Below are 57,671 nucleotides of genomic sequence, written 5' to 3'. Positions count from 1 at the left end.
TTGGCAGCATTTGGGCACAAAACTGCGGGCATTGCAAAAGTCGCAGCCGCCGCGGGCTATCGTGCCATCGCGCACCGGACAAGTGTTGGCTACATCAACAGGCAACTTCTGCACCTTGCCATCGAAGTGCTTTTTCAAAAAGTCTGAATAGGTCGTGTATAAATTCATAAGCAGGTGTTCAATATTAGATGATATGAATCGATGCAGTGCATATCCCCGAAGTCTTGATTAAAGAACGGGTTGGCAAAGTTAGTAAACAAATTGACAAGTCTGCCAAGAATACCGCCAACGGATTTTGAAGATCTATTTGCACGTGCAAACGGCACTCACTGCAAAATATTTTGTCCGGAACGCACTTTTCTGAAAAAATAATCATACATTTGCATCATACAAACTTCTAAATACGTAATTGCCTATCGAAAAAACATTACTCTGAAACAATAAAAGTTACAAGTAATGACAAACTACACGCTAATGGCCGACGACGAATTGGTCAAGCTATTTTGTGCTGGTCAAAACAATGCTTTTGACGAGCTTTTGTTACGATATAAAGATAGGCTCTATTCCTATATTTCATATTTGGTTAAGAATGACGACATGGCAGACGATTTGTTTCAAGAAACGTTTGTCAAGGCCATCATGACCATACGTCAAGGGCGCTATCAAAGCAGCGGAAAATTCTACGCATGGCTCACACGCATTGCGCATAACTTGCTGATAGACCAGTTCCGCGAGGAGAGCAACTTGACCTTGGTGTACAACGACGGAAAAGAAAACGGCTGGCAAACGCTGCAAGGCTATGTCGAACCCACACGCGAGAGCCAGTTGGCCAACGAGCAAGTGCTGGCCGACGTGCGCCGACTTATGGAGCACCTGCCGGCTGAGCAACGCGAAATGGTGTACATGCGCTATTACAAGGGACTGACTTTCAAGGAGATTGTCGACCTTACCGGATTGGGCATCAACACCGCGTTGGGCCGCATGCGCTATGCCATACTTAATATGCGCAAAATGGCCAAGCAATACCATATCAACCTGTACTAACACACAGTTTTTTTACCACACCATCATAATATAATGGCACATTGTGCGTTAATAGGATATGAGCGACAAACTGGTGTTCATAAATCGTCGATATGAATTGACACAGTTGAACACCAACTTGCCCGCCTGCATATACTTAACTCCATTAGCGCCTATGCCACATTTTACACCACAAGCTAAAAGTCCGAAACCCGAAAGCCTGCTCTACATAACAGCATTTGCAAGGCTTTACTCCCCTGCCCCCGACAATGAGCAAACGGCACGCAGCATGGCGTCAATATGCCGCCGACAAACAAAGTGTTAATGAACCCGTTGACGAATTTTGGGGGTTAAAGGGTTAACAAGTTGACAAGCTTGCTGGCAAGTTTGCTATACACTACTTGCCATGTTAAGCTAAGAAACTTGGCCAAATTACCCGTTAACTCGTCAACTTGTCAACCCGTCAACCGTACATGCCATCAACGTGTTAATAACATTTTTTTGAGTTACTGTTTTATTTTCAACACACAACATTGCCACTTTGCACAGAAAGCAGTACCTTTGCCATAAGGTTGAGCAGGCAAACCCGCAGCGGGCTTGTCCGCCATTATAGCTAACACTTAATTTATTTCCTTACACAATGAAAAAGATATTGCTTCTTGGTTCGGGAGAACTGGGTAAAGAATTTACTATTGCCGCCCAACGCTTAGGACAGCATGTCATTGCCTGCGATGCCTATGCAGGAGCACCAGCCATGCAGGTGGCCGACGAATTTGAGGTTTTCTCAATGCTCGACGGCGAGGCGCTTGAGCGTGCAGTTGAAAAGCACCACCCCGACCTCATCGTACCCGAAATTGAAGCAATACGCACCGAGCGCCTCTACGATTTTGAAAAGGAGGGCATACAAGTAGTACCTTCGGCCCGTGCCGTCAATATCACCATGAACCGCAAGGCCATTCGCGACCTCGCTGCCAAGGAACTCGGCTTGAAAACGGCCAAATACTTCTACGCCAAATCATACGACGAGTTGGTTGAGCACGCCAAAATTATCGGTTTCCCCTGTGTGGTAAAGCCGTTGATGTCATCATCTGGCAAAGGCCAGTCGCTCGTTAAGACTGCCGACGACCTCAAGCACGCATGGGAATATGCCATGGGAGGCAGCCGCGGCGACATTCATGAGGTCATCATCGAAGAGTTCATACACTTCGACAGCGAGATTACGTTGCTCACCGTCACCCAAAAGAATGGCCCGACACTGTTCTGCCCGCCAATAGGCCACGTGCAAAAAGGCGGCGACTACCGCGAGAGTTTCCAACCCGCACACATAGCCCCCGAACACCTGGCCGAAGCCGAACGCATGGCCGATAAGGTTACACGCGCATTGACAGGCGCCGGCATTTGGGGCGTAGAGTTCTTCCTGAGCCACAAAGACGGCGTATACTTCTCCGAACTTTCACCTCGTCCGCACGACACGGGCATGGTCACTTTGGCCGGCACACAAAACTTTACCGAGTTCGAGCTCCATCTGCGCGCAGTGCTCGGATTGCCGATTCCTTGCATCAAACAAATGCGCATTGGCGCAAGCGCCGTCATTCTCTCACCCATCGAAAGCCAGAACACCCCCGAATACGAAGGACTTGAGCGCACTTGTGAGGAGGACGCTGACGTGCGCATCTTTGGCAAACCCACCACACGTGTGGGCCGCCGCATGGGCGTAGTAGTTTGCAACGGACCGCTTGACGCCGACCTCGACACACTGCGCGACAAAGCCAAGCGCCTGGCAAGCTACGTAACTGTCAAATAACACACTGGCACAACGCAGGCTACTAACACACCATACACCTGCCACACCTTACACATACGGGCTGAATTGAATACGGCATCACCCCCAAAGGCTGCCTATTCAATTCAGCCCGTATGCGTTTGTACACGCAACAAGCCTCTTGCATTGCCCTTTATATGCGTTAAAACACTTGTTTAACAATAAATTAAGCCCCACATCGCAAACAAATGCGCATAAATTTTGTACCTTTGTGGTCAAATATCGAAAAAATGCGGCAAAGGCCACACAAAAGTTAACCAAGCCACCAACCGCTCCCTGCGAAAGCCTGCCATTACCAAACCGACACAGGCATCCGCACACATCAAAAAAAGTATGTGGGACAGGGCACATGTCTAACTAATTCCACATTCCATGGGGCTATTACTCCTCTATCTCTTTGGTGCTTTAAGCATCTCATTTTTATGTTCTATTCTTGAAGCGGTGCTGCTTTCGGCACCAATGTCATTTGTGTCCATGCTCGAAAAAGAAGGACGCAAGGGCGCTCCCCTACTCAAAAAATACAAGCAGGACATCGACAAGCCCATCGCGGCCATATTGTCGCTCAACACCATTTCGCACACCGTGGGTGCTGCTGGTGTCGGCGCACAGAGCGAGGCCATTTTCGGCAGCCAATTCTTTGCCATAACCTCGGCCATACTGACATTGCTCATTCTCGTTTTTTCCGAAATCATACCCAAAACCATCGGTGCATCATACTGGCGCAAAATGGCCATACCATGCGCACGCATTATCCACGTATTGGTAATCGTCACCTATCCTTTGGTGCTGATGTCTGAATTGATTACACACATTTTCTCGGGCAAGAAGCAACAAACTTCTGTCAGCCGCGAGGAGGTGTCGGCCATGGTAACCGTGGGTGCCGAAGAGGGCGTGCTCGAAAAGAAAGAAAACAGAATGATTCAAAATCTGTTGAAACTCGACGATGTGAAAGCTCGCGACATCATGACCCCAAGTTCGGTGGCCGAAATAGCCGAAGAGAGCATGACTTTGCGCGAGTTCTACCAGAACGATGCTTTCCGCCAGTTCTCACGCATTCCCGTCTACAACGAGGAGAACGACGACTACATCAAGGGTTATGTACTGCGTCAGACCATACTCGAAAAGCTCTCCGAAGACAAATTCAACCTGCGCCTTACCGACATCATACGTCCGGTTCTCACTTTCCAGGAAAACGAGAACGTGGGCAAAATATGGGAGCAACTGCTGGCTAAGAAAGAGCATATTTCCATCATCATCGATGAATACGGCTGTTTCCGCGGCATCGTAACCATGGAGGACGTTATCGAAACCATGCTCGGCACCGAGATTGTTGACGAAAAAGACACCGTGACCGACATGCAAGAGTTCGCCCGCGAAAAGTGGCAAGAGCAACAGCAGCAAAAAAAGTAAATTCACACACTATCTCTATACATGGCAGTTGCTTAACGGCAACTGCCTGTCTTTTTTTAAGCAAATATACAAGTACAACTCACTGGCAGAATTTTTGGTTAACAGGTTAACAAGTTGACGGGTTAACAAGTAGATATGCTTATACTATTTATTATGTTAACCCCCATTAACCCCATTAACCCTCTAACCAACTAACCCCCTAACCCATTCCTCCCTCCACCCCATAAAAGCTATTTCACATTGTTTCGATTTTTCATTCTGTTACTACTACTGCTCATTCTGCCAGACCTGTATATTTGGTGGAACTTCACACGCACACAAACCGGCATATTGCGCACATTGCTCTTAGCATTACCCTCGCTAATGGCCTTGGGCTGCATGTTGCTGCTAATATGCCAAGTACGTGCAGCCACACTCATGCAACTGGCCTTCATTCTGCTTATATGCGTAGCAGTGCCCAAACTCGTATTTGTGTTGGCCGACATCATAGGTCGAGGCATCTGCTGGCACCACCCCAACATGCTGCCCAACGTACACAAAGTGGCCACAGCACTGGCAGTAGGCATGGCCGCCCTGCAAGTGTATGGCACAGCATGGGGCTGGCGCAAATTGCAAGTCGAAAACACTACATTACACATAGCCGGACTACCTGCAGCTTTCAAGGGCTACCGCATTGTACAAATATCCGACATACACCTCGGCACCTATTCGGGCGACACATCGCTCATGCAAAGCATGGTTGACAGCATCAACCAACTCAACCCCGACCTCATCGTGTTCACCGGCGACATGGTCAACACGGCCTCGAGCGAAACACTGCCGTACATTAAGATACTTGGCAAACTGCATGCGCCCGATGGCGTCATGTCGGTGTTGGGCAACCACGACTACTGCATGTACCACCCCGGACTCTCACCTCAGGAGAGGGAAACCGAAATCCGGCGCATCATACGCTCACAACGCATCATGGGCTGGCAAGTGCTGCTCAACGAAAACCGTCACATTGTGCGCGGCGACGACACACTCTACGTGGCAGGGGTCGAAAATGTGGGCAAACCGCCATTTCCCACACGTGGCCGCCTCGACAAGGCCATGAAGGACATTCCCTCGCATGCCTGCACCCTGCTGTTAAGTCACGACCCATGGCATTGGCGCCATGGTGTGCTAAAGTACCCCAACATTGCCCTCACCCTGTCGGGCCACACACATGCCCTGCAAATGCAAGTAGGCAGTTTCTCGCCCGCCGCATGGTTCATGTCCGAATGGGGAGGACTTTACACCAAAGGCCATCAGCAGCTCTTTGTCTCAACCGGCATCGGCGGCGGAGTACCATACCGACTTGGTGCCTGGCCTAAAATCGAACTAATCACACTTATGTAATCAAAATTGGCGTCAAAGACGAGACGTTTCCGGGATATTTCAAGTTACTTGAAACGCGCCACAAAAAACGCAAGCACTAAACGCAAGCACTAATGGGGGCGACGCGTCCCGCGTCGAGAAAATATATAGCTATTATTTAGTAGAGCTTGCATATTCCCCTTCACTATCCCGACGCGAGACGCGTCGCCCCCATTAGTGCTTGAGTTTAGTGTCTGAGTTTGGTGCCTGAGCCCGCTCGCATGTTTACGCTTTACCATACAGCAATAATTAGTTGACAAGTTAACCAAAAATACCATCAACGGGTAGTTATATGCTCCCCCATTAACCCTCAATTCCAATACCCTTATAACCCACTCCCCCCTACCTATGAAAAAAATACTATTCACCCTATTAGGCCTTCTATTTACCTATGCAGCAATGGGGCAAACGCCACAAGCGACCTCCAATAACCAACCCAACACAACATCGGCCTACCAAGATGCCCCTGCAACGCCACACGAAGTAGCCATACAAAACGACAATCCCCTGCCCCCGTCAGAGCCTCTGTCGCTTTGGTACACCGCCCCCGCCACCAACTGGGTGCGCGAGGCATTGCCCATTGGCAACGGCGACATGGGAGCCATGATATTAGGCGGAGTGGCACAAGACCGCATACAATTCAACCACAAAACACTGTGGAAAGGCACCTCCAAACCCACCGACCTTGGGTCGTACCTGCCCTTCGGCGACATTTATATTACAAACCTCAACGCAAAGAGCGCCACGAGCTACCGACGCTGCCTTAACCTGCGCACAGCCGTGGCCGATGTGCAGTACGATGCTGACGGCGAATGTTACACACGCGAATATTTGTGCAGCAATCCCGACAAGGTCATAGCCATTCGTTACAAAGCAAAACACGCCCGCAATCTGTCGTTAAGCATCAATCTAATCAATGCACAGGGGCTGCGTGCCACCTACACCACCAAGGGAGCCACCTTCAGCGGCACACTGACCAACGGCATGGCCTATGCTGCCACCATGCGCGTCTGCCACAAGGCGGGACGCGTCACAGCCACAAGCGAGGGTATTGAAATAGACCGGGCAAAAGAGGTTGTGATATTCCTTGCATGCACCACCAATTTCGACCCCACCAAAGCCAACCACCTCGCGGGCAACATGCCTCAAATTATGGCCAACATCAACAGCACTGTGCAGGCGGCAAGCAACAAGGGCTTCGAACGCGTGATGAGCCGCCACATCAAGGACCATGCACAACTCTTCAACCGCGTAAACTTTACACTGCAAGGGGCCGAACACACGCAACCCACCAACCTGCTGCTCACAGCAAACACCAACGGGGCCAACAACATGATCGACCAACTCATCTTTCAGTATGGACGCTACCTTACCATCGCGGCCTCACGGGGTATTGATGTGCCGTCCAACTTGCAAGGGCTGTGGAACAAAGACGGCTACCGCGGGGGCGACGCCGTTTGGGCTTCCGACATACACTCCAACATCAATGTGCAAATGAACTATTGGCCATCAGAACCTACCAACCTGAGCGAGTGCCACATGCCATTTCTCAACTTCATCTGCAACGAAGCCCTGCGCCATGGCGGACAATGGCAGCAAAACGCACGCCAACTGGGTGTGGAGGCCGGTTGGGTGGTCAACACGGCCGGAAACATATTTGGCGGTTCAAGCAATTACAAGATTGGCAAGTATTCGGTGGTCAATGCCTGGTACTGCTCACACCTGTGGCAACACTTTGCCTACACCTGCGACACCACATTCCTGCGCCTGAAGGCCATGCCTGTAATGAAGGCGGCCTGCGACTTTTGGGTCAAGCGCCTGGTCGAAGCACAAAATGGCGACGGCACGCTCGAGTGTCCCAACGAATATTCGCCCGAACAAGGCTACGTGCAAAATGCCACAGCACACTCACAACAGCTTGTCACACAACTCTTTGAACAAACGCTTAAGGCCATCGAAGTTCTTGGTCACGAAGCATCGGGCTGTGACAATGCGTATGTGGATTTACTCAAAAGCAAACTCAACAAACTTGATAAGGGGTTGCGTATAGACCAAAACGGATTGCTGCGCGAATGGAAATATCAAGACAACACGCCCAACCTCAGTGCCAACACCGACTTCTTTGCCGACGACGAACATAACGTGTGGCAGGGCCACCGCCACACCTCACACCTCATGGCCCTCTACCCGGGCTTTAACATTGACCCCGGGAAGGACAGCCTGATATTTGCTGCTGCCATTAAATCGCTCGCCAACCGAGGCGACGATGCCACAGGCTGGGCACGCGCATGGCGCATTTCGCTATGGGCAAGGGCACGCAACAACGCACATGCCTACCAAACGCTGCGAGGTTTTGCCCACCACACCACCAACACCAATTACGATTGGCAAGGCGGTCTTTACGACAATTTGCTCGATGCACACGCCACGAGCGTGTTCCAAATCGAGGGTAACTATGGTGCCACGGCTGGCATTGCTGAAATGCTGCTGCAGAGCCGTCCCGACTCATTAGTTCTGCTCCCCGCCCTGCCCCCGGCATGGGCCAATGGCCAGATTGACGGACTGAAGGCTATTGGCAATTTCGAAATCGGCATGGCGTGGTGCGCTGGCCAACTGTCAACACTCCGCATTCTGTCTGTCAAGGGCATGCCCGTCACGTTGGCTTACCCCCACCTGTCGCAAGCCACCATTGTTAACGAAACGACTGGCGAAAAGGTCACCCCTAACAGTCACGAGGGTAACCGCCTCAGTTTCAACACCATGGCTGGCCACACATACAGCATCACCCTGCCTCACTCAGCCTTTGGGGGTGCAGACAGCCCTAACTAATAAGTAGGTATTCAGAATTATTTTATACAATCAGTAGGTGTTATTTTCACATTGAAAACACGTTATCGAGGCGCATCTGTTCCTTTCGTTCTCGGTCACATAGCCCGAACACCAACTTAAAGGTAAATCGCTGTCCGGTAAAACAATTCTAATATTACTCAACTTTCAGCCCGCACTTGCTAAATCCGAAAGTTGAGTAATATTACCGAACAGCAATAGCTACGTTTCGTTTTGATCTTTCAGCCTCATCACCTCATCAGTCTATTCTCACCTTTGCCACAAGTTTGCGCAGTGTACCGCTGCCAATAATAGGGGCATGGGCATCTTCGGGATACATGATGTAGAACTGCCCCGGCACCACATCAAAGTAAGTGGCAGCCGGCAGGTCGTAAAGGGCAAAATCGCGTGCCACATCAAAGGGTTCGCGACTACTTTCGGCCGCCAAAGCCTCAAGCGGACTCCACCCCACCCGTTCGCTACCGCTGAGCGGGAAATGTATGTCGATATAGCGGCGATGCACCTCAAGTGCCTGCTCCCCCTCTGTGCGCAAGGTCGCATCATCAACATTTATAAACACGCGGTCGCCATCGAGCGCAATGCGTCCTGCCGGCACCTTTGTCAAATCGTGCGACTTGACATAATCAAAAACCAATTTGAAAGCCGGGTGCGAATGCTCTACGCGCCCACTCTCTGCCAATGTAGATAGTATCATATTCTCTATTGTTTTTTATACTGCATTATTTGCTGTGCCCCCCTTGCTTACCGAGAGCCAACAAGCGAGTGCAATATTACGCACATTTTTTGAAAACCCCCACACCCCCTCCACACTTTTTTTGTGCAAACTGTCTGCACTTTGAGGGCAATGGGGTGTTAAATAATTCTGTTGTATCTTCCCTATTGTTTATTCTTTCGTCTGAGAAAGATTATTTATCTTTGTAATCATTATTGACAATTCCACCAAGGAATAGTCTATTGGTTTTTATCTCTGAGCAACAATATTGGAAGAAATATTTGACGGAACCACCATGTCTGTTTCCTAGCCCAAAAACAAGCAACGGCCCGGCATAAAGGAATAAACACTATTACGCATGAATATTAAAGCTATAAGCAGTAAATTGAAGGGTAACCCTACGATGGTGGAGGGTACGGTGTATTCGATGCTCGTTATATGCAGCATCTCGCATTTCTTGAATGATATGATTCAATCTATCATTCCTGCCATCTACCCTATCATGAAGGACAGATTCAACTACTCCTTCGCACAGATAGGCATCATTACACTGGTGTTTCAGATGACTTCCTCTATTCTGCAACCTTTCACAGGTTTTTATGCCGACAAACACCCACGACCATACGCCCTGTCGGCGGGTATGTGCTTTACCTTGATAGGATTGTTGCTGCTTGCCTTCGCCGAGAACTATTTTATTATACTCCTGGCGGTGAGCGTGGTAGGATTTGGTTCTTCTATTTTTCACCCTACAGCTTCGCTTGTCACACAACTGGCCTCGGGAGGCAAAAAGAGTTTGGCACAGTCCATATTCCAGGTGGGAGGCAATGGCGGTTCGGCTGTTGGCCCGTTGCTTGCTGCCATCATTATTCTGCCCTTCGGACAGCATGCCATCTCTTGGTTTGCCTTGGCGGCATTGTTAGCGGCTATCATCATGATACGGTTGGGAACTTGGTATAGGACCAAACTGTCCTATGTGGTGACGCATCAGTCTGCGCAACCTCTCATCAATCACGACATCTCAAGACGAACCAAATATGGTGCTCTGCTTATTCTTATACTTCTCATATTTTCGAAGTATTTCTACACGGCTTGCATCACGAGCTACTTCACGTTTTTCTTGATAGACAAGTTCGGCGTTTCGGTACAAACATCGCAGCTTTGTTTGTTCGTGTTCCTATTGGCCTTTGCTATCGGAACCGTGGCCGGGGGCATGTTGGGCGATAAATTTGGCCGGAAGTATGTGATATGGTTCTCCATTTTAGGTGCCGCGCCATTTGCAATAGCCATGCCTTTTGCCAATTTAACGTGGACCATTATCTGCACTTTCCTGTCGGGACTCATCATTGCCTCGGCGTTCTCGTCGATCGTGGTTTATGCCACCGACTTGATGCCTGACAAGGTGGGACTGATAGCGGGCATATTTTTCGGACTGATGTTTGGATTGGGCGGACTTGGCTCTGCCTTCTTCGGTTGGCTCGCCGATAAAACCAGCATTGAGTATATCTTTCAAGTAAGTGCCTTCCTGCCGCTTCTCGGCATCATCGCAGGCCTGTTGCCTAACACGCAGAAAGTGAATAGGCGCAAATGAAAGGGCACGTCTTTACACGTAAAAGCGCAAATTGTTTATGTTGAGGCACGAATCGTAAAATATTTTCTATACCTTTGCAAGCGAAACATCAAGAGCAGTTGCTACGCAGCATTGATTTGCTGATGGTGGCAAACTCACCAACCGAGTTTACAGGAACCACGGTGGTTAAGGTACGATGTGGAAGTTTTCTATATTCATTAAAACACTTCAAACATTTCCTGACATGAACAACAATTCTCTTTACGCAGATTTTGCTGCGCGTTTTGCGAAGGCTTCACTTCAATCTCTCATTGACTCTTTTAATGCACAAGTAGGCTGCAGGGGCTGGGGCTCAGCTCGTGCTTGCCATGACGTGGCACTTATTGACGAACTGAAACGACGGGGCATTGACCTATCAGCCATCAGCCAGGGTAGCGGCACGTCGTTTGCTCACAAGGTGACACTTGACACTGACGGACAAAAGCTTATTATTGCTGACTAATGAGTGGGCAAGATGCCTAAAAAGGCACTGACGTTAGTCTGACTCTACAATTATAGGAAAATCCCTTCCACATCGTCTGCTCTTGATGTGGAAGGGATTTTGCGTGTATTTTGCATTGCTGTACCTTAGTGTACAATGACTTTGGCGGTGCTGTTGTCAGTTACTATGATGTAGGTACCTGGCAAGGCGATGCTGCAGGTGGTAACGCACTTGGCAACGGAACGGCCATCGAGGGTGAACACGCTGAACGTGCGGCCGTCGGCCAATGACAGGGTGCGGCCATCGGCACCATAGTGTATGGCCGGCGTGTAATTGTTTTGCCGTACGGCATTGATGCCTACAGCCATGTGTTCGGCGTCCATAGGCTGAATGTTGCATTTGCCCCATGCCAAATCGGCCTGGTATGCCTCTACACTTTCAGGACGGACGTATACCGTGACATCGGCACCAAACCAATCGGGCAAAATGTAACGTCCACCTACTGTGGCAAAGGGGGTGACCGCCACATTGCCGGACAGTTCGGAAGAGAAGTCGTAGGGGCGACGCATATAGTTGTAGATGGTTGTTATCTTGCCATTGTTGAAAGCCTTGCTGTGCAAATAGGTGAGTGTTTTGGGCAGAGTCACCTGGGTCAAGGCGGTAGCACCAAAGGCATAACGTCCGATATGGGTGGTTTGCATGGGCAGTTCGGCTTTTGACAGCAGGTTGCAGCCATTGAACACCTCGTCTTCAATAACAAGGGGCGTGTAGTCTGGACGGTCGGCAAAATTCACTTTGAGCAAAGAGTTGCACTTTGTAAACATGTAGGCGGGCAATATGGTTACATCGGCACCGATGTTAACGATTTCAAGTCCCTTGCACGAAGCAAACATGTTTTGCGCGGTGGCAGCATTTGGCACGTTGTAATTGACACGCAGAAGGGTGCTGATGTTGTTGAAAGCGCTCTCACCTATAGTCATGTTACCATCGAGGTTGACAGTGCTTAAAGCGGTCCATGAAAACGCCTGATTGCCTATATACTGCAACTGTTTGGGCAAGGTGCAGGTGGTGAGCGATGTGCACGAGGCAAATGCTTTGTTACCTATTGCCAGCAGGCTGGCAGGCAATGAAACGTGTTGCAATTTATCGCAACCGTAAAACAATTGGTCGGAAATGACCGTTGTGCCAGCGGGCAGTGTGATACTTGTCAGATTACCGCTTTTGCATGAACTGCCCAATTCTATGGCTGCGCTGCCGAGCATGATGATGCTGTCTGTTTGCACGTGCTGCCAATACCACTCAGTACCATACATGATGTTGAAACCTGCACGTGTCAACTTGTCGGGAGCTGATGTGACCTGCTGAATGTGTGACCGCATAAATGCGGCGCTTCCTATTTCACTGAGGTGCTTGGGCAGCGCCAGGTTGCCTCGCAACATGGCAGTGTTAGCAAAAGCACCTTCACCGATATACTTCAGGCTATCTGACAGAACGAGCTGGCTGATATACGATTCGCGGAAAGCATCAGCGGCTATACTGTCAAGACTAACAAGGTTGGCATGGCTGACACAACTCTCATTAAATGCAGCACTACCAAGTTCCTTGAGATGGCTGAGGTCTATCAAACCGATGGCTGCACGCTGGAAGGCTCCACTGCCTATGCGCTCCACACCATCAAATGGGTGTTCAACAAGTTTTTCGCAACCATAAAAAGCGTCTTGCTCAACCTCTGTTATTTTGCCTTGGCTTGTTACACTCACCAATTTGTTGCAGTTGAGAGCGAAATGGTCGCCCACACGGGTGAGTGATGTAGGCAGCACAATGCGCTGCAACTGGGTCATGTTGGCAAAGGCTCCGCCAAGATCGAGCGTATATTCCTTTACATAGTGGTTGGAACCACCAAGGCCTGTTGATGATGAAGACTCCTCGGTTCGCTCCTCATCGGAGAGGTAATAAGTGGTGGTTTCCGTACCAAGTCCTATTTGGTAGCGGTCGGTCTCGACTGTGCTGTAAGCGCCGCCATCGGGCACAAGGGTCACATCGGCCAAATCGATGTCTAAAAGTTTAGCAAGGCGGCCGGTGCCAGCACGCAAAAGAGCCAAGTCCTGCGAATTGATGGGGCCTACGAGCTTGAGTCGGCTGATGCTTGTTACATCTTCGAGTTCGGCCAACTTTTCGCGCAATGTACCAGCTTCGGTGAGTCGGACTGTAACAACGTCGCCTTCAACCTCGGCTGGTGTGACTGTAATATGCAACTTGGCAACGCCAGCCGGTAGATTTTTGGTTGCATTGACATGAGCAAAGAGCGTGGTTTCGCCAGGTTTTTCACCCAAAATCATGCTACGATTGCCTTCAGCGCAATTAAAAGCGGCTATGGCTGGATTGTCGATACTATAGCTTGTGGAGTCGCTAATAATACCATCTGTATCACCTACCATATCAGGCAGTTCAACCTTTTCACCTTGCTTGATGGTCACGGTTGCGGGGTCGAAAGAGATGTTTCGCTGTTCTGCACAGTCAACTGACAAACTGGTGAGATAAAACGTGGTAGAGCTGCCTTTATAAAAATAAATGTAGAGCGAGCCACTCGTTGTGTTAGCTACATAGTCATAACTGCCACTTGGGTAAAAACAGGCAGCCTTTTCATCGAGTTCGTTATAATAGCTATTGCCATTTATCTCAACACGCTCGATAAGTACTGCCTGGCTGATCGTTTCGGTACCATCGGCTGACGATGAACCTTCTAAAGTGATAGACTGTACATAATTGTAGTTTTGTGTACCAGTGATGGTGACATAACCACCAAAGCCCGCGAATACCAATGCTGGTTTGCCCGACACGGGGTCTGTGCCAAGTTTGTAACTATTTTCGCCGCCATCGGCAACAATACTAAAATTCTGTATTATTTGTTCGGGAGTGTACGTTATGCGTTCGGCCCACATGGGGAGTGCTCCGATGCTGCATATCAAAAAGGCTACGAATTGGCGCCATGCCTTTGTTGATGTCTCTCTAAAATTCATTAGGGGGGGAATAATTTCTGCATAAGCTACAATAGGATTTGCTTGTGTTAACTTTGTTTGTATTTGTTGTCTTTTGTACAAAGGTATGGACTTTTGTCTGAAACGCCAAAGACACGTGAGGATAAAATCTCGTTAAAAGGCGGAAATTCCCCACGAAACTTTTCAAAGCTTTACAAGGGGGATTTTAATACAACAGGTTTGACGTTGTGTCAAACTGTTGGTTACAAGCCATAGCTAAGACCTCTTGACTTTGTCAATGCGTCACCCAATTGAAAAACAATGAATTCGTATTTTTGATTGGGGAGACGCATTGACGTAGGCAGGAAATATTTGCCCATTCCACCGATAGCCCACCTATAAATGAGTATGTGCGTTTTTACTGCCATCTTACACTTTTAGCATGTAACAATCTGATACACAGATGTTTCAAGTGTGTAAGATGCGTTCAAAGTATCATACACTCCCCTGCATACATCTTACACTTCACACCCCGCTGCCGCGCAGTTGACTTGGACGTATGCGGTGGGGTATACACCACAGGGACGTAGAAAAATCTGTTGGAGCAACAGACCTTTCTGCACCCCTATGCCGTGGTATCAACCTCCCGTGTTTGTGCCGTGTGGCAGCGTGTGGGGTGTATAGGTTGTGTGTAGGTAAAATTTGTAGCATCTTACACTTAGCAAAGTGTTGATAATCAGTGAGTTGCAGCGTATTAGTGTAAGATGCAAGATACTCGGTGTGTAAGTTATTGTAGTATGGTAAAAGGTCCCAAGTACCACTTTTTCGTCCTGGTTCTTTTAGCGTAAACATGCGAACGGAGTCAAGCATCAAGCGCTATCACCAAACGCTAGCACCAAACGCTAACTCTAATGGGGGCGACGCGTCTCGCGTCGGGAATAGTGCAGCTGTTATTTAGTAAAGTTTGTATTCTTTTCTTTCATTATCCCGACGCGAGACGCGTCGCCCCCATTAGTGCTTGCGTTTCTGCAAGCACCAAGCGCTACAACCAAGCGCTACCATCAAACGCTAACTCTAATGGGGGCGACGCGTCTCGCGTCGGGAATTGTGCAGCTGTTATTTAGTAGAGTTTGTATTCTTTTCTTTCATTATCCCGACGCGAGACGCGTCGCTCTAAGTTTGCAGCAGTTAAGCGGCGCAGCCGCTAACCTGTAAACATTGTTAAATAAGACTTTGTAGTTAGAAGCTTTTTCTATTACTTTTGTCGTAGTAAAGTAAAGGAATAGCTGGTTGGGAGGAAAAATACACCGTCGCCAGTCCGTAGAGACTATTGGGGGCATTAAGACCCCTCCCAACCAAGCTGCAAAGACTAAATAGAATGCTCATAAAAATAGTTAGAGTGGCAGTCATCACAGCTTTCGCTACCTTTAAAAAACCATACAAAGATATGAAAAAGTTCATTATTGGAATCGATTTTTCCAAAGAAACAGTAGATGCTAGTATCGTACAGAAAGAACAACCAGAAACTCTCATTGCGTACAAGAAGTTTAGAAACAACCTGAAAGGAGTTGATGGACTGATTGCTTGGGCCAAGTCAAAGGTTGCACAAGACGGAGAAATCATCTTCTGTGGTGAAAACACTGGTACATATAGCACACTCTTCAGTGATGAATTGACAGATCGTGGCTTTATCATATGGATTGAGCATAGCATGAATATCGTACGTGGCATGGGTGATGTAAGAGGGAAAGACGACAAGACAGACTCTCTGCGTATTGCCTCTTACGCTGCACGTTTCTATGATAAGATGAAACCTTACGTACGTCCCAAGGACGAAACGCGTGTACTTAAGACACTCCTTGCTAAGCGAGATAGACTCAAATCCTTCTTAAAAGCGGAAATTACTAACACAAAGGAGAATCCTTTAATGCTGCAGGACTCCAACATAGCAAGTAGCATAAACGAGTTTTTCAAACGCCTAGAAGAATCCTTACGGAAAGAACTCAAGGAACTTGAGCGAATGATTCTCGATGTTGTCATGAGCTGCTCTGAATACGCAAAAAACTTCAATATCCTGACTTCCATGAAAGGTATCGGTTTGATTAATGCAGTCGCGCTCATAGTCTATACAGACAACTTCACCAAGTTCAACTTTAACCACCGCAAGATTGCTACATATTGGGGGGTTGTTCCCTTTAAGAACGAATCTGGTACTTCCGTCAGGAGAGGTACACATGTAAGCCCCAAATGCAACTCTTGGCTGAAAGCGCTTTTGACCGAAGCCACGCTTTGTGCAATTAGGTATAACTCACGCATAAAAGCTTATCATGATAGGCTTATGGCACGAGGGAAAGCGATCGGTATAGTACTTAACAATTGCAAGAACAAAATGCTCAAGATTCTTGTTGCAATGGTACGTGACTCCAAAATCTATTCAGATATGGACGTATCAAAGGATCCTCATACGACCACAACTACTAGCTCAATAGTTGTATGCTAACATCGGTATCCAACAGATCCTTTAACAAAAAAACTTGCCAAAAATTTGGTCAATAACATAGAATGCCCCCATTAGTGCTTGCGTTTCTGCAAGCACCAAGCGTTACAACCAAGCGCTACCATCAAACGCTAACTCTAATGGGGGCGACGCGTCTCGCGTCGGGAACAGTGCAGCTGTTATTTAGTAGAGCTTGTATTCTTTTCTTTCATTATCCCGACGCGAGACGCGTCGCCCCCATTAGTGCTTGCGTTTCTTCAAGCACTAAGCACTACAACTAAACGCTATCACCAAACGCTAACTCTATTGGGGGGCGACGCGTCTCGCGTCGGGAACAGTGCAGCAGTTATTTAGTAGAGTTTGTATTCTTTTCTTTCATTATACCGACGCGAGACGCGTCGGGAATAGTGCAGCTGTTATTTAGTAGAGTTTGTATTCTTTTCTTTCATTATACCGACGCGAGACGCGTCGCTCCCATTAGTGCTTGCGTTTCTTCAAGCACTAAGCGCTACAACCAAGCGCTACCATCAAACGCTAACTCTAATGGGGGCGACGCGTCTCGCGTCGGGAATTGTGCAGCTGTTATTTAGTAGAGTTTGCATTCTTTTCTTTCATTATCCCGACGCGAGACGCGTCGCTCCCATTAGTGCTTGCGTCTCTTCAAGCACCAAGCGCTACCCGGTAAAGCCATTCTTGTTAAAAGACAAAAATCCCCCACGGAACCTTTCTACGGGTTCCGAGGGGGATTTTAATACAACAGGTTAGACGTTGTGTCAGACTATTGTTTACAAGCCATAGCTAAAACCTGAAATGTAGTTGTAGAACACACCACCAAGGCCGAGTGCCACAACACCAATGGTGCAGAGCGCAAGGGCCACACGGGTGTAGTTGTCGCTACGGAATGTGGCTATCGGGGCGTCATTGCCCTTGATGTACATGGCCTTGACTATGAGCAGATAGTAGTAAAGCGAAATAACTGTGTTGGCCAAAGCAATGAATACCAACAGGGGGTATCCTGCCTTGAAGGCTGCCATGAACACAAAGAACTTGCTGAAGAAACCTGCAAACGGCGGGATACCTGCCAAAGAGAAGAGGCAGAGCGTCATGAGGAATGCCAACTTGGGGTTGGTCTGATACAGTCCGTCATAATCGCTGATGTTGATCTTGCCGCTGTTATTCTCAACTGTGGTCATTACTGCAAAAGCGCCAAGGTTAGAGGCCATGTAAACCAAGAGGTAGAATACAAGGGCTGACATGCCTTGCGCTGTGCCGTCCATAATGGCCAAAACCAAATAACCTGCTTGTGAAATGGCTGAGAAAGCCATGAAACGCTTGAGGTTGTTCTGGCGAATGGCAAAGAGGTTGGCCACGGTGATTGATGCCACGATGATCCAGTACATGCCCGTGTTCCAGCTATAGAACAGATCGCTCTGTGCAAAGGCCTTCATGAGCACGGTCATGAGCACAAAGGCTGCTGAACCTTTTGAGATGACGCTCAAATAGGCGGTAACAGAGGTGGGAGCACCCTCGTAGGTGTCGGCTGTCCAAAGATGGAAGGGTACCAAAGAGATTTTGAAACCCATGCCAGTGATGAACAATACCATGCCGAAGATGCAGAATACTGAACCGTCGAGCTGGCTGCCAATTTCGCTGAAATAGAGTGTGCCAGTAGCACCATAAATGAGCGATACGCCATAGAGCAGAAGCGCACTTGAGAAGAGAGCCAACAAAATGAACTTGGCTCCGGCCTCAGCACTCTCAAAACGCTTTTTGTCGTATGCCACCAATGCGGTGCAAGGTACAGAGGCCAACTCCAAACCGATGAAGAACATGAGGAAATGGCCACTCGAAATCATGAAATACATACCAAGCAGTGTAAAGAGGGTGAGCATATAGAACTCGCCTTGCTTTACAAGGTTCTCGTTGCGGCTCAACCACCTGTGTGCCATAAGGAACACAATGATAGTACCCACATTGAGCACACTCTTCATAATGGTCATCATGGGAGTGTATTGGTACATACCGCCAAAGGCACTCGCAGGCTCGGCACTGCTGCACGGCAGCAGGTTGAGCAAGGTGTGCACGGTGAGCAATATTACGGGTAAAGCTGTGTTGTAAACGCCTTTCCCGCTCTTTTTGTCAGGACACATAAAGAGGTCGGCTATGAACAGGATAACAATCACTGCCAAAAGCGACAACTCTTCGTGCATGTATAAGAATTGTGAATAATCCATTGTCTTATAAATTTAGAGGAAAGGGTTAGAAGATGAAACAGTTACAGCCGCATTGTGAATGTGGTCAACAATAGGTGCCACACCAGTGGTAATCATGTCGCTCACCCACAACGGAGCCAAGCCCAGTCCGGCAACTGCCACGATGAGGCAGATGACAGCAAAACGCTCGTCCCAAGTGGCGTCGGTGAGTTTGAGATGATGCTCGTTGGTGCAGGTGCCATAAAGTATCTTGCCCACCACACGCAAAATATAGACGGCGGTGATGACAATTGAACAGCAGGCTGCAATGGTGAGCACACGGTGGAAGGTGTCGGCATTCTCAAACGAACCTACAAAAATAGTCATTTCGGCAATGAAACCTGAGAAGCCGGGCAAACCGAGGTTGGCCAAACCGGCAATGATATAACCTACCGAAAGGAATGGCATGATGCGCATCAAACCATTCAGTTCGCGAATGTCACGTGTGTGGGTACGACCATAAATCATACCGATAAGGGCAAAGAACAGGGCCGTCATCAAACCGTGGCTGAGCATTTGGAGCACAGCACCCGTGCAAGCTGTTTGGTTGAGCATGAGTATGGCGAAGAGCACCATACCGCAGTGCGACACCGAACTGTAGGCGTTGATATACTTCAAGTCGGTCTGCACACATGCTGAGAATGCACCATAAACAACTGAGATGCCGGTGAGGATAAGGAATATCCAACCTAACTCGTTGGCAGCCTCAGGCATAAGGTACATGGCAATGCGGAAGCAACCGTAGCCACCGAGTTTCATCAACACACCGGCATGGAGCATTGACACGGCGGTAGGGGCTGAGGCATGACCATCGGGAGACCATGTGTGGAAGGGGAACAATGCACCAAGCACACCGAAACCAATGAATGTGAGCGGGAACCAAATGCACTGCTGGGCAAAGGGAATAGCGTGGGCGCCACCTATGTGGTTGGCTATTTCGACGATGTTCATGGTCTGACCACCGGCACCGTAGAATATACCGAATATGCCACACATCAAGAAGGCTGAACCACCCATGAGCATGAGGGTCAGCTTCATGGCTGCATACTCCTTTTTGCCACTACCCCACACACCGATAAGGAGGTACATCGGGATAAGGGCTATTTCGTAGAACATGAACATGGCGAACATGTCTACCGAAATGAAGAAACCGAACACACCAAGGCTCAACAATGTGAACCACAAGAAGTACTCCTTGGTGAGGGGCTTGAGTTGCCAAGAGGCAAATGTACCGGTAAACACGATGACTGACGAAAGCAGCAACATGGCCACCGATATGCCGTCAACGCCTACCGAATATTTGATGTGAAGGGGCTCAAACCAGTTGAACGATGCTGTGTAAAGCATCTCATCTGTGGCTCCAGCCGCACGATCGCCAAGGAAGGTTATGGTTAAATAGCCTGCCAAGATGAGCAGCAGTGTACTACCTGTCACCATCACCGCACGTACGCCTTTCACATCTCTTGCCAGCCACAAACCGAGCAGCATGACAAGTGGAATCAATACGAATAATGATAAGAAATTCATTGTTTATTGTTTTTAGCTTAGGAGTTTAGGGGTTTAGAAGGATAGCAAACGATGCTTGCCACTTCGACCCTTCAACTTTTCAACTTAAAATTCACGCAAAGGCCATAATTGCCAGCAATATCAAAGTACCGAGCAGGAATACGTAAGCATAACCCTGTACTGAACCACTCTGCAAACCACGAATGCGGAAACTGAGGGCATTGGTACCCCAAGCCAGGAAGTTGAAGAAACCATCGATGACATGGCGGTCAAACCAGGCAATTGGCTTTGATATGTGTGCAAATATAATGCGGTGAGTAATGTATTGGTAAACCTCGTCCATATAGAAGCGCTTGTAGGCCCAGCGATGAAGCTTGCCAAACTTCTCGGCAAGGGCATCGGCCTGCGGCTGGCGCTCGCCAATGTACATATAGGTGGCAAGGAATATTGAGGCTACAGCAATAATGATGCTTGTGCCGGCCACATTCCAGTCGAGGTGAATGTCGTACAACTGGCCATCGGCACTTACAAAGTGGCCAAAGGGAATGAAGCCTGCCACACAGGTAACTAATGCGAGGAACATCAAGGGGAATGTCATGGTGAGCGGTGCCTCGTGCGGGGTGTGCTCAGCATGCAAGGCTTTGTTCTCTGTGCCCCAGAATATGCCGTAGTACAAACGGAACATGTAGAAGGCTGTCATGGCGGCAATAGCTGTCATGATCCAACCCATGGCGGGCATGTAAGCAAAGGCTGCTGTCAGGATTTCGTCCTTTGAGAAGAAACCTGAGAAGGGAGGTATACCCGAAATGGCCAAACAAGCTATCAAGAAGGTGATGTGGGTGATGGGCATGTATTTGCGCAAACCACCCATGGCCGACATTTCGTTGCTATGCACGGCATGAATGATGCAACCTGCGCCAAGGAACAAGAGGGCCTTGAACATGGCGTGTGTAAACAAGTGGAACATTGAGGCCATATAGCCCAACGAACCTACATGCTCATGACCTGTTGTGAACTCGGTGCAGACACCGAGAGCCACCATCATAAAGGCTATTTGCGAAATGGTTGAGAATGCAAGCACACGCTTGATGTCGCTCTGACAGCAAGCCACAGCCGCTGCATAGAAAGCGGTGAAAGCACCTACCCAAGCTACAATGTGCAGCGTGCCAGGAGCATATTCTATCCACAAGGGGAATAGACGGGCTATCTGGAACACACCGGCCACCACCATGGTGGCAGCATGGATAAGGGCCGACACGGGGGTTGGGCCTTCCATGGCATCGGGCAACCATATGTGCAAGGGGAACATGGCACTCTTACCAGCACCACCAATGAACATAAGGAACAAAGCGGTGGGAAGCATCATGGCTCCTTGTGCAAAACCGTCCTGGTTGAACTCAAATCCGAATGAATGGCAGTAGTAACCATAAATAAGGATACCGATCAAGAAGAAGAGGTCGGCAAAACGGGTCACGATAAATGCCTTCTTGCTGGCTGCAATGGCAGCGGGCGAAGTGTAGTAGAAACCAATGAGCAGGTAAGATGATACACCTACTAACTCCCAGAACATGTACATCTGGAAGATGTTAGTAGCTACCACAAGGCCGAGCATTGACATGGTGAACAAGCTCAAAAAGGCATAGTAACGCTGGAAACCGCGTTCGCCATGCATATAGCCAAACGAATAAATGTGTACCATGAGCGACACCGTGGTGATGACGATCAACATCATTACCGATATGGGGTCGAGCATGATGCCCATGTTAAAGCTAAGTCCCTTTACGAAGAAGGGCAGCCATGTAAAGTTGTATGGCATGAGTGTGGGCAACACACCCTCTGCCGTACGCGGAGTTTGGAAAAAGTACTCAAAGGCGGTGTAATAAGCCATGACGGCTACCACACCAAGCACTACTGTACCTACCAATCCGGCTGCTTTATGGCTGAACCATTTTCCGAACACTCCAAGCAGGAGAAACGAGAAGAATGGCAGCAAAAGTATAAGAATTGTATAATCCATTGTATTTTATAGTTTAAGAGTAGTTTAGAGGTTATGAGGTTATAAGGTTATAAAGTTACCTTCAGTCGCTCACAACATTCTCAAACGTTCTTTAGGCTATCAGATTAGCAAGACATATATTATAACCTTCTAACCTAAGAACTTAAAACTCTCTTACCACTTCATCTTCTCGAGCTCACCTACCTGAATGTTCTTAATCATGCGGTAGATGTTGATCATGATGGCTATGGCAATGGCACTCTCGGCTGCCGATATGGCAATAGAGAAGAGCGCAAAGAAGTAACCCTCATAACCGTCGGGATAAAGCATACGGTTAAACACTGCAAAGTTCAAGTCGGTGGCATTGAGCATAAGCTCTACCGACAAAAGTATGGCCAACGTGCTGCGGCGTGTCAGAAAGCCGAAAACGCCCGCAAACATCATGATGGCTGAAATAATCAGGATATATTCTATCTGAATCATAATAGTTTGTTGTTGAGTTTGAAAGTTTAAGAGTTTAAGAGTTTAAGCAGTTACCCTTTCGCTTACCGTTGTATCTTAAATTGCACCGCTTTCACGACACGATACGAACTACTTTTAAGCAGTTAAAGGTATAACCTTAACTTTCAACTTCTAAACTTTTCAACTTTATTCTTATTAGCGTTTACGAGCAATCATCAGTGCGCCCACAATGCAGGCCAGCAGCAACACACTCACAGCCTCGAAAGGCAGGAGATAGCCGTTGTCGCCAGACGATAGCATATTGCGGCCGATTGAATCAATGGTTGTGACAGCATTGGCAGTCTCACTCGGTGCAGCAAGCACTGCAGCCTTGAAATTGTGCGTGAGCACCACACCTACAAAGGCCAGGAAACCTACAAAGCTCAACACGAAGCCCCATGAGGCGTCCTTAATCTTGCGCTTGAAGATTTCTTGATCCTTCGCACCCTCTGTCAGCAAGATAGAGAACACATACAACACGATGATACCGCCGGCATAAACTATCACCTGCGCTGCACCGAGAAATGTGTAGCCCATCAAGAAATACATGCCCGCTGTGCCAAGCAGCACAAAGAACAGGTATGTGGCAGCGCGCACGATGCTTTTGGTCAGCACTGTTGCCAACGACGAAAGCACCATCAGCACAGCCAAGATGACGAACATGATGTTTTGTGAATTCATTGTTTTTGAAGTTAAGAGTTAAAAGTTTAAGAGTTAAGCGTATGCTTTGTCATTCTCACACCTTGAATTCTTTTCTTGAAAAATAATGCAAGGCGAGCGCAGAACATCAAACTTGCTTGAATGTTATGCCGAGCCGCAGCTTATTTTCTCTAAAAAGCAGAAGTCTCAGCATTGGTTTGAATGCATGAGCATCTTCTTAACTTCTCTACTTTTCAACTTTTCAACTATACTAATTATTTCTTTTCTTCAACGTGGCTACCGGGGTGGTTAAGCACCTTGACAAGCTTTGCACGGTTGAACACCGCATTTTCGTAGCTTTGGTCAAATGTGATGGCACCATGGGGGCAAGCGCGTGTACAGAGCATGCAGAACATGCAGCAACCAAGGTCGTACTCATACTTCACGAGGCGTTTCTTTTTCTTGCCGTCGGGAGTCTCGTAAAACTCGCTGGTCACCTTGATACTGCCGTTAGGGCAAGCCATCTGGCAGAGTCCGCAACCCACGCACTTGTGCTCATTCTGCTCGTTATGGGGCATTGTGAGCGAACCACGGAAGCGTTCGAACATTTCGTTCGAATCACGGTTTTCGGGATATTGTTCGGTGATTTTAGGAGTGAAGAACTCGCGCATGGTTGTTTTCAAACCTGTGCCAAGGCTCTTCAAGCCACTTACTACACCACCTATATAACTTTTTTCTTCCATGAATTTAAGCTTAATGAGTTCAATGAGCTTATACTGTTTGGCATGGTTAAGGAGCTTTCAGTTAAAGTCCCAAGCATGCGTTAACATCTAAACTTACCAAACTATAAAATTAGAACGTCCACCCCATGGCCACGCAAAGCGCCATGATGATGAGGTTTACCATGCTGAAGGGTACGAGGTACTTCCACTCGAGCGACAATATCTGGTCGATACGCAAACGGGGGAAAGTCCAACGCAACCACATGAGCAAGAATACCACAAAGAACGTCTTGCCAATGAACCATACAGCACCGGGTATATAATCCATCACACCATTAAAGGCGTCAAGTCCGTAGATATGAAGCGGAGCCCAACCACCAAGGAAAATGGTGCTTGCCATACCGGCACAGATAAACAGGTTCAAATATTCAGCCAAGTAGTAATAGCCGAAGTGCATACCCGAGTATTCAGTGTGATAACCTGCGGTCAACTCACTTTCGCACTCAGGCAAGTCAAACGGGCCACGGTTACACTCAGCATTGCCGGCAACCAAGTAAATAAGGAAGGCGATTACTGCCGGGATGTGTCCTCGGCAGATGTTCCAACCATTCAAATACTGGTCGTTGCATATCTCGCTGAACGACATGGTACCAGTCAAGCAAATCATGGCCAGCATGGTCATGCCGATTGACAACTCGTAGCTGATAATCTGTGCACCGCTACGCATGGCACCAATCAACGAATACTTGTTATTACTACTCCAACCGGCAAGCAGGATACCTACTACACCAATTGACGACATGGCGAGGAAGAAGAATACGCCGACATTGAAGTCGATGATTTGCGCGCCCTTGTTCCAGGGTAAGCACGAGAAGGTGACCATTGAGGCTGTCACAACAAGGAACGGAGCCAAATTGTGCAGGAAAAGGTCACTCTGTCGCATACTGATAATCTCCTTGGTCAGCATTTTGAACACATCGCTGAACACTTGGAGAAGGCCCCACTTACCTACACGCATCGGACCAAGACGGCATTGGAAGAATGCACAAATCTTGCGCTCCATGTAGATGAGGGCTATGGCAAACACGGCATACAAAGTGATGATGGCTAATGCCACAAGAATGCTCTCTGTCAAGATTGCACCCCATTCGGCAAAGCCGCATGTGTTCATCAAAAAGCCATGCAACCAGGAGGTTACTAATGAAAAGTCAAACATAAAACAGTTTTTAGTTTTTAGGTTATGAGGTTATAAAGTTACCTTTACCCGCTCATTTCCCAAGAACGTATAACTTATGAATTTAGATTCTCTGCAAATTTATATTTCAGTCCTCTGATAAGTTTCGCAACAAACTCAAAAGCGGGTTTCAAGGACTCAATTTCCTCAAACGAGAAATAATCCAAGTCAGAGCCTACCACCAGCTGATTATAAACTTCAGCCAATGAGCCATAGGCTATTTCGAGGAAATGGATTTTCTCTTTATAGGAAAAACGTGCGCTTCCTTCCGCTATGTTCGACGTAACAGAAATCATTGCACGCCGTATTTGATTTCCCAATGCGTACTTCTCATAATCAGGTAATCGAAGGGTGAACTGATAAACCAACTTTGTTAACAGTCTTGCTTCTTGCCACACCTTGAGTCCTTCAAATGAGAACAGAGTTTCTGATTTTTGCATTTATATTATTTATTAGAGATTTGATAGAGAAGTAATAATAAGGTCAGGTAACTTTATAACCTTATAACCTCAAAACTTAAAACTCCCTATCAACGGTCAATATCAGGCACAACGTAGTCCACCGTACCACCGATTGTTATCAAGTCAGCAAGCATATTGCCCTTGCAAGCCGTATCCATCACGGCCACCAGAGGCAAGCCGGTCGAACGGTAGTGCAAGCGGTAGGGGCTCTTGTCGCCCTTGCTCTCGATAAACACACCCATGCGGCCACGGCTGCCTTCCACCTCGCTGTAGAAAGTGCCCACCGGGAGTTTGATGATTGGCTTCATCTTCTCCTGATAATTGCCTTCGGGAATGTTGTCTATGAGCTGCTCAATAATGTTGAGGCTCTCCTTTATCTCGTCCAGACGTATCATGTAACGTGCAAAAGAGTCGCCTTCGGTGCGTACAATCTCGTTGAACTGCACACGGTCATAAGCGGCATAAGGCTTAATCTTACGCAAGTCGTTGTGCCAGCCTGATGCACGACCAGTACCGCCGGTACAACCAAAGCTTATCACCTGTTCCTTGGTCAGCACGCCCACGCCTTTTGAACGGTTCTGGAAAATCACGTTACCTGTAAAGATGTCGTGATACTCCTGAATGTTCTTGCGCATAATCTTGATAAATTCCTTCACACGTTTCTGGAAGTTGGGGTGAATGTCATACATCACACCACCAATCGTGTTGTAGTTCAATATCAAGCGGCCGCCACAAGTTTCCTCAAATATGTCGAGTATTTTCTCGCGGTCGCGGAAAGCATAAAGGAAGGCGGTTGTGGCACCAAGGTCCTGGCAGAGACAGCCAAAGAACAAGATGTGCGAGTCAATACGCTGCAACTCGTCCATGATGGTACGAATTACTTGCACACGATCGCTCACCTCAACACCCATGGCCTGTTCAATACACATGCACAGCGCATGGCGGTTCTGCATGGCACCAAGGTAATCCAAACGGTCTGTCAGAGCCAGAGTCTGCGGATAGGTCATGCTTTCGCTAATCTTCTCCACACCACGGTGAATGTAACCGAGTATAGGGTCGACCTTGCGAATCATTTCGCCCTCAAGGTCTACACGGAAGTGAAGCACACCGTGAGTCGAAGGGTGCTGCGGACCGATATTCACCACATAGTCATCTTCACCAAATATTTGGTGTTCAACCTTCTTCACCGTACCGTCCTGCTCCAACTGGTATTCGTAAGTAACGTCTGCCAATGGCTCGTTGGTCATGTGTTGCGGGTCGAAGGGGTTGTCCTTCTCAGGGTCATTATCCTTGCGGAATGGATAACCTACCCAATCCTCGCGCATGAACAAACGGCGCATATCAGGATGGTTGGTAAAGATGATGCCGTAGTAGTCGTACACCTCGCGTTCATACACATTGGCAATGTCCCAAAGGTCACAAACCGAAGGTATCATCGGGTTTTCGCGATCACTTACCACGCATTTAACGCAAGCCTGCTTGTGATTTTCGGTATTCTCTACCTGGTAAACCACGCCAATGCCGTCCTCGAGCCAGTCTTCACCTGTCAAATTCAGCAAAAAGTCCATGCCCTCTTCGTCGTGCAAGCGCTTCATTTCGGCGTGCAAGTCGGCAGCGGCCACAGTCTTAGGTTTCAGTTCATTCACTGCAGGTTTGGCAGGAGCAGCGGCAGGACGTGCCACTGCCGGACGTGCAGCAGCAGGTTTGGCAGCTGCGGCGGGCGCAGCAGGTTTCTGTGCTTCAGTACCGTTATTAGCTGTAGCTTTCAATTCTTCGCTCATGCCTCTTCCTCCTGATTATAAATGGTTTCTTCTTTTTCCTCGGCAGTCACCTTGAAGGGGTCCTTCTGCTTGCGGTTCGTAGTACCGAAGAAGTTTTCAACTTTCACAATACGCTGCAACTGCATCATACCATAAAGGAATGACTCGGGGCGCGGCGGACAACCCGGCACATAAACGTCGACGGGAATAATCTTGTCCACACCATTGAGCACATGGTACGACTTGGTAAACGGACCGCCCGAAATAGAGCAACCACCAATAGCCACCACATACTTCGGGTCTGCCATCTGGTCATACAGACGGCGAAGCACCGGAGCCATCTTGGTAGTAATGGTTCCGCACACCAATATCACATCAGCCTGTCGGGGAGAGTTACGTGTAACCTCAAAACCAAAACGTGCGATGTCATAACGTGCAGCACACACGGCCATAAATTCGATACCACAACATGAGGTAGCAAATGTCAGCGGCCAAAGAGAGTTTGAACGGCCCCAGTCGATGAGGTCGTCGAGCTTGCGCACAATTACGTTTGCGCCGCCCGCATTGAGTTGTTCAACGAGCTCTTCATAAGTCTCGTTGTCCTTGAATTCCTCGTAAGGAATCGACTTGATTTTTGCTCTTTTCATTGCCATTTCAACGCTCCTTTCCTCCAGGCATAAGCCAAGCCCAGAACTAAAATAAACAGGAAGAAGAGCACGCTCAACAAGCCCGCAGGGCCAAATGAGCGCATCACGACGGCCCACGGGAAGAGGAACATCGTTTCAACGTCGAACATCAGAAAGAGAATAGCGAACAAGTAGTAGCCTACGCGGAACTGCATCCATGAGCGTCCACGTGTAGGAATACCACACTCGTATGCCTCTTCCTTCTGAGCGTTATAGCTGCGCGGCGAAATCAGTTTTGCCAATATCGTCACAACACCTACGAACGCCAACCCTGTCAGCAATGCAGTGACAAATAAGGTAAAGTTCATAGCTCTTTAATGTTATTGTTAATAATGTTGTTTGTTTCTATCAAGTTCACAACTCCGAGTTGCCGGGCTGGTAAAGTAGTCTTTACGCACCCGGTCTCTTTGCCGAGAACTGCAACAGGCGAAACGCCATGTACCAAGGAACTGCCATTATGCAAGACGAAAAAATCCGCATCATTCAGGGTATAGGGCTTCCCCGACGTGCGGACACAAAAAATCAGCGAACGGACACACTTGTCCGCCGCTTCAAAATGTTTTTTACCAGTTGTGCATGCCAACGATGCACTCACATAGCAGCCCTTGTTCACTTTAGTTTCGTCTTTTGCGAGTGCAAAGTTAGTGCAAACCGAAAGCCCTGCAAAACAAAAAAAGCATTTTTTGCTTTGCAGGGCTGAGGTGCAGCCTAAATTGACGAAGAAAAGTTAGTGCAAACAGAAAGCCCTGCAAAACAAAAAATGCTTTTTTTGCTTTGCAGGGCTGAGGTAAAACCTAAATTGACGAAGAAAAATTCCAAGTTCAGCACCCTTCAAAAGGTTGCGCAGTCCCCTCTGTCACCAAAGTGGGAAACAGTTCACCACCGTCGTCCTTGCTGTCAGCACCATCGCCGCTGTCGTCATCACTATCGTCATCGTCAACCAATTCATACACCTCCACCTGCTTCAGTCCGGGAGCGTTGCAATAAGCGCCTTTATAGCCATATGCTATAATGCGCTGCCCCAACATGGCAGGATTGTCTGCAAGATTCAAGTCAACACGTGCGTCGCTTCCAGCCTTGAGTTGCAAACCCACACACAATTTCATATCCGTTTCGGCAACCCTGTCGGCCAACACGATGTTGGTACTCACAGCATCATCGGCATTAAAAACCACCTTATTTATGGTATTCGTAGGCATGTAGCCAACGATGTAGCCCTTCAGTGCTATAAATTCGCCATCGTCAGCCCGGCAGAGCGTGGCTATGGTAAACGTGTCGTCACTGTCGGGCGCGGCCACATTCTCCTTATCATCATCTTCCTTGCCGCCAGAGCCTTCTGAAGGCAACTCTATTTCGTTACAGCCACAAAGCATCAAGGCAACCATAACTACCGATAAGGCAAACAGCTTCTTCATATAATAAGATGCGTTAGTTACCTATAACTATCACTTTAATGTAGTCCTTCAGGCTGAACGGCCCCTTGCGGTACCCCCCTTGCGAGTCGTTCACCAGCAAGAGCGTCATGCGGCCATCGGCCAGAGTGCGACCAAGACACATACCCTCGTAGTTGGCAAATGTCAGTTTGAAAGGCTGCACCTCAGTAGTCCAGTCCGCCAACAACTTTTTATCCAGAAAGTGGTTGCTGTCAACGTCCTTCATCGGTGTGCTGCTGTCAATTTGGTGTGCATTGCGCGGGTCCACCACAAACAATTTGCAACGGGTTGTACTGCTCAATCCACCATGGGTTACATTTGCCTCGCGCTCAAGTATCAATAGCCTGCCGTCGGGCAATGGGGCAATTTCGGGGACACCAAACACATAAGTCTTGCCAAAGTCATCAGTACGTCCCCTATCCATGCGGTAGGCATGCTGTGCCACAGGTTGCAGGTTGTCGTCAAATGCCTGCAAGCGCAACAAATTTACCACTCCGGGGTGAGTGGGCGAAGCCGCCGGTCCATCGGCAGGCAGTGTGCTTTCCGACGTGGTCCAAAATCGGTGTGCAATAGTGTCGTAGCACAACGCCTCGAAACCATAGTTGAACACAATGTGTTCAGACGAGAATATGTCCGGCACATTCAGTTCACGCCCTGTGGGCTGCCCTTTCATGTCATACTCTAAAATGCGCTGGTCACCCTCACCGCTGATAAACAGCGTGTTGCGCTGAGGGAAATATGCCACACCCTCACAATCGCGTATGGATATGCCCTGCGCATCAACCTTGGGCGAGCGGTTGCCTTTGAACCCCTCCAGGTACACATTAGTCACATCGCCCGTCAGAGCGCTTTGGTCTATTCTAAACAAGAAAAAGCCATCGGTGGGTTCCTTGTCACTCACCATAGCATAGCGGTTGCCGCCAAGTGCAGTAATGCCACTATACTGTGCCGCACCTATACGCCATTTGCCGAGCGATTGTTGTTTAAGTTCTACTGCCGTTTGGGCAGAGGCCAAGCTGCAAAGTGCAACAGCCACCATTGCAAGGCCATATCGCAGTTTGTTCATAAGATAATTCTTTTATAGGTTGACGGGGTCCCCCAACGCAGCGTGTCTACTCGTCAAGCATCATATCCATCACCATGGGTTGTGCGGCCATAAACATGGCAGCCAAACCACCAGGTGTAACAATGCTGTCGGGCTTGATGTCTGTCAAACGCACGCGGCCGTTTTCTACTATATACCAACCATTATTTTCTGGAATATCGAGGTCGCCGTCCACACCAATGTGCAGTTGGAAACCCGGATTGGGTGTGGCAATGGCCGACAAAAAGCGTGGCACATTTACCACACGCGCCATGGCGTATGGCTCTGAGCCCTTGAGCGAAGCTGGCATACAGAAACGGCGATACACCTTGTCCACATTGCATGCTTTCATCAGATAATTCACAAAAGCAGCACGCGCAGCGCTTTCGGTAATGGCCAAAGTGCGAATGTACACATTGCCATCGGCCTCCTTCACCGCCAGGCAAACGCCCACAATACGGCGCTTGCGACGCGCCACGAGCACATAACCATCATCGAGGTCGGCATCAGACAATGCAGCAAAGAAGTCGTTCTCCGACGGGTGCATCATAAACGGCAACTCTACGGTCAGACGGTGGTAGAACACATACAGGTCGCGGCCCCACTCGTCGGGGCGTGTCACCTCTATTTTGCTGTAATCGCCATCGTTGGTAATGTCGAGAGGCAAATTCTGACGGTACACGGCATTCCAAAAAGCGCCATGTTGGGGCTTTTCGTAAAAGCTGCGCAGTTCGTCACTGCCGGGTATCAAAAAACTGAGCGTGGCACCTTGGTTGAACAACCGGCGGTGTGCCTCATGTATGAGGTTCGAGGCGTAACCTTTGTTGCGGAATTGTGGCAGAGTGGCCAAGCCTGATATATAGCCTGCACGCAGTACCGAACCATAAAAAGTAAATCGGTACGGCAACAGTTGCGTGGCAGCCACCACTTGTCCGTCGTGACGTATGGTCAGGTTGTTGTCATCAGTGTATTTATCTTCAAAATATATGTCCATAAACTCTTCTGAGTCATGGAAACAAGTGCGCCACAGGTCGCGCGTTTGCTGCTTTATTTCGTTGGGTGTAAGTAGCATGGGGGTAGAAAGGGGTTAGGGGGTTAATGGGTTAGGGGGTTAGGGGCTTGACAAAGTAACTCACCTTTCGGGTTCAGTCTGTTCTTCTTAAATCCGAAACGTTAGCAACGTGCTGGCAAGTTTGTCAGCGAGCAGTCTTCCCCACCCTATTTGTTTCATTCGCCAAGCGGGTGCTTGGTCATCACCGTATATTTATGGAGCAGTTGTTCGGGGTGATACGACAGTTTTGAGCGCCTCAAGCCTGGCAGTCCGAGGTCTTCTTCGCGGTTGATGTACACATACTGCTCTGGCAGGCTGCGCACAAAGTCGCGGTTGATAATGGTGAATGCACCCTCGTATTGCGTGTCGGCCTTTTCGATGCAAACGTCAAAGGTGTCGTAGTTGATGCCGGCACCAAGCGTAAAGGCTATTATTTCATTGTCTACAATCAGCGCACCGCCCCTTGCGCCAGTAGCCTCCCAATTATCAAACATGGTTACCAACGCTTGTCGCTCGGTTTCGTAGGTAAATTTGTCGTGCGTCTCCTCTTCTGCCTTTTCTGCGGCCCATTTATGGTCAAGTTCCAAACAACGGTCAAACAGGTCGGGCGTGAGCGGCACAAACTGATAGTCGGGGTGCTGCGACACAAAGCGGTTAATAAAATTGCGCTTGGGTTGCAACTTCTTGCCCGAAAGGGTGCTGAGCTTGTCGCGGCTGTAAATGTATTCAGAGTAATTGCGGTCGGCTTTGGCAAAGAAATAGCCCGGCATGGCCATTTCGAGTTGCGCGAGTGCATGCTCAAACACGCCAAGCATCAAAAAGGGGTGCCCCTGTTGCTGGGCATCGTCGAGCATATCCTTTATTATGTCCTTTCTGTCGCCATTGCCCACGGGTATTTGATAGGCCAAATGGCCATCTGCCTTGAAGCGGAAGAGCAACCAGCCCTTATAGTCGGCCACCTCGGTGTCGTACATAAAGCGCCAACCTATAAGGTTCAGAAAGTTGTAGTCGCAGTAGCGGTAGTCACTGTGCAACACGCGCTGCTGCACAAGTTCGCGGTCTGCCAGTGTTAGCGGGTGAAATGGTATCATCGTCGTGACAGTCTGTTAGCAGTTTCTATTCTTTATAAATGAATGCAAAATGTGCCACACCTCCAAAAGTGTTGACACTTACCGACACACTGTCGGTTGATGGCCGGAGCATGCCAACCAACGACTTTAGGGGCATCGACAAGTACATTTCGATGGTGTAATATGCCGGGTCGCCATGCTGGTCGTGCAACAGAGTGATGTGCAAAGTGCGTGTGCCATTGCCATTGTCGGTCAGTTCGCCCCGGTTAAAACCGAAGTAGTGCTTACCAGTGTTCGTGCCCTTGATGCCTATGTGCAAATTGATGTACGAAGCCCCTTGCCAGCACGACACAACGTTCAGTGCATCGGTGTGTACCTTGTCGGCAGCGTAGGCTTGGGGAGCCGCGGCCAGCACAGGCGTACAACCAATCAGCGAGACGCGCGTCGATGCTTGCACCTCGTACACAGCCCGAATGCGGTATGTGCTATCGGCCTTTAATCCCGTCAGCGGCTTGGCAAGCGTTTTCACCCCACCATCGTCGAGCGTCAGTTCACTCACCTGCCCGTTGGCGTCGGGTGTCATGTCGGCCAACATCGTCTGTATGTTGGGCAAAGGCTTTTCATCGTCATTGCAAGCGGTATTGAGCATGACAACTGTGACTAAAGCCCAAAGGCAAAGTGCTGTTCGTTTCATCATTGCTAAGTAGATGCTCAAAATTATTTTATACAATCAGCAGGTGTCATTTTCACATTGAAAGCACATTCTCGAGACGCATCTGTTCCCTTCGGCCTCGGTCACATAGCCCGCTATGCTCCCTCACCCGAAGGGAACATCTGCGCCCCGATAATGCACTTTCAATGTAAAAATAATTTTGAACACCTACTTAAGCGTTGGCCTTCAGCTGGTTGATGAGCGGATTGGCATACATGGTGAGCAAGCGTTCGCGCAGGAAGTCGATATCCTTGTTGGGCAAGTCTATCATGTCAATGCGTTCCTGCAAATATTGTTCAAACACTTTCTTTTGCTCCTCCGTGTAATGTACAGCCTGGGCCTCGTTGCCATTCAGCAAGTCGAGCGCCACATAATTGTTGGCATATATTTCGTAGCCCTGATGTATGGCCACATCAATGCGGGCGGCTACTGCCTTGTAAAATTCGTTCTTGGGCAGTTCGGCATATTGGTCAATCCATGTATTGACGGGTTCTGCCATGCGGTAATGCACATGTCCTTTTTTGCCAAATATGCCGGTTTGCATATTGACAAGGTCGTCCTGACGGCTCTTCTTGAATGCAGCATCATCGCGTTTTTGCTGAAACTCCTTTGCTTTCAAAAAGTCGCATGGATCATATTCATACGATATGCTCAACGGCACGATGTTCAATTCCTTCAATCTGTCGAGTGGTGTGCCCTCGCCGCCCATGGTCATCATTTTGAGTATAGACTCCTGTGTGCGGTCATTCGAGTCCTTGGCACGTCCCTCGCGCTGTGCAATCCAAATGCCTTGATGTTTCTCTTTGATGGCAAAGTGCATGTATTCACTCATGCGCTTGCTCGACATGAGCATTTCGCGCATACCCACCGAGCGCTGCACAATGAACGACTTGTTCAAACGCACGAGGGTCTTTATCCAAGGGTAAATGAGCAGGTTGTCGCCAATGGCTATTTCGATACTGTCGTTGAACTGGTGGTCGATAAGCAAGATGTCGAGCAAAGCGGAATCGAGCACAATGTCGCGGTGGTTCGACACGAAGGTGTAACTTTTGTCACGCTGCGACACGGGTATAGCCTCGGCGTCGAGTGTCAAGCCACTGGCACATTTGGCCATCAGCTGTTTGACGAGCGGATAGAAGAAGGTCTTCTGTATTTCCAAACCAGTGCGGCACATTTTAGCCTTGGCTTTGATGGCCTTAACAGGCACGTCCTTGAAAAACGATTGCACAATGGCGCAGAACTGCGGTTCGGCAAACAGCTCGTCAATGGCAGCGCCAATTTCATTAGGCTCAATGGGACGTATGGCGTCGAAATCGTGAATATTCATGGCAGTAAAGTGTGTTAAGAGGGAGGGGGATAAAATAAGATAAGGCTATGAGGGCAGCCTGAGGCAATAATTGCCGGCCGACCTCATAACCTTAGTTTAAGCTATTCAGCAGAACTTGCCTTCGATAATGTCGCTCAGCACGTCCTTAATGTCATATTCCGAAGCACGTACCTGCTGCGGAATGAAACTTGTAGCGGTCATGCCCGGAGTGGTGTTGATTTCGAGCATGTTAATTTGTTCATTACCCTTCTCGCCCGACAATATGTAGTCGATGCGGATAAGGCCATAGCAACCCAATATGTGGTAGATGTGCTTGGTCATCTCGCTCACGCGCTGGGCCGTTTCGGGAGCAATGCGTGCCGGGGTTATCTCGTCTGACTTGTTGTTGTACTTGGCATCATAGTCAAAGAACTCGTCGTGGCACACCACCTCGGTAATAGGCAATGTCACAATTTCGCCATTGGCACGCTTAAAGCAACCGCAAGTAATTTCGGTGCCGCTCATCATCTTTTCGACCATCACCTCGTCGCTTTCCACCATAGCCTTTTCAATGGCGGCACGCAGGGCATCGGCGTGCTTCACCTTGGTCACACCAAAGCTCGAACCGCCGGCATTGGGCTTGACAAAGCAAGGTATGCCAAGGCGGGCAGCCAGTTGCTGCTCGGTGTCGGTGGTAACGGTGTCGCCCTTGCGAATGAGCACCGAGTCGGAAATGTGCAACTCGGGGTAGGCACGCAAAAAGTTGTTCAAAGCAAACTTGTTGAAAGTCAATGCTTCAACCAGCACACCGCTTGTTGAATAGGGCATGCCGATAAGGTCGAAATACCCCTGCATGATGCCATTCTCGCCCGGAGTGCCGTGAATGGTAATATAAGCAAAGTCGAATGTGTGACGGCCGTCCTTGGCGGTAAACGAAAAGTCCGCGCGGTCAATATGGCAGGTTTCGTTGTGATACTCCACCTTCCAGTTGTTGCTTGTCACTTCGACAATGTAGCAATTATACTTGTCCTTGTCCATAAAGGACATGATACCTTCTGCCGAACGCAGAGATACGTCGTGTTCAGAGGAGTCGCCTCCGGCCACAATAGCAATGTTACGTTTCATGATGCTATATCTATATGCTATGCTTTAATTCCTTCAATATATTTATCCCACTTGGCCAGCAAAGCCACCATGTCGGCAGCGAGGTCAGTGGTAAAGTCCATTTCCTTGCCCGTTTTGGGGTGCTTGAAGCCCAATGTGCGGGCGTGCAACGCCTGTCGAGGACAAATGGCAAAGCAGTTGCGTATAAAACTGTTGTAAGTGCTGCTCTGTGTGCCTCGCAGAATTTGGTCGCCCCCATAGCGCTCGTCGTTGAACAAGGGGTGGCCAATGTGCTTCATGTGCACACGTATCTGGTGTGTGCGGCCCGTTTCGAGCACACACTCCACAAGGGTTACGTAGCCATAGCGCTTCAGCACCTTATAGTGTGTCACGGCATGCTTGCCTATGCCCGACGAGGGGTCGAACACGGCCATCTGCATGCGGTCGCGCGGGTTACGCGCTATGTTGCCCTCAATGCGGCCCTCGTCATCAGCCAAGTTGCCCCACACCAAGGCATTATAGCGGCGGCGTGTGGTCTTGTTGAAAAACTGCAACCCCAATTTAGTTTTGGCATCGGGTGTCTTGGCCACCACAAGCAGCCCCGACGTGTCCTTGTCAATGCGGTGAACCAACCCCACCGACGGATCGTTGGGGTCGTACTTGGGGTCATCCTTCAAGTGCCAGGCTATGGCGTTGACAAGGGTGCCGGTATAATTGCCACAACCCGGATGCACCACCAGCCCGGCGGGTTTGTTTACCACGAGCAGTTCGCTATCCTCGTATACGATGTCGAGCGGAATATTCTCCGCCTCAATCTTGTTTTCATAACGCGGACGGTCGAGCAGCAGGGTTACCACGTCGAATGGTTTTACACGGTAGTTGCTCTTTACCGGTTTGTCGTTGACGTGTATAAAACCCGCTTTGGCAGCAGCCTGTATGCGGTTGCGCGAGGTGTCCTTCAGGTGGTCGAGCAAGAATTTGTCCACGCGCAGCAACTGTTGGCCTTTGTCGGCCACTACGCGATAATGCTCGTAGAGCTGGCCACCTTCGTCGCCACCCTCTTCGTCCATGTCGTCGGTGTCTATGTAGTCGGGCAGTTCTTCGCTGATGTCTGCCTGTGTCATGATGTCTTCCACGTGTTATGCCGTGTTTAATACCCGTTGGCGGAATTCTTGGTTAACGGGTTGACAAGTTGACTGGTTAACAAGTAAGTATGCAACACGCTACTTATTATGTTAAAGCCAGAATGGTAAGGAACCTGGCAAACTCACCCGTTAACTTGGCAACCTGTTTGCTTGTTTCCGCCTATACGTTGTTTTATATAATAAAGTCTGAGGTTGAGGCTACTGCCTTATTGCCCGTTGTCTGTGTTATTATCGTTGTGGCCGGACTGAGCGTCGTAGCTGTCATCGCCACCGCCCTCGAGCTCGTCAACCTCCTCGGGAGGTGCATTCTTTACAAAGTCGAGACTGTCGTTGCCATTATACTCGTCTGTCACACCGCCCGAGCCCACAACCAATGTGATGGGTGAGGTGACAGACACCTTGGTGCCAGCCGCCACACTGCGTCCGTTCACCTTGATGCCGTACACCCATTCGGGGTCGCCAACCACATATTCGGTAGCAGCCAGTTTGAAGCCCAGCACTCTGAGTTTGTCCTCGGCCTCACGACGCGAGCAGTTGTCTGCCACATCGGGTATGGCTATTTGTCGCGGTCCGTTGGCATTGATGGTTATGAGAATGATACGGCCGGGTTTCACCTTTTCGCCAGCCTTGATGTTTTGCTCAAGCACCGAGAAGGGGGCTGCATTGTACACATAGCCCGTATCTGTCACTTCCATGCGCAGGCCCATTGCCCGGAGTTTCTTTTCGGCCACGCCTTGGTCCATACCGCAAACGTTGGGCACGACCACCTCGTCGCCATGATGGGTGTAAAAGTTTATAAACACCAGCGACCCTATGCCGAGCAACAGGGTTACAATCACCACTCCCAAACAGTTGCCAAGGAGCGGACGGCTAAATATCTTTTTGATAAATTCAGATACAGTCATGCGATGTGTTTACATTTAGAATAAGTACAAAAGTACGACAAAAAAATGAGTTATTCCATTTGTACGCCATAAATAGCTCGAAAGTTGGAGCGAAATGTGTGCACGCCAACTATCGAAAGATTTGAGGATTTGACAAATTGCAGCCTGGCGTGCAAAATGGTTGATGTCATGACAGAGGCGCAATTTTCGCGCACGCGCCTATACATCAGGCTTTAGGCGAAGTATCTTGCATCTTACACTATTTGCTTGCAACATATTGAATATCAACGTATTACACAGTGTAAGATACTTGCAAACACATCTTGCACTGGCATGCACACGCACAAAGACGAAAGTGTATGACGGACAACGGGCGAGCGAATATTCTGTCCGTCCGTCAGAATTTTCGCTCGCCCGTTATTGCTTTTACGCTCTGCCGCAACAGATTTTGCGTTTTATCATGCAGGTGGGGCAGTTGTGTAAGATTGGTGTAGGTAGGGTGTAGGAGCCTGCGAAGGCATCTTACACTCCGCAATTTGCTGATAATCAACACGTTACATGCAATTAGTGTAAGATGTAAGATTTACCATGCTTTTCCAAAACTGTAGGTAGTGACACGGTGTGTAGGCTTACCAAACAGCAATAAAAATCATATCTTTTTGTTCTGCCACGGGTACCAGCGCATGTAGGCAAATGCAAGGACTGTGACGATTATGCTGTAAACAAACTCGCTGGCCCAGCACCACGGCAGCGACAGGCGCATGTTGAAGATGGCTACCGCCACATAGGTAGTGTAAACAGCCAGAGCACACAACTCGATGACGAAGGCCATGCGGGTGTTGCCCGTAGCACTCACAGCGTTGAACAATATTTGCGCCGGAAGGGTGAACACATACGAGGCTAAAAGCACATAGAGTGCGCCGCGGCCGAGATCAATTAACTGCATATCGGTGGTGAACACCGACATGACGGCATCGGGGAATATGGCTACTATCAACAGCAGCGGAGCAAGGGCCACGGCCGTCATGAGCATGGTGCGACGCAGCATGGGCCACACGGCATCGGGCTCACCCTGCCCCATAAGGTTGCTGACCAGTGTGCCAGCTGTGGAGGCAAAGGCTACCACTGTCATAAAGGTGAACGACGAAATGCTGCGTATGATGTTGGTGGCTGCCAAATAATCCTCGCCCAAATGTTCGATGCTGAGGAAAAAGATGAACCATGTGGAAAGCGACAGGAAGTTTTGCACCATGGTCCAAACGCTGAGGTTGAGTATCTTGCCCAAGAGCGACAAGCGCAAACGCGGCATACGGTTGAGGCCGTACTTGCTGCATGGTATGTGACGACGGGTGTGTATGATGAAGAATATAGTGGAAACGCCTTCGGCCATGCTACTGCCAATAGCTGCACCAGCTATGCCTAAAGCGGGTACGCCGAAATGGCCGAAAATGAGCACATAGTTGAAGCACACGTTGCTCAACACCATCACAACCGAGTTGAGCGTGAGGGTGCGTGTGTGGGTGGTGGCCACATAGAAGGCCCGGAACATAACGTTGACAAAGGCAAAGAACATGCCGATGATGCGCCAGTGCAAATAAGTGGTGGCGGCCTCGCACACACGGGGCGACTGTATGATGCGCTGCAATATGTGGGGCGAGAAGGCTCGAACAAGCACAAACAGTACGACTCCTAACAATAGCAGGAATGCGATGCTGTGATAAAATATGACGCCTATGCGCTGATAGTTGCCCTCGCCGTTGCGCCGCGCCATGAGTATTTGGGCGCCGATGCTGAAGCCTAAGCCTAACATGAACACGACTATGAATAAGATGCCGCCTATGGCTGAAGCACCCAACTCTATATCGCCTACACGACCAAGAAAGGCCGTGTCGGTGGTGCCAATGAGCTGCTCCATGAGTGTGCTGACAAGTATGGGCAGAGCGATGTGGGCTATTTGTGAATAGGTGTAAGTACGCATAGTGTTTTTTTTGAGAAGGGCTACACATTCTTTGTTGACGGGGTAACGGGGTGACAAGTAGTGTAGAGCATATGTCAACTCATCAACTTATCAACTCATCAACTTGTAATCTCATCAACTCATCAACTTATCAACTCATCAACTCGTTTATACTGTGATATGCAAAGGCCACACTGCCGGGGTTTCTGCAACCGGTAGCGTGGCCTTTTGGTATGAATGTTTGTGGGGTCACTCGTTGAGTGATTGCTCCATCGGTATTACTTCTTAGACTTTTCAGCCTTGGCAACCTGTGCTTGTGCCTTGGCTACAGCCTTGGCATAGGCAGCTTCAGCCTTCTTCTTTGAAGCCTCGTCCTTGGCGGCCTTCACGTCATCGTAGAGTTTCCAAAGGTTGAACTTGGCAGTGGCAGCCTTTTGTGCGGCGGTTACGGCACTGGCTTTTGTCTCAACAGCCTTTTCCTGCTCAGCAGAGGCAAAGGCGTGACGGAAGCCCTTCACATCGTTCCAGTGACCACGGGTAAAGTCGGGAATAGCCACACTTGCGCAGTTGTGATCCATTGAGAGGGCACCGAGTTCGGCAAGTGAGCACCATTCGGCAAGGTCGTAAACGTCCATGTCGAGGGGCAGACCATTCTGCAAGCAGTATACCAAACGGCTGTCCATGATGAAGTCCATACCACCATGACCACCTACTTCCTTGGCCATTTCGCCATACTTCTTAAGTATGGGGTGCTGGTACTGCTTTTCGAGTGCCTGCTTTTCGCTCTCAGGCATGAAGCTGTGTGAGCTCAAATTGTCAACTTTGGGCTGGTGACCGGCTGAAGCCAACTGGCTGGCGTCAACAGCATAACCCTCTACGGGATACTTGTTGGCAAAACCCTTGGTACCGGTGAGCTGGTAGAGGCGGTTGTAGGGCTGGGGATTCATCACATCGTGCTGAATTTCGATAACCTTGCCTTCCTCTGTGCGGATAAGGGTGGTGGTGTGGTCGCCATTGCGGAAGTCGTTGCAGGGCTTGCCTGTCTTTTTCTCCACATAAGCCTTACCATGCACGCTCTTAGTGTCCATGGCCACGAGTGTCTTCATGCGGTCGCCACGGTGAATGTCGAGTACCTGTGCCACAGGGCCAAGGCCGTGAGTGGCATATACGTCGCCACGGTTTTCCTTGTTGTACTTCATGCGCCAGTGCAAGTTTTCCTTGTCTGAGCCGTTGGGGTTCTGCCAGTAGTAGCCCCAGAAGTCGTCGAGATTGTGAATGTAGGCACCCTGGGCGCGGATAACCTCACCAAACACACCGTGCTGGGCCATGTTGAGGGTGTTCATTTCAAACCAGTCGTAGCAGCAGTTTTCGAGTATCATGCAGTGCTTGCGGGTCTTTTCAGAAAGGTTGATGAGGTCCCAGCACTGTTCGAGGTTCATGGCCGAGGGCACTTCGATGGCGGTGTTCTTGCCATTCTCCATAGCGAACTTGGCTACGGGGAAGTGGTGATCCCAGTCGGTTGCTACATATACGATGTCGATGTCGTTGCGCTTGCAGAGTTCCTTGTAGCCTTCGGCACCTGAATAGATGGCTGCGGGGGCAAGACCTGCCTGCTTGAGGTACTTTTGGCAAGCCTCAGCACGCTCGGGCTGGTAGTCGCAAAGTGCTACAATCTGTACACCAGGAATGTGGGTCCAACGCTCTACGGCACCAGGGCCACGCATACCGAGGCCAACAAAGCCTACACGTACGGTCTGAATTTTGGGAGTGGTAAGGTTGATCACGTCCTTTTGACCGGCAGGGCGCTCAGGAGTGTCAACAACAATAGTACCTTCTTCCCAATGCCACTTGGTTGAGGGCGAGAGTGATTGTGCATTGGCCATGTTAGCACCCAATGTGAGGAGGGCAGCAAAGGCAAATGCAAAACATTTTACCATTTTCATAGGTAGATGTAATTAATTTGTTAGAGTTGTTTGTTAGATGCTTTTTTTGTAGCTACGCAAGTATTGCGTGCTTGCAAAGTTAGCACAACTCCTCCGAAAAGCAAAATTATAGTGACGAAAGTTGCTCCGCGCAGCTTTTTGCTGCCGGTGTGTTGCAGGCACGATACGGGGTGGGTGGCAACAGATTTTGGAATTTGTTATAATTGTTGTCTGGTAAATATTGCTGTCCGGTGGAACCATTCTGATATTATCGCTCACGGATCGCACCGATTGCACGGATTTTTCGCTACGTGCGATCGGTGCAATCCGTGTGTCATAATAATCCATGTCTGAACTCTATCAAATTAGTTAGGTGTAGGTTAGCACGTCATTTTATTGCACCCAACTTGCGGCTGACGCGCGCCTTTCTGTGCCCCCCAAAAGCGGAATGCTCCGCCCACATCAGTGCCTTGCAGCACAAGTGTGGGCGGAGCACTCCGCTTTCGTTGCGGCAGTTGGGCTTTACAGCCTCTGCCTTTTATTATGTGTACGTTAACCTGTTGACCACCACAGTCAACCCGTTACAATTACATGGTCTTAAGATGCTCAAATGCAGCCTTGACAAAGTCGTCATCGGGACGAATGCTCTTGGCAATGGTGGCATACTTTGTGGCTTCAACCTTGTTGGGGGTGTCGATGCTCACATAGTAGAAGAACAGGTAGCGGCAAGCCTCAAAACGGGCATTGCTGGCCTTCTGCTTGATGGCCTCGTCCTCGCTCTCGTTGATAACCTTTACGTAGTAATCGCGTACCAGGTCGATGGGTTTGTTGGTGTCAGTATTGCTCAAACGTGCAAGCATCTGGATAGCCAGCACGATGGGCAGGCGGTTGGTGGTTTCAGTACCAACAACGGCTTTGAAAGCCTCCTCGGCCTTGTCGTGATATACCTGCTTTTGCTCGGGGGTGTTGTTTTGCTGCTGGTAGGCGGCAAAATATTTTGTACCGAGTGTATACTTGTCTGAGATGTCAGCCTTGTCGCCAAGCAATGCAAGGTACTTTTCGTACACCTCAATACCCTTGTCGGCTTGCTTGTTGCGCACATAGAGGTTTGAGATTTCGTAGAAGTACGAACCACGCTTGTTTTCGTTTTCGGTCTTCTTGCGCTCGTCGGTGATGTCGCCGGCTTTAGCCTCGAGGTCCTTTACAGCTTGTTCAAAATAGCTGATGGCCTGTGGTATGTCGCCCTTTTCCTTGGCAAGCTTGCCCGCGAAGTCGTAGTCCATGTAGAAGTAAACCGAGTCGGGGAATTGCTTGTCGCGAATGTAGGCGCAAGCCTCGTCGGCAGCCTTCAACGCGCCTTCATAGTCCATGGCTGTTTCAACCTTGTTGTACTTGGCGAAGAACTCCATACGCGGAATGATGATGTCTTTGGGGGCGAGGGGCTTTATCTCGTTGGCGATGGTTATCATCTTGTCGAGGTTTGTCTCGTCCTTTACCGACATTGAGAAGAGTGCCTGAAGGTAGTTTTCACAAGCACGAATATCAATTTTGTCAGCTTCCTTAGGAGTCACCTTATAATAGGTGTCGTATGCGGCAATAGCCTTGGCGTAGTCGTCGAGCTTGTAGTAGATGTCGCCCAGGTCCTTGTCGGCATCGGTATATGCAGGGTCAATCTTCTTTATTTTGAGCAAATAGTCGATGGCTGCGTGGGGGTTTACATTTTTGTAAACGAAGGCGTTACGCTTCATGGCAGCGATGTTGGTAGAGTCGATGGCCAGCACCTCGTCGTAACGACCACCAGCGAGGCCCCACTGCTGCATTTTCATGTACACCTCGGCCGAGAACATAAGGCCGGGAATGTAGTCGGGTGCCTTTTCGTAAACCAACTTGGCGCAACGGTTTGCACCCTGAAGTTCGTTGTGCTCGAGCAGGTAGGTACCAAGCGAAACGAGGTCTTCCTTGTTTTTCTGCACCTTCTTTTCAAGACCCATGTAAAGCTTGCCAGCCTTTTCGGGGTCTTCCATCTGCAGGCTGATTACTTGGTCGGCCTGTGCTTGATATTCGGGGTTGAGAGGAGGGCACTCGTAGTTACGAGTTTGGGCTTGTGCGCCGTTCACGCTCATGGCGAGAATGGCAGACAATGCTGCTGCGCGGAAAAAATTCTTTTTCATATTGTGTGTTACGTATTATGCTGTGAATATGTATTTGCCTTATGTTGGATCGTGTAGTGTGGCAAATTGCGTGCAAATATAGCAAATAATAAACAGACTTTGCCGTTTGTAGGCCGATTTTTGCCAGTACGGCTAATCCTTGATGCTCACGTCTTTAACTTGTACGGGGGTGATTGGCAACATTTGCGAGTTGTTGCAGATGATGGTCTGACCTTTTTGCCCCTTGGCGTAGAAGAAGAAGTTTTTGAGCTGCGACTGGCTGCGCGGATCGGTGTGGATAATGTATACCGAGCGCAACAGGGGATAGTCGGCCGTTGCTATATAGTATTGGTACGGACGCACATACTTGCTTGAGCCGTCGGCAGTGCGGCTGACGCGCATGACATTAAAGGGTAACTTTGAAAAGTTGGCAAGTGCGTTGCCCGTCTTGTCCATCAACCAGTTGGCACCCACTATGCCTATTATGTTGGGGTTGGCCTGCACCATGTCGAGCACAGATTGATTGGATTTGCCCTCTGAGGCGTAGACGTTGCCCTTGAGATCCTTTCCATTGCAGAGGGAGTCTTTCATGTAACGCACGGTGCTCGAACCTGAGGCATCGAACACCAATTTGAGCTCGCCGCTCTTTGTGTGATTGCTGAGCTGCTCCCAGCGGGTTATTTTGCCTGTCACGATGCCTTTTATTTCGTCGAGTGTGATGAGTGAGTCTTTGTTCTCTTTGTTCACAACCAGGGCTATGGCATCTGAAGCTATCATGGCTTGTGTGGCATCGAGGTGGTGCGAGCGTATGATGGTCAATTCGTTGTCGTTGAGCTTGCGTGTGACGATGATGCAACGCACGCTGTCGTTGACGAGGTCGCGAATGGCTTGGTCCTCGCTCTCGTATATGGGTTTCATGTTTGCCTCGCTGTATGCCATGCCGTAGCTTTGCGCAAGGTTGTCCATTATAGGTTTGAAGGTTTCGTCTATGGCAACCTTTACATCGTACTCTTTGAGCCAGTCAGAGTTGCCTTTTTTGTTGCTTTTACAACTTGCCAGTGCCAGGATCATAAGCAGCAGAGGCAAATAAAACTTCATTCGTTTCATCGCATTATGTGTTGAGTGTAGTGCAAAGGTAGCAATAAGACTACAATAATAATAGGCTGCACTACCTAAAATAGTACAGCCTATTAAAACATTTTACATATTACAAATGTGTTTAGTACACAATTTGACTACTTTACGAGGTCGAGTGTATCGCTTGCAATGAGCAACTCCTCGTCGGTAGGCACTACCACCACCTTGACTTTGCTGTCGGGGGCAGAGATAATTTCCTCCTCGCCGCAGTTGGCCTTGTTCTTTTCGGCATCAATCTTGATGCCCATAAATTCGAGGTCTTCGCAAGCACCCTGACGAACGTCCCATTGGTGTTCGCCCACACCGGCTGTAAAGACCACGATGTCTACACCGCCCATAGCAGCTGCATAGGCACCAATGTACTTCTTGATGCGGTAGTCGTACATCTCCATGGCCAACTTGGCACGCTCGTTACCCTCGCGAATGCCGGCTTCTACCTCGCGAATATCGCTTGATATGCCCGAGATGCCTTTCACGCCACTCTGCTTGTTGAGCAAATCGCTCATTTGGTCGGGGGTGAGGTTTTCCTTTTTCATGATGCTAAGCACAGCCGAGGGGTCGATGTCGCCTGAGCGGGTACCCATTACCAAACCTTCGAGCGGGGTGAGGCCCATCGAGGTGTCGACACACTTGCCATACTTGACAGCTGAAACTGACGCACCGTTGCCAATGTGGCAAGTGATGATGCGCACGTCCTCGGGCTTTACGCCGAGCACCTCGCAAACGCGGGCTGTCACGAAGCGGTGGCTTGTGCCGTGGGCACCCCAACGACGGATATTGTTCTGCTCGTAGTACTTGTAAGGCACAGCGTACATATAAGCCTTGGCGGGCATGGTTTGATGGAAGGCTGTATCGAACACAAATACCTGGGGCAAGTTTGGAAGCATTTCCTTCACTGCCACGTAACCCTTGAGGTGGGCGTCAGAGTGCAGCGGAGCGAGTTCCATGTACTGCTTCCACTCTTGGAGCATTTCGTCGGTCACAATCTGGCTCTTGGTGAAGCGGCCGCCTGCCACGATGCGGTGACCGGCAGCACTGATTTCGTCGAGGCTCTTGATGGCGCCATAAACGGGGTTGAGCAGTGTGTCGAACATGAGCTTGATGCCCTCGGTGTGGGTGGGACAAGGCGACTCGATGATTTTTGTTTCGCCGTTGATTTTGGTTTTGAGGAAGGAACCTTCAAGACCAATCTTTTCGATACCGCCAGCAGCGAGTACCGACTTGTCGTCCATCTCGTAGAGTTTGTATTTGATAGATGAACTGCCGCAGTTGATTACGAGAATTTTCATAGCTGGGAGATATGCAAATGTGCGTAGCCTTGGTGTTCAAGGTCGCACATAAGCACGTTTTTGTAATATTTATCAATTAAGTAAAGAGTAAATGTGTGAATGTGCAGATTCGTGTAACAAATAAAGGTTACATGTCATTTGCACATCTGCACATTCTCACATTTGCACATCAATAATGCACTCAACGCATTATTCCGCTTCCTTTGCCGCGATAGCCTGGTTAGCCGTGATGGCAATCATCTTGTACACATCATCGACAGAACAACCACGTGAAAGGTCATTCACCGGACGGGCAATACCTTGAAGGATAGGGCCAATGGCTGTGGCGTGACCAAGACGCTGCACAAGTTTGTAGCCAATGTTACCAACCTCGAGCGATGGAACTACCAGCACGTTAGCCTTGCCTGCTATTTCGCTGCCCGGAGCCTTTGAAGCACCTACCGAAGGTACGAGAGCAGCATCTGCCTGCAATTCGCCATCGATTTTGAGTGTGGGATCAAGTTCTTTGGCTATGCCGAGGGCCTCAACCACCTTGTCAACAACCTCGTGTTTGGCCGAACCCTTAGTAGAAAAGCTGAGCATGGCCACACGCGGGTCTATGCCGGCCACAGCCTTAGCGGTGCGGGCGGTACAAACAGCAATCTGGGCCAACTGGTTGGCATCGGGCACGGGGGTAACGGCCACGTCGCCCATTACAAGCACGCCGTTGTCGCCACACTCGGGAGCATGGGTGAGGAGCAACATGGCACCGCTCACGCAAGTAATGCCCGGAGCTGTCTTGATAATCTGCAAGGCAGGACGCAGCACATTGCCTGTCGTGTTGCGTGCACCGGCCAACTGGCCATCAGCATCGCCGCTCTTGATAATCATGCAACCGAAGTAGAGAGGGTCGAGCACCTTTTTACGTGCTTCTTCAATGGTCATGCCCTTCTTCTTGCGCAGTTCGGCAAGGAGTTCGGCGTATTCTTCCTTCTTGGGACTGGTGGCAGGGTCGATGATAGTGGCCTTGTCAATGTTGCCCAAGCCCCACTGCTTGGCCAGCTCATGGATTTCGTCCACATTGCCAAGAATGATGAGGTCTGCCACGCCGTCGGTCAATATTTGGTTGGCGGCTTTAAGTGTACGTTCTTCCGTTCCTTCAGGAAGTACAATGCGCTGCTTGTTTGCTTTGGCACGCGCAATAAGTTGTTCAACGAGTTCCATAAATACTTTTATGTATACTTATTTTATGTTGTGTTGTATTTTGCAATTCTCACTAATCAGCCAACATCTGTTTATATTGTTGCATATCCAATCAGACGCTTGGCCCATGGTGCTTTGCGCTCTTGCAAAGGTAGCGACTTTTATTCTTTTCTTTGCCATATTCACAAAATATTTTGTATAAGTAGGTGTGATTGTGCACGGGCAACGGCGTCGTCAAGCGCGCATTGCCGCTACCTAAAGACCGTTCATAGGACTTTCACGTGCATTCTTTGGCGCATTTTATATTTATTAAGATAATTACCCCCCCCCAATACGGCACTTATTTATAGCTTTGCAAGCGGAAAGTGTACAAGTACTTCCCATGCTTCTATACTCTAACACCGCATGAAAACATTTACTACTCAAATCTAAATATGGATAATAACATTAAACGTTGGATGGGTGCCACAATCTGCTGCTTTATGTTAGGCAGCGGCCAAGGCATTATAGCCCAAAAGGTGGTTTTTCCACAAACTCAGCAGGCCGGTACGGCAAGCATTGCCGTTGACGGCAACGAATATACCTTGAAGAACAACTTGTTAACTGCCAAATTTGTCAAACAAGACGGCTCGCTCTTTTTCAATGGTTGCGAGGAGATGAACCTCAAGGCCGGCACCGAGTTGTTCAAAGTGGTGCTGGGCGACGGCACTACCTTCACTTCCTCACAAATGACACTGCAAAGCGTGGAGGAAGAAGAACTCACTGGCAATGCCGCTGCAGCTAAAGGGTCTGACAGATTCAATGGCAAGGCACTTAAAGCCGTATTCAAAAAGGACAAGCTTAACGTGACATGGCATGCCGTGTTGCGCGATGGTTCACACTATTTGCGCACCACGCTCGAGGTGACGGCTGATGACGATCAGGCTATGCAGTCTATCACCCCAATGATATACAATGTAGACAATGAAGCCGCCAAAACGGTGCCCGTGGTTGTAGGTAACACACGCGGCGCCTTGTTGGCAAGCAACAAAATATTTGCCGGACTTGAGACTCCTATGGGCGTAAACTCTGCCCAGGTGTCGAATGCTGGCATGGATAGTTTTACGCCAACTGGCTGGAACTCATCGTCCTTTAATTGGGAACCTGGCGACGAACTGCCCGAGGATATTCGCAAAAGCGAAATCAAGGTAGACAATAATACAGTGTCGCCCGACGACGTGATGGGTACACGCGGCTATGTTTCATTCCGCAAAGCTGGCACACAAACTTTGACATTCCAGTACACAAGCGGCAACCACCGCCTCGACATTGTGGGCGTAGACGTGGTTGATGGCAATGGCAATGTGCTGGCCAAGGACTACCATGGTGGTTTTACGGGCGGACAGAAGAAAGATAATGTGTACACGCTCGACATACCCAAGGCTGGTGCATACGTGCTGCGTTATTTTGTAGCTGGCACAAAGCGCAGCGATTTTAGCAGCAATGGTACCATCACGTTCAGCGAAAAGATTGGTGTGCCCGTTGTGCTTTACGATTTGGTGGCCGAAAAGACCGAAAAGGCGGAGGCTGCTCAACGCAAGGCCCTGGCTGACGGCACCGAAGCCACAACCACCGAAACACCTGTAATTTACGACCGTTCTGACTGGACAGTGACTGCCGATGGTTGGAACAATGATAATGGCACAGGCAAGGTTGAGGCCATTATCGATGGCAATACTAATACTTACTGGCATTCCGACTACACCAACAACAACCAAGATATGCCGCACTGGTTCATGGTTGACATGAAAAAGGCGCAGAAGGTAGGTGCCGTAGGCATTGTTACACGCCAGGCGGCAGTTGGCGTAAACGGACATATAAAGGATTATGAAATCTGGACAGGTACTGATGCCAATTCGCTGGCCAAACAAACCGAAGGCACTTTGACCTATTCGCTTGACGAGGAGTGGATTAATCTGCCGCAGCAGGTTGATGCTCAATATGTAAAGGTGGTGATCAAGTCTGCACAGAACAGCCGAAAGTTCGCTTGCTGTGCAGAGTTCCGCGTAGCTTCGGCTAATCCTAATGCCGATGTACCTCTCACCACATTCGAAATAGATGAGCCAGTCAGCCGTCAGTGGACTCCCGACAGCTGGACTGTTGTTGAGAGCGACAAAATACCCTATAAGGTGATTGAACAGGACGAGGCTTATCCTAACATCTATGCCAAGACGATGGACGTACACTTTAACGAGGACAAAGGTACGCTCAACGTGGCATTCAACTACCAATCTGGCTCTAACCGCTTGAACATAGTAGGCGTCGATCTGCTTGACGCTTCGGGCAGTGTCGTAACAGCCAATTACCATGCAGGCTTTACGGGTACTGCTAAAAACGAGAACGAATACACCTTGTCAATACCTAACAAGGGCGACTACACCTTGCGTATGATGGTGTCGAAAAAGACCGAAGCCATCACCTCATCGGGCACGATTAAGCTCAGTTACACCAAGATTGACACCTTGCACATGCTGGCACCGACCGAAGTGCCCATGCAGGGATATTGGCGCCGTAACACCACATTAAAGAAAGGCACCACTTGGGAGGTTAGTTCGGTTGTAGGTCTCGTGGCTCCCGGCCAACAACGCCGTTCGTTCCTGGCCTACAGCGAACGCGAACGCGCTGTGCCCTGGCGCCCGTTCACTCTTTACAACTCATGGTATGAACTGAACATCGACCGCAACAATGCCGTGGGAAATAATGGTGTGTATGATGCATCTGACCCCAATAACACGAAGGGTGACTACTCTGCCAACATGACAAGCGACCAATGCGTCAATGTAATGAACCAGTGGAAAACCAAGTTCTACGATGTGTATGGCAAAGCTCCGTACGCCTTTGTATGGGACGATGGCTGGGACGCATACGGCACTTGGACATTCAACTCTAATTTCCCCAACGGATTTACGCCTGAAGATAACCTTGCCAAGCAAATGGGCGTAGGCATTGGTGCCTGGCTCGGTCCGGTGGGCGGTTATGGCGCAAGTGGTACATACCGCCGCAAATACTGGAACGGCCGTGGCGGCATGCAGTTGAGTAACGCTGAATACTACAAGTATTTTGTGAGCTGCTGCACCGACATGATTAACAAGTACGACTTCCGTTTCTTCAAGTTTGACGGCATCAGCGCACAAGGCACTGCCACTGGTCCCGATGCTGGTGACACGGGTATTGAAAATGCCGAGGGTATTATCAGCATTGAGCGCGACGTACGCAAGAGCCGCCCCGACATATTCTTCAACACCACCGTGGGCACATGGGCATCGCCATTCTGGTTCCATTATAGTGATGCGGTATGGCGTCAAGATGCCGACTGCTCGAAGATTGGTAATACAGGCACCGACCGCGAGCAGTGGATTACTTATCGCGACTACATGGTGTACAAAATCTTTATCCAAGATTCACCACTCTGCCCCATCAATACGCTCATGACGCACGGGTTTATTCTGAGCAAACACGGCAAACCTTACACACCGAGCAACTACGATTATGATGGTGCTTTGCGTGAGCTGCGTTGTGCCTTTGGTTGTGGTTCGGGCATGGTAGAATTGTATGCTGACTATGCCCTTATGGACGAAATTAAGGACGCCAGTGGCAAGGCCGGTGCATTGTGGAAAGACTTGTCTGACTGCATGGATTGGCAAAACCGCAACGTGGACGTGCTGCCCGACATTCACTGGGTAGGCGGCAACCCATGGGACGGAAGCAAGGTTAATGTATATGGTTGGGCTGCATGGAATGGTAAGAAGACTACCCTCACCCTGCGTAACCCCGATGTGCAAGAACGTACCTTGACCACAACATTGCGAAAGGTGTTTGACATACCCGAAGCGTTCAAGACAACCATCGCTCTGAACAGCTCGTTTGACGACCAGAAGATTGGTGTTGATGGCGGTTTGAAAGGCATCAACGTGGGTGAACCCATTGACATTGATCAAGAAATCACCTTCCAGTTCCCTGCCTCAAGCGTATTCGTATTTGAGGGTGTTGACAATGGCGACTTCAACTTTGATTCTACCGTGACCGAGATAGGCAAAGTTAACACGCCTTTCGTCAATACTGACGCAACTATCTACGACATGTCGGGACGCCGCATGGCCGCCCCACAAAAAGGACTTCCCAATATCATTGGGGGTAAAAAGGTGCTTAGCAAGTAATATTGCTAGCAAGTAATAATAGGTTTGGTTGGAAAGGGCCTTGGCTCTTTCCAACCTTTTTTGTTGCCTGAAACGTGCTGCAAAAAAACGCAAGCACTAATGGGGGCATTCTATGTTATTGACCAAATTTTTGGCAAGTTTTTTTGTTAAAGGATCTGTTGGATACCGATGTTAGCATACAACTATTGAGCTAGTAGTTGTGGTCGTATGAGGATCCTTTGATACGTCCATATCTGAATAGATTTTGGAGTCACGTACCATTGCAACAAGAATCTTGAGCATTTTGTTCTTGCAATTGTTAAGTACTATACCGATCGCTTTCCCTCGTGCCATAAGCCTATCATGATAAGCTTTTATGCGTGAGTTATACCTAATTGCACAAAGCGTGGCTTCGGTCAAAAGCGCTTTCAGCCAAGAGTTGCATTTGGGGCTTACATGTGTACCTCTCCTGACGGAAGTACCAGATTCGTTCTTAAAGGGAACAACCCCCCAATATGTAGCAATCTTGCGGTGGTTAAAGTTGAACTTGGTGAAGTTGTCTGTATAGACTATGAGCGCGACTGCATTAATCAAACCGATACCTTTCATGGAAGTCAGGATATTGAAGTTTTTTGCGTATTCAGAGCAGCTCATGACAACATCGAGAATCATTCGCTCAAGTTCCTTGAGTTCTTTCCGTAAGGATTCTTCTAGGCGTTTGAAAAACTCGTTTATGCTACTTGCTATGTTGGAGTCCTGCAGCATTAAAGGATTCTCCTTTGTGTTAGTAATTTCCGCTTTTAAGAAGGATTTGAGTCTATCTCGCTTAGCAAGGAGTGTCTTAAGTACACGCGTTTCGTCCTTGGGACGTACGTAAGGTTTCATCTTATCATAGAAACGTGCAGCGTAAGAGGCAATACGCAGAGAGTCTGTCTTGTCGTCTTTCCCTCTTACATCACCCATGCCACGTACGATATTCATGCTATGCTCAATCCATATGATAAAGCCACGATCTGTCAATTCATCACTGAAGAGTGTGCTATATGTACCAGTGTTTTCACCACAGAAGATGATTTCTCCGTCTTGTGCAACCTTTGACTTGGCCCAAGCAATCAGTCCATCAACTCCTTTCAGGTTGTTTCTAAACTTCTTGTACGCAATGAGAGTTTCTGGTTGTTCTTTCTGTACGATACTAGCATCTACTGTTTCTTTGGAAAAATCGATTCCAATAATGAACTTTTTCATATCTTTGTATGGTTTTTTAAAGGTAGCGAAAGCTGTGATGACTGCCACTCTAACTATTTTTATGAGCATTCTATTTAGTCTTTGCAGCTTGGTTGGGAGGGGTCTTAATGCCCCCAATAGTCTCTACGGACTGGCGACGGTGTATTTTTCCTCCCAACCAGCTATTCCTTTACTTTACTACGACAAAAGTAATAGAAAAAGCTTCTAACTACAAAGTCTTATTTAACAATGTTTACAGGTTAGCGGCTGCGCCGCTTAACTGCTGCAAACTTAGAGCGACGCGTCCCGCGTCGGAATAATTAAAAGGAAAGATACACTAAATAATAGCTGAATATTTTCCCGACGCGGGACGCGTCGCCCCCATTAGTGCTTGCGTTTGGTGCTTGAGTCTGCGAGCACGGCGTCAGCCTTATGTATCTTACAGGCAGGGCTGGTCGCCCTGCCTCTACTTATGTAAAAAATCACGGCGTCAGCCTTATGTCACTTATGTAGCTTATGTACTTATGTCTACCGCGGTAAGCGGCGCAAGGGCGGATAGCCCTTGAAAACACAGAACGAGGTTCATTACCCACAATGTCATTTACCCCATCAACCGGACGGTACATTAGCTAAGTCAAGAACTGCATATTTTCCCGACGCGAGACGCGTCGCCCCCATTAGTGCTTGAGTTTGGTGCTTGAGTCCGTTCGCATGTTTATGTTTTACTGAACAACAATCATTTTAATTAACAGATTGCATCATTGCAAAATTAGTTGTATCTGTCATGCACAGTAATCAAAAATTGTAGTTATTACAATTCGGTTAATAAAAGTAGCAGAAATGTTGCAGTTATTGTACTTTTTGCACTACCTTTGCACAAGGTAAGGCCGCGGTTCGGCATAATATTCAAACAAGGTTTGACATTCTGCACTCACCTTGCACTACCTTTGCAGAAGGTAAGGCCGCGGTTCGGCAAAATATTCAAACAAAGTTTGACATTCTGCACTCACCTTGCACTACCTTGCCACACAAGAACAAGCTTACAAGACTATAGCAAGCTTTTATTATCTACAACGACTCTACTTTTTGAAAAGAAACAATTTTGGACAACGTGCCTACACCATGCAACAAGCTCAAGGAAAAGACATTGAGACAACTGCGGGGTGTAGCCAATGTTCAATTTACTTTTAACTCTAAACCCTATAAACAAATGAACTTCATCGAAGGACCTTGGACTGAGCAAATCAACGTGACCGACTTCGTAAAGCGCAACATTACTCCCTACGAGGGTGATGCCTCTTTCTTGGTTGGCCCCACTGAACGCACACGCAAATTGTGGAACATCTGCTTGCAGGCACTTGAGGAAGAACGTGCCAACGGCGGTGTACGCTCACTCGACCCCGACACTGTGTCTACCATCAGCTCGCACAAGGCTGGCTATATTGATAAGGAAAACGAGCTGATTGTCGGTTTGCAAACTGACGAACTGCTCAAGCGTGCCATCAAGCCCTTTGGCGGCATCAAGGTGGTAGAAAAGGCTTGTGCACAACAGGGACACCCCGTTAACGAACACGTGAAGGACATCTTTACACACTACCGCAAGACACACAACGATGGCGTGTTTGACGTGTACACCGAAGAGATCCGCCGTTTCCGTTCACTGGGTTTCCTCACCGGTTTGCCCGACAACTATGCCCGCGGCCGCATCATTGGCGACTACCGTCGTCTGGCTGTATACGGCATTGACCGCTTGATCGAGGCTAAAGAAGCTGACAAGAAAGCCATCGGCAGCCCCATGACCGACGACCGTATCCGTCTGCGCGAGGAGGTGGCCGAACAAATTAAGGCATTGAAGGAAATGAAGGTGATGGGCGAGTACTATGGCCTTGAACTTGGTCGCCCTGCACAAAACGCCCAGGAGGCTGTACAGTGGGTGTACATGGCATACCTCGCTGCTGTTAAGGAACAGGACGGTGCCGCCATGTCACTTGGCAATGTGTCATCATTCCTCGACATCTACATTGAGCACGACCTGAAGCACAACCTCATCGACGAGACTTTTGCACAGGAACTCATCGACCAGTTCGTTATGAAACTGCGCATGGTACGTCACTTGCGTATGGACGCCTACAACGAGATTTTTGCCGGCGACCCCACTTGGGTGACCGAATCACTTGGCGGCCGCTTCAACGACGGTACGCTCAAGGTTACCAAGACCTCGTTCCGTTTCTTGCAGACTCTCTACAACCTCGGCCCCTCACCCGAACCCAACTTGACAGTGCTCTGGAGCCCCGAGCTGCCCGAAGGCTGGAAGGAATTCTGCGCCAAGGTGAGCGTTGACACATCATCTATCCAGTACGAAAACGACACACTCATGCGCGAGGTGCGCGGCGAGGACGACTATGGTATTGCATGCTGCGTATCATACCAGGCCATCGGCAAGCAAATCCAATTCTTCGGCGCACGCTGCAACCTGGCCAAAGCCCTGTTGCTGGCCATCAACGGCGGCCGTTGCGAAAAGACTGGCACTGTCATGCTCGAAGGCATTCCCACACTCACCTCTGACGTGCTCAACTACGACGAGGTGCTCAAAAACTACAAGTTGGTGCTCAAGCAGATTGCACGCATTTACAATGATGCCATGAACATCATTCACTACATGCACGACAAGTACTACTACGAAAAGGCACAAATGGCACTCATCGACACCAACCCTGCCATCAACATTGCCTACGGTGCTGCCGGCTTGTCTATTGCCATCGACTCTTTGTCAGCCATCAAGCATGCCAAGGTTACTGCCAAGCGCAACGACATCGGCCTGACCGAAGGCTTCGACATCGAAGGTGAGTTCCCCTGCTTCGGCAACAACGACGACCGTGTTGACCACCTTGGTGTTGACTTGGTTTACTACTTCGACGAGGAGCTCAAGAAGCTGCCTGTTTACAAGAATGCCCAGCCCACACTCTCATTGCTCACCATCACTTCAAACGTGATGTATGGCAAGAAGACTGGTGCAACTCCCGACGGCCGCGAGTCTGGCGTAGCCTTTGCACCGGGTGCCAACCCCATGCACGGACGCGACAAGAGCGGTGCCGTAGCCTCATTGGCCTCAGTTGCCAAACTGCGCTACCGCGACTCTCAGGACGGTATTTCAAACACCTTCAGCATCGTGCCGCAGAGCCTTGGCCGCACTCCCGAGGAGCGCGTTGAGAACCTCGTAACCATGATGGACGGCTACTTTACAAAGGGCGCACACCACTTGAATGTGAACGTGCTCAACCGCGAAATGCTTGAAGATGCCATGGAGCACCCCGAAAAGTACCCGCAGCTCACTATCCGTGTGAGCGGTTACGCCGTAAACTTTGTCAAGCTCTCACGCGAGCACCAGCTCGAAGTTATCTCTCGTTCGTTCCACGAACGCATGTAATAACAACACGAACGCATGTAATGACATGAGGCGTGTTGTGTAACGCCCCGCTTGTGTTGCACAATGCCGCCTCTCTTACCACTCACATATTAGCGCCTGTGGCCTCACATAGCCACAGGTGCTATTTTTTTGACATCGTGCGTCACCCAAATCTCAAGCACCAAACGCTACCTCTAATGGGGGCGACGCGTCTCGCGTCGGAAAAGATACAGCTATTATTTAGTAGAGTTCGTATCATCCCTCCTTTCTCTATCCCGACGCGAGACGCGTCGCCCCCATTAGTGCTTGCGTTTTATGCAACAAAACCAGTCTCATTTTTGATGCCGATTTTGAACACCCTACCTGTAAGGGCAAAAGCATTACAATGTGCTTTGGAGTTTTACCGTACAGTTCCCTTTGCCAGAATGGCAAACAAGTTGAGATAATAACAAAGATGATATTTGAACTTTGTTATATAGAAGCAATAATTGGGTATATATATCTTCCGACTTTGGTGCTTTTAAGGGCTGTTCGCCTGGTTGCGCCATTGCACTTCGAGTGTGCGGTCAAGCACATTATAGCTAATGTCGTACAGTTCGTCCATAAGCGTAATGGCCTGTTCTGTCAACCCGCAGCTTGTGGGGTTGCCAGTTGTTTGCGGTGCGCAGTCCGTGTCGTTGCCCATGCGTTTTTGCGGCTGGGGCGTTTCAGCGTTTTTAGTTTGTGGTTCCGGGGTATGTCCGATAGCGTCTATCAATTTGTCAACGACACGTTTCACAATGGCATCGGCATAGCGCAACAATCTGTTAAGCATTCGTTTCATGGTAGTCAATACAATTTGGTTTGATATAAAAGTGCTGCAAAGGTAACACCGAGGCATTGCACCCAACAAAAAAAGTGTACAATTTGTACACAAATAATTGCGCCCTCCCCGTCATCCCTCTTGTA

The 57,671-nt window shown here is 49.0% G+C and carries 41 protein-coding genes and 1 riboswitch (1 of these 42 only partly in view); of the genes, 10 read left to right on the top strand and 31 right to left on the bottom strand.

The window, feature by feature from the left end; all coding sequences use genetic code 11:
* Positions 1-168 carry the start of a tRNA modification radical SAM protein MnmL/YtqA gene (locus tag BQ5453_RS09190; RefSeq protein ID WP_071122995.1) on the bottom strand. It extends 762 nt beyond the left edge of the window, so the window shows 168 of its 930 coding nt (coding positions 1-168); it begins with the start codon at positions 166-168; its stop codon lies off the left edge, out of view.
* A gap of 288 nt (positions 169-456) precedes the next feature.
* Between BQ5453_RS09190 and BQ5453_RS09185 the strand changes: the two genes are divergently transcribed.
* The 5 genes from BQ5453_RS09185 (at position 457) to BQ5453_RS09160 (ending at position 8,482) form a co-directional block, all read left to right on the top strand.
* Positions 457-1,044 carry an RNA polymerase sigma factor gene (locus BQ5453_RS09185; protein ID WP_071122994.1) on the top strand — a complete coding sequence of 196 codons (588 nt, stop codon included), beginning with the start codon at positions 457-459 and terminating at the stop codon, positions 1,042-1,044.
* Positions 1,045-1,663: 619 nt separating this feature from the next.
* Positions 1,664-2,827 (top strand): formate-dependent phosphoribosylglycinamide formyltransferase, encoded by a 1,164-nt coding sequence (gene purT, locus BQ5453_RS09175; protein WP_071122992.1) that lies wholly within the window; start codon positions 1,664-1,666, stop codon positions 2,825-2,827.
* A gap of 390 nt (positions 2,828-3,217) precedes the next feature.
* Positions 3,218-4,255, top strand: a complete 1,038-nt coding sequence (locus BQ5453_RS09170; RefSeq protein WP_071122991.1) for a CNNM domain-containing protein — start codon at positions 3,218-3,220, stop codon at positions 4,253-4,255.
* Between the two features lie 240 nt (positions 4,256-4,495).
* Positions 4,496-5,635 (top strand): metallophosphoesterase, encoded by a 1,140-nt coding sequence (locus BQ5453_RS09165; protein WP_074027661.1) that lies wholly within the window; start codon positions 4,496-4,498, stop codon positions 5,633-5,635.
* Positions 5,636-6,001: 366 nt separating this feature from the next.
* Positions 6,002-8,482: a glycoside hydrolase family 95 protein gene (locus BQ5453_RS09160; RefSeq protein ID WP_083361191.1), complete on the top strand. Its 2,481-nt coding sequence runs from the start codon at positions 6,002-6,004 to the stop codon at positions 8,480-8,482.
* A 256-nt stretch (positions 8,483-8,738) separates the two neighbouring features.
* Here BQ5453_RS09160 and BQ5453_RS09155 read toward each other — a convergent pair whose 3' ends face one another.
* Positions 8,739-9,194: a NanQ anomerase/TabA/YiaL family protein gene (locus BQ5453_RS09155; protein WP_071122989.1), complete on the bottom strand. Its 456-nt coding sequence runs from the start codon at positions 9,192-9,194 to the stop codon at positions 8,739-8,741.
* 376 nt (positions 9,195-9,570) lie between these two features.
* On the opposite strand from BQ5453_RS09155, the gene BQ5453_RS09150 reads away from it, so the two are divergent.
* A complete protein-coding gene (locus tag BQ5453_RS09150) occupies positions 9,571-10,800 on the top strand; it encodes an MFS transporter (RefSeq protein WP_071122988.1) in 1,230 nt (409 codons plus the stop codon).
* 80 nt (positions 10,801-10,880) lie between these two features.
* Positions 10,881-11,012: riboswitch (SAM-I-IV-variant riboswitch) on the top strand.
* A gap of 11 nt (positions 11,013-11,023) precedes the next feature.
* Positions 11,024-11,281: a hypothetical protein gene (locus tag BQ5453_RS09145; RefSeq protein WP_143033358.1), complete on the top strand. Its 258-nt coding sequence runs from the start codon at positions 11,024-11,026 to the stop codon at positions 11,279-11,281.
* Between the two features lie 125 nt (positions 11,282-11,406).
* Here BQ5453_RS09145 and BQ5453_RS09140 read toward each other — a convergent pair whose 3' ends face one another.
* Positions 11,407-14,280 (bottom strand): leucine-rich repeat domain-containing protein, encoded by a 2,874-nt coding sequence (locus BQ5453_RS09140; protein WP_071122986.1) that lies wholly within the window; start codon positions 14,278-14,280, stop codon positions 11,407-11,409.
* A 1,405-nt stretch (positions 14,281-15,685) separates the two neighbouring features.
* On the opposite strand from BQ5453_RS09140, the gene BQ5453_RS09135 reads away from it, so the two are divergent.
* Positions 15,686-16,738 carry an IS110 family RNA-guided transposase gene (locus BQ5453_RS09135; RefSeq protein WP_161942409.1) on the top strand — a complete coding sequence of 351 codons (1,053 nt, stop codon included), beginning with the start codon at positions 15,686-15,688 and terminating at the stop codon, positions 16,736-16,738.
* Positions 16,739-17,520: 782 nt separating this feature from the next.
* On the opposite strand, the gene BQ5453_RS09130 is transcribed toward BQ5453_RS09135, so the two are convergent.
* The 26 genes from BQ5453_RS09130 to pta all read right to left on the bottom strand — a co-directional run bounded on the left by BQ5453_RS09130 (position 17,521) and on the right by pta (position 47,939).
* On the bottom strand, positions 17,521-18,969 hold the full coding sequence (locus BQ5453_RS09130; protein ID WP_071122985.1) for an NADH-quinone oxidoreductase subunit N: 1,449 nt from the start codon (positions 18,967-18,969) through the stop codon (positions 17,521-17,523).
* 12 nt (positions 18,970-18,981) lie between these two features.
* Positions 18,982-20,514, bottom strand: a complete 1,533-nt coding sequence (locus tag BQ5453_RS09125; protein WP_022101560.1) for a complex I subunit 4 family protein — start codon at positions 20,512-20,514, stop codon at positions 18,982-18,984.
* A gap of 91 nt (positions 20,515-20,605) precedes the next feature.
* Positions 20,606-22,510, bottom strand: coding sequence for an NADH-quinone oxidoreductase subunit L (nuoL, locus tag BQ5453_RS09120; protein WP_071122984.1), 1,905 nt, complete (start codon positions 22,508-22,510; stop codon positions 20,606-20,608).
* A 153-nt stretch (positions 22,511-22,663) separates the two neighbouring features.
* A complete protein-coding gene (gene nuoK, locus BQ5453_RS09115) occupies positions 22,664-22,972 on the bottom strand; it encodes an NADH-quinone oxidoreductase subunit NuoK (RefSeq protein ID WP_022101562.1) in 309 nt (102 codons plus the stop codon).
* A gap of 174 nt (positions 22,973-23,146) precedes the next feature.
* Entirely contained in the window at positions 23,147-23,671 is a 525-nt protein-coding gene (locus BQ5453_RS09110; protein ID WP_071122983.1) for an NADH-quinone oxidoreductase subunit J family protein, read from the bottom strand.
* 233 nt (positions 23,672-23,904) lie between these two features.
* Positions 23,905-24,372, bottom strand: coding sequence for a 4Fe-4S binding protein (locus tag BQ5453_RS09105; RefSeq protein ID WP_071122982.1), 468 nt, complete (start codon positions 24,370-24,372; stop codon positions 23,905-23,907).
* 109 nt (positions 24,373-24,481) lie between these two features.
* Positions 24,482-25,567, bottom strand: coding sequence for an NADH-quinone oxidoreductase subunit NuoH (gene nuoH, locus BQ5453_RS09100; RefSeq protein WP_022101565.1), 1,086 nt, complete (start codon positions 25,565-25,567; stop codon positions 24,482-24,484).
* 74 nt (positions 25,568-25,641) lie between these two features.
* Positions 25,642-26,025: a four helix bundle protein gene (locus BQ5453_RS09095; RefSeq protein WP_083361190.1), complete on the bottom strand. Its 384-nt coding sequence runs from the start codon at positions 26,023-26,025 to the stop codon at positions 25,642-25,644.
* Between the two features lie 89 nt (positions 26,026-26,114).
* A complete protein-coding gene (locus BQ5453_RS09090) occupies positions 26,115-27,827 on the bottom strand; it encodes an NADH-quinone oxidoreductase subunit D (protein WP_143033357.1) in 1,713 nt (570 codons plus the stop codon).
* A complete protein-coding gene (locus BQ5453_RS09085) occupies positions 27,824-28,459 on the bottom strand; it encodes an NADH-quinone oxidoreductase subunit B (RefSeq protein ID WP_458692638.1) in 636 nt (211 codons plus the stop codon). The genes BQ5453_RS09090 and BQ5453_RS09085 overlap by 4 nt, the downstream gene beginning before the upstream one ends.
* Complete coding sequence (locus BQ5453_RS09080; RefSeq protein ID WP_022101569.1) at positions 28,450-28,800, bottom strand: NADH-quinone oxidoreductase subunit A; 351 nt, start codon at positions 28,798-28,800, stop codon at positions 28,450-28,452. The genes BQ5453_RS09085 and BQ5453_RS09080 overlap by 10 nt, the downstream gene beginning before the upstream one ends.
* 513 nt (positions 28,801-29,313) lie before the next feature.
* Entirely contained in the window at positions 29,314-29,907 is a 594-nt protein-coding gene (locus BQ5453_RS09070) for a DUF6359 domain-containing protein (protein ID WP_143033356.1), read from the bottom strand.
* 13 nt (positions 29,908-29,920) lie between these two features.
* On the bottom strand, positions 29,921-30,991 hold the full coding sequence (locus tag BQ5453_RS09065; RefSeq protein WP_071122979.1) for an esterase-like activity of phytase family protein: 1,071 nt from the start codon (positions 30,989-30,991) through the stop codon (positions 29,921-29,923).
* Positions 30,992-31,037: 46 nt separating this feature from the next.
* The gene (locus tag BQ5453_RS09060; protein WP_071122978.1) at positions 31,038-32,081 is read right to left on the bottom strand and encodes a GNAT family N-acetyltransferase; all 1,044 of its coding nucleotides are present in this window, start codon (positions 32,079-32,081) and stop codon (positions 31,038-31,040) included.
* Positions 32,082-32,236: 155 nt separating this feature from the next.
* Entirely contained in the window at positions 32,237-33,151 is a 915-nt protein-coding gene (locus BQ5453_RS09055; protein WP_071122977.1) for a DUF2156 domain-containing protein, read from the bottom strand.
* Between the two features lie 25 nt (positions 33,152-33,176).
* Positions 33,177-33,827, bottom strand: coding sequence for a NigD1/NigD2 family lipoprotein (locus tag BQ5453_RS09050; protein WP_083361189.1), 651 nt, complete (start codon positions 33,825-33,827; stop codon positions 33,177-33,179).
* Between the two features lie 187 nt (positions 33,828-34,014).
* Positions 34,015-35,169 carry a 1-acyl-sn-glycerol-3-phosphate acyltransferase gene (locus tag BQ5453_RS09045; RefSeq protein WP_071122975.1) on the bottom strand — a complete coding sequence of 385 codons (1,155 nt, stop codon included), beginning with the start codon at positions 35,167-35,169 and terminating at the stop codon, positions 34,015-34,017.
* A gap of 105 nt (positions 35,170-35,274) precedes the next feature.
* The gene (locus BQ5453_RS09040) at positions 35,275-36,273 is read right to left on the bottom strand and encodes a D-alanine--D-alanine ligase (RefSeq protein ID WP_071122974.1); all 999 of its coding nucleotides are present in this window, start codon (positions 36,271-36,273) and stop codon (positions 35,275-35,277) included.
* Positions 36,274-36,290: 17 nt separating this feature from the next.
* Positions 36,291-37,376, bottom strand: coding sequence for an RluA family pseudouridine synthase (locus tag BQ5453_RS09035; protein WP_022101557.1), 1,086 nt, complete (start codon positions 37,374-37,376; stop codon positions 36,291-36,293).
* A gap of 227 nt (positions 37,377-37,603) precedes the next feature.
* Entirely contained in the window at positions 37,604-38,302 is a 699-nt protein-coding gene (locus BQ5453_RS09030; RefSeq protein WP_071122973.1) for a PASTA domain-containing protein, read from the bottom strand.
* A gap of 628 nt (positions 38,303-38,930) precedes the next feature.
* Positions 38,931-40,259 (bottom strand): MATE family efflux transporter, encoded by a 1,329-nt coding sequence (locus tag BQ5453_RS09025; RefSeq protein ID WP_071123599.1) that lies wholly within the window; start codon positions 40,257-40,259, stop codon positions 38,931-38,933.
* A gap of 257 nt (positions 40,260-40,516) precedes the next feature.
* Complete coding sequence (locus BQ5453_RS09020) at positions 40,517-42,121, bottom strand: Gfo/Idh/MocA family protein (RefSeq protein ID WP_235860106.1); 1,605 nt, start codon at positions 42,119-42,121, stop codon at positions 40,517-40,519.
* Between the two features lie 626 nt (positions 42,122-42,747).
* Positions 42,748-44,331, bottom strand: coding sequence for a tetratricopeptide repeat protein (locus BQ5453_RS09015; RefSeq protein ID WP_071122971.1), 1,584 nt, complete (start codon positions 44,329-44,331; stop codon positions 42,748-42,750).
* A 132-nt stretch (positions 44,332-44,463) separates the two neighbouring features.
* The gene (locus tag BQ5453_RS09010; protein WP_071122970.1) at positions 44,464-45,417 is read right to left on the bottom strand and encodes a PstS family phosphate ABC transporter substrate-binding protein; all 954 of its coding nucleotides are present in this window, start codon (positions 45,415-45,417) and stop codon (positions 44,464-44,466) included.
* A gap of 128 nt (positions 45,418-45,545) precedes the next feature.
* Positions 45,546-46,736: an acetate kinase gene (locus tag BQ5453_RS09005; RefSeq protein WP_022101551.1), complete on the bottom strand. Its 1,191-nt coding sequence runs from the start codon at positions 46,734-46,736 to the stop codon at positions 45,546-45,548.
* A gap of 189 nt (positions 46,737-46,925) precedes the next feature.
* Positions 46,926-47,939: a phosphate acetyltransferase gene (gene pta, locus BQ5453_RS09000; RefSeq protein WP_071122969.1), complete on the bottom strand. Its 1,014-nt coding sequence runs from the start codon at positions 47,937-47,939 to the stop codon at positions 46,926-46,928.
* A 413-nt stretch (positions 47,940-48,352) separates the two neighbouring features.
* Here pta and BQ5453_RS08995 point away from each other — a divergent pair, with 413 nt between their 5' ends.
* Positions 48,353-52,114 carry a discoidin domain-containing protein gene (locus BQ5453_RS08995; protein ID WP_071122968.1) on the top strand — a complete coding sequence of 1,254 codons (3,762 nt, stop codon included), beginning with the start codon at positions 48,353-48,355 and terminating at the stop codon, positions 52,112-52,114.
* A gap of 171 nt (positions 52,115-52,285) precedes the next feature.
* Here BQ5453_RS08995 and BQ5453_RS08990 read toward each other — a convergent pair whose 3' ends face one another.
* Positions 52,286-53,338, bottom strand: coding sequence for an IS110 family RNA-guided transposase (locus BQ5453_RS08990; protein WP_161942409.1), 1,053 nt, complete (start codon positions 53,336-53,338; stop codon positions 52,286-52,288).
* A 1,189-nt stretch (positions 53,339-54,527) separates the two neighbouring features.
* On the opposite strand from BQ5453_RS08990, the gene pflB reads away from it, so the two are divergent.
* Positions 54,528-56,744: a formate C-acetyltransferase gene (pflB, locus tag BQ5453_RS08985; protein WP_022101335.1), complete on the top strand. Its 2,217-nt coding sequence runs from the start codon at positions 54,528-54,530 to the stop codon at positions 56,742-56,744.
* A gap of 499 nt (positions 56,745-57,243) precedes the next feature.
* Here pflB and BQ5453_RS08980 read toward each other — a convergent pair whose 3' ends face one another.
* A complete protein-coding gene (locus BQ5453_RS08980) occupies positions 57,244-57,546 on the bottom strand; it encodes a hypothetical protein (protein ID WP_143033355.1) in 303 nt (100 codons plus the stop codon).
* Between the last annotated feature and the right edge of the window lie 125 nt (positions 57,547-57,671).

This window comes from Prevotellamassilia timonensis (assembly GCF_900106785.1).
Taxonomy (GTDB): Bacteria; Bacteroidota; Bacteroidia; order Bacteroidales; family Bacteroidaceae; genus Alloprevotella; species Alloprevotella timonensis.
Note: the sequence above shows the minus strand (reverse complement) of the source record. Positions and strands in the feature narration are given on the sequence as shown.

Coding starts and splice junctions, on each gene's coding strand:
- BQ5453_RS09025 (WP_071123599.1), bottom strand. CDS start 40,259: ATGCGTACTTACACCTATTCACAAATAGCCCACATCGCTCTGCCCATA.
- BQ5453_RS08990 (WP_161942409.1), bottom strand. CDS start 53,338: ATGAAAAAGTTCATTATTGGAATCGATTTTTCCAAAGAAACAGTAGAT.
- pta (WP_071122969.1), bottom strand. CDS start 47,939: ATGGAACTCGTTGAACAACTTATTGCGCGTGCCAAAGCAAACAAGCAG.
- BQ5453_RS09090 (WP_143033357.1), bottom strand. CDS start 27,827: ATGAGCGAAGAATTGAAAGCTACAGCTAATAACGGTACTGAAGCACAG.
- nuoK (WP_022101562.1), bottom strand. CDS start 22,972: ATGATTCAGATAGAATATATCCTGATTATTTCAGCCATCATGATGTTT.
- BQ5453_RS09185 (WP_071122994.1), top strand. CDS start 457: ATGACAAACTACACGCTAATGGCCGACGACGAATTGGTCAAGCTATTT.
- BQ5453_RS09015 (WP_071122971.1), bottom strand. CDS start 44,331: ATGAAAAAGAATTTTTTCCGCGCAGCAGCATTGTCTGCCATTCTCGCC.
- BQ5453_RS09065 (WP_071122979.1), bottom strand. CDS start 30,991: ATGAACAAACTGCGATATGGCCTTGCAATGGTGGCTGTTGCACTTTGC.
- BQ5453_RS09085 (WP_458692638.1), bottom strand. CDS start 28,459: ATGGCAATGAAAAGAGCAAAAATCAAGTCGATTCCTTACGAGGAATTC.
- BQ5453_RS09040 (WP_071122974.1), bottom strand. CDS start 36,273: ATGAAACGTAACATTGCTATTGTGGCCGGAGGCGACTCCTCTGAACAC.
- BQ5453_RS09145 (WP_143033358.1), top strand. CDS start 11,024: ATGAACAACAATTCTCTTTACGCAGATTTTGCTGCGCGTTTTGCGAAG.
- BQ5453_RS09105 (WP_071122982.1), bottom strand. CDS start 24,372: ATGGAAGAAAAAAGTTATATAGGTGGTGTAGTAAGTGGCTTGAAGAGC.
- BQ5453_RS09160 (WP_083361191.1), top strand. CDS start 6,002: ATGAAAAAAATACTATTCACCCTATTAGGCCTTCTATTTACCTATGCA.
- BQ5453_RS09080 (WP_022101569.1), bottom strand. CDS start 28,800: ATGAACTTTACCTTATTTGTCACTGCATTGCTGACAGGGTTGGCGTTC.
- nuoH (WP_022101565.1), bottom strand. CDS start 25,567: ATGTTTGACTTTTCATTAGTAACCTCCTGGTTGCATGGCTTTTTGATG.
- BQ5453_RS09125 (WP_022101560.1), bottom strand. CDS start 20,514: ATGAATTTCTTATCATTATTCGTATTGATTCCACTTGTCATGCTGCTC.
- BQ5453_RS08980 (WP_143033355.1), bottom strand. CDS start 57,546: ATGAAACGAATGCTTAACAGATTGTTGCGCTATGCCGATGCCATTGTG.
- BQ5453_RS09170 (WP_071122991.1), top strand. CDS start 3,218: ATGGGGCTATTACTCCTCTATCTCTTTGGTGCTTTAAGCATCTCATTT.
- BQ5453_RS09050 (WP_083361189.1), bottom strand. CDS start 33,827: ATGATGAAACGAACAGCACTTTGCCTTTGGGCTTTAGTCACAGTTGTC.
- BQ5453_RS09095 (WP_083361190.1), bottom strand. CDS start 26,025: ATGCAAAAATCAGAAACTCTGTTCTCATTTGAAGGACTCAAGGTGTGG.
- BQ5453_RS09110 (WP_071122983.1), bottom strand. CDS start 23,671: ATGAATTCACAAAACATCATGTTCGTCATCTTGGCTGTGCTGATGGTG.
- BQ5453_RS09035 (WP_022101557.1), bottom strand. CDS start 37,376: ATGACACAGGCAGACATCAGCGAAGAACTGCCCGACTACATAGACACC.
- pflB (WP_022101335.1), top strand. CDS start 54,528: ATGAACTTCATCGAAGGACCTTGGACTGAGCAAATCAACGTGACCGAC.
- nuoL (WP_071122984.1), bottom strand. CDS start 22,510: ATGGATTATACAATTCTTATACTTTTGCTGCCATTCTTCTCGTTTCTC.
- BQ5453_RS09140 (WP_071122986.1), bottom strand. CDS start 14,280: ATGAATTTTAGAGAGACATCAACAAAGGCATGGCGCCAATTCGTAGCC.
- BQ5453_RS08995 (WP_071122968.1), top strand. CDS start 48,353: ATGGATAATAACATTAAACGTTGGATGGGTGCCACAATCTGCTGCTTT.
- BQ5453_RS09060 (WP_071122978.1), bottom strand. CDS start 32,081: ATGCTACTTACACCCAACGAAATAAAGCAGCAAACGCGCGACCTGTGG.
- purT (WP_071122992.1), top strand. CDS start 1,664: ATGAAAAAGATATTGCTTCTTGGTTCGGGAGAACTGGGTAAAGAATTT.
- BQ5453_RS09055 (WP_071122977.1), bottom strand. CDS start 33,151: ATGATACCATTTCACCCGCTAACACTGGCAGACCGCGAACTTGTGCAG.
- BQ5453_RS09135 (WP_161942409.1), top strand. CDS start 15,686: ATGAAAAAGTTCATTATTGGAATCGATTTTTCCAAAGAAACAGTAGAT.
- BQ5453_RS09155 (WP_071122989.1), bottom strand. CDS start 9,194: ATGATACTATCTACATTGGCAGAGAGTGGGCGCGTAGAGCATTCGCAC.
- BQ5453_RS09005 (WP_022101551.1), bottom strand. CDS start 46,736: ATGAAAATTCTCGTAATCAACTGCGGCAGTTCATCTATCAAATACAAA.
- BQ5453_RS09150 (WP_071122988.1), top strand. CDS start 9,571: ATGAATATTAAAGCTATAAGCAGTAAATTGAAGGGTAACCCTACGATG.
- BQ5453_RS09045 (WP_071122975.1), bottom strand. CDS start 35,169: ATGAATATTCACGATTTCGACGCCATACGTCCCATTGAGCCTAATGAA.
- BQ5453_RS09070 (WP_143033356.1), bottom strand. CDS start 29,907: ATGAAGAAGCTGTTTGCCTTATCGGTAGTTATGGTTGCCTTGATGCTT.
- BQ5453_RS09030 (WP_071122973.1), bottom strand. CDS start 38,302: ATGACTGTATCTGAATTTATCAAAAAGATATTTAGCCGTCCGCTCCTT.
- BQ5453_RS09010 (WP_071122970.1), bottom strand. CDS start 45,417: ATGAAACGAATGAAGTTTTATTTGCCTCTGCTGCTTATGATCCTGGCA.
- BQ5453_RS09130 (WP_071122985.1), bottom strand. CDS start 18,969: ATGGATTATTCACAATTCTTATACATGCACGAAGAGTTGTCGCTTTTG.
- BQ5453_RS09020 (WP_235860106.1), bottom strand. CDS start 42,121: ATGGCCAATGCACAATCACTCTCGCCCTCAACCAAGTGGCATTGGGAA.